Annotated in this window: 44 protein-coding genes and 1 tRNA gene (1 of these 45 cut by a window edge); 21 read left to right on the top strand and 24 right to left on the bottom strand. The window is 65.9% G+C overall.

Going from position 1 to position 40,626, the window contains the following annotated elements; genetic code table 11:
* Nucleotides 1-337: 337 nt before the first annotated feature.
* The gene (gene msrQ / locus KTJ87_RS15345) at nt 338-955 is read right to left on the bottom strand and encodes a protein-methionine-sulfoxide reductase heme-binding subunit MsrQ (RefSeq protein WP_267140015.1); all 618 of its coding nucleotides are present in this window, start codon (nt 953-955) and stop codon (nt 338-340) included.
* Entirely contained in the window at nt 955-1,872 is a 918-nt protein-coding gene (msrP, locus tag KTJ87_RS15340) for a protein-methionine-sulfoxide reductase catalytic subunit MsrP (RefSeq protein WP_267140014.1), read from the bottom strand. Before msrP ends, msrQ begins: the two co-directional genes overlap by 1 nt.
* A gap of 324 nt (nt 1,873-2,196) precedes the next feature.
* Here msrP and KTJ87_RS15335 point away from each other — a divergent pair, with 324 nt between their 5' ends.
* Both KTJ87_RS15335 and KTJ87_RS15330 read left to right on the top strand, forming a co-directional pair.
* On the top strand, nt 2,197-2,694 hold the full coding sequence (locus tag KTJ87_RS15335; protein WP_267140013.1) for a fasciclin domain-containing protein: 498 nt from the start codon (nt 2,197-2,199) through the stop codon (nt 2,692-2,694).
* Between the two features lie 115 nt (nt 2,695-2,809).
* Nucleotides 2,810-3,568: an SDR family NAD(P)-dependent oxidoreductase gene (locus KTJ87_RS15330; RefSeq protein WP_267140012.1), complete on the top strand. Its 759-nt coding sequence runs from the start codon at nt 2,810-2,812 to the stop codon at nt 3,566-3,568.
* Between the two features lie 36 nt (nt 3,569-3,604).
* Here the strand turns inward: KTJ87_RS15330 and clpB are convergent, their stop codons facing one another.
* Nucleotides 3,605-6,217, bottom strand: a complete 2,613-nt coding sequence (gene clpB, locus KTJ87_RS15325; protein ID WP_267140011.1) for an ATP-dependent chaperone ClpB — start codon at nt 6,215-6,217, stop codon at nt 3,605-3,607.
* A gap of 196 nt (nt 6,218-6,413) precedes the next feature.
* Between clpB and KTJ87_RS15320 the strand changes: the two genes are divergently transcribed.
* From KTJ87_RS15320 to KTJ87_RS15310, 3 genes are all read left to right on the top strand, one after another.
* The gene (locus tag KTJ87_RS15320; RefSeq protein WP_267140010.1) at nt 6,414-6,674 is read left to right on the top strand and encodes a hypothetical protein; all 261 of its coding nucleotides are present in this window, start codon (nt 6,414-6,416) and stop codon (nt 6,672-6,674) included.
* Nucleotides 6,675-6,743: 69 nt separating this feature from the next.
* A complete protein-coding gene (gene pyrF / locus KTJ87_RS15315) occupies nt 6,744-7,454 on the top strand; it encodes an orotidine-5'-phosphate decarboxylase (protein WP_267140009.1) in 711 nt (236 codons plus the stop codon).
* Nucleotides 7,455-7,504: 50 nt separating this feature from the next.
* Entirely contained in the window at nt 7,505-8,260 is a 756-nt protein-coding gene (locus KTJ87_RS15310) for a hypothetical protein (protein ID WP_267140008.1), read from the top strand.
* Here KTJ87_RS15310 and KTJ87_RS15305 read toward each other — a convergent pair.
* A complete protein-coding gene (locus tag KTJ87_RS15305; RefSeq protein ID WP_267140007.1) occupies nt 8,248-8,706 on the bottom strand; it encodes an NUDIX hydrolase in 459 nt (152 codons plus the stop codon). The genes KTJ87_RS15310 and KTJ87_RS15305 overlap by 13 nt on opposite strands.
* 51 nt (nt 8,707-8,757) lie before the next feature.
* On the opposite strand from KTJ87_RS15305, the gene KTJ87_RS15300 reads away from it, so the two are divergent.
* The gene (locus KTJ87_RS15300) at nt 8,758-10,011 is read left to right on the top strand and encodes a DNA polymerase IV (protein WP_267140006.1); all 1,254 of its coding nucleotides are present in this window, start codon (nt 8,758-8,760) and stop codon (nt 10,009-10,011) included.
* Between the two features lie 15 nt (nt 10,012-10,026).
* Here the strand turns inward: KTJ87_RS15300 and KTJ87_RS15295 are convergent, their stop codons facing one another.
* Nucleotides 10,027-10,887: an N-formylglutamate amidohydrolase gene (locus tag KTJ87_RS15295; RefSeq protein ID WP_267140005.1), complete on the bottom strand. Its 861-nt coding sequence runs from the start codon at nt 10,885-10,887 to the stop codon at nt 10,027-10,029.
* A 164-nt stretch (nt 10,888-11,051) separates the two neighbouring features.
* Between KTJ87_RS15295 and KTJ87_RS15290 the strand changes: the two genes are divergently transcribed.
* A tRNA-Val gene (locus KTJ87_RS15290) sits at nt 11,052-11,126 on the top strand.
* 87 nt (nt 11,127-11,213) lie between these two features.
* Nucleotides 11,214-11,339, top strand: a complete 126-nt coding sequence (ykgO, locus tag KTJ87_RS15285; RefSeq protein WP_008562923.1) for a type B 50S ribosomal protein L36 — start codon at nt 11,214-11,216, stop codon at nt 11,337-11,339.
* Between the two features lie 60 nt (nt 11,340-11,399).
* Here the strand turns inward: ykgO and KTJ87_RS15280 are convergent, their stop codons facing one another.
* The 5 genes from KTJ87_RS15280 to KTJ87_RS15260 all read right to left on the bottom strand — a co-directional run bounded on the left by KTJ87_RS15280 (nt 11,400) and on the right by KTJ87_RS15260 (nt 16,485).
* Nucleotides 11,400-12,980, bottom strand: coding sequence for a peptidoglycan-binding domain-containing protein (locus KTJ87_RS15280; protein WP_267140004.1), 1,581 nt, complete (start codon nt 12,978-12,980; stop codon nt 11,400-11,402).
* A 91-nt stretch (nt 12,981-13,071) separates the two neighbouring features.
* Nucleotides 13,072-14,295, bottom strand: a complete 1,224-nt coding sequence (locus KTJ87_RS15275; RefSeq protein ID WP_267140003.1) for a phenylacetate--CoA ligase family protein — start codon at nt 14,293-14,295, stop codon at nt 13,072-13,074.
* A gap of 99 nt (nt 14,296-14,394) precedes the next feature.
* Entirely contained in the window at nt 14,395-15,156 is a 762-nt protein-coding gene (locus KTJ87_RS15270) for a molybdopterin-dependent oxidoreductase (protein ID WP_267140002.1), read from the bottom strand.
* On the bottom strand, nt 15,153-15,995 hold the full coding sequence (locus KTJ87_RS15265) for a cytochrome b/b6 domain-containing protein (protein WP_267140001.1): 843 nt from the start codon (nt 15,993-15,995) through the stop codon (nt 15,153-15,155). Before KTJ87_RS15265 ends, KTJ87_RS15270 begins: the two co-directional genes overlap by 4 nt.
* A 67-nt stretch (nt 15,996-16,062) precedes the next feature.
* Nucleotides 16,063-16,485 carry a hypothetical protein gene (locus tag KTJ87_RS15260; protein WP_267140000.1) on the bottom strand — a complete coding sequence of 141 codons (423 nt, stop codon included), beginning with the start codon at nt 16,483-16,485 and terminating at the stop codon, nt 16,063-16,065.
* Nucleotides 16,486-16,780: 295 nt separating this feature from the next.
* Here KTJ87_RS15260 and KTJ87_RS15255 point away from each other — a divergent pair, with 295 nt between their 5' ends.
* Complete coding sequence (locus KTJ87_RS15255; protein ID WP_267139999.1) at nt 16,781-17,449, top strand: TetR/AcrR family transcriptional regulator; 669 nt, start codon at nt 16,781-16,783, stop codon at nt 17,447-17,449.
* 16 nt (nt 17,450-17,465) lie between these two features.
* Here KTJ87_RS15255 and KTJ87_RS15250 read toward each other — a convergent pair whose 3' ends face one another.
* From KTJ87_RS15250 to KTJ87_RS15220, 7 genes are all read right to left on the bottom strand, one after another.
* Entirely contained in the window at nt 17,466-18,290 is an 825-nt protein-coding gene (locus KTJ87_RS15250; protein ID WP_267139998.1) for an ABC transporter ATP-binding protein, read from the bottom strand.
* 80 nt (nt 18,291-18,370) lie between these two features.
* The gene (locus tag KTJ87_RS15245) at nt 18,371-19,654 is read right to left on the bottom strand and encodes an ABC transporter substrate-binding protein (RefSeq protein WP_267139997.1); all 1,284 of its coding nucleotides are present in this window, start codon (nt 19,652-19,654) and stop codon (nt 18,371-18,373) included.
* Nucleotides 19,655-19,765: 111 nt separating this feature from the next.
* Nucleotides 19,766-20,842, bottom strand: coding sequence for a branched-chain amino acid ABC transporter permease (locus KTJ87_RS15240; RefSeq protein WP_267139996.1), 1,077 nt, complete (start codon nt 20,840-20,842; stop codon nt 19,766-19,768).
* Nucleotides 20,842-21,024, bottom strand: coding sequence for a hypothetical protein (locus tag KTJ87_RS15235; RefSeq protein ID WP_267139995.1), 183 nt, complete (start codon nt 21,022-21,024; stop codon nt 20,842-20,844). Before KTJ87_RS15235 ends, KTJ87_RS15240 begins: the two co-directional genes overlap by 1 nt.
* A 4-nt stretch (nt 21,025-21,028) precedes the next feature.
* Nucleotides 21,029-22,015: a branched-chain amino acid ABC transporter permease gene (locus KTJ87_RS15230; RefSeq protein WP_267139994.1), complete on the bottom strand. Its 987-nt coding sequence runs from the start codon at nt 22,013-22,015 to the stop codon at nt 21,029-21,031.
* A 35-nt stretch (nt 22,016-22,050) separates the two neighbouring features.
* Nucleotides 22,051-22,869: an ABC transporter ATP-binding protein gene (locus KTJ87_RS15225; protein WP_267139993.1), complete on the bottom strand. Its 819-nt coding sequence runs from the start codon at nt 22,867-22,869 to the stop codon at nt 22,051-22,053.
* A gap of 150 nt (nt 22,870-23,019) precedes the next feature.
* Nucleotides 23,020-24,999 carry an AMP-binding protein gene (locus tag KTJ87_RS15220; RefSeq protein ID WP_267139992.1) on the bottom strand — a complete coding sequence of 660 codons (1,980 nt, stop codon included), beginning with the start codon at nt 24,997-24,999 and terminating at the stop codon, nt 23,020-23,022.
* Nucleotides 25,000-25,188: 189 nt separating this feature from the next.
* Between KTJ87_RS15220 and KTJ87_RS15215 the strand changes: the two genes are divergently transcribed.
* Nucleotides 25,189-25,353, top strand: coding sequence for a hypothetical protein (locus tag KTJ87_RS15215; protein WP_267139991.1), 165 nt, complete (start codon nt 25,189-25,191; stop codon nt 25,351-25,353).
* Here KTJ87_RS15215 and KTJ87_RS15210 read toward each other — a convergent pair.
* Nucleotides 25,350-26,549, bottom strand: coding sequence for a hydantoinase/carbamoylase family amidase (locus KTJ87_RS15210; protein ID WP_267139990.1), 1,200 nt, complete (start codon nt 26,547-26,549; stop codon nt 25,350-25,352). The genes KTJ87_RS15215 and KTJ87_RS15210 overlap by 4 nt on opposite strands.
* Nucleotides 26,550-26,631: 82 nt before the next feature.
* Between KTJ87_RS15210 and KTJ87_RS15205 the strand changes: the two genes are divergently transcribed.
* From KTJ87_RS15205 to KTJ87_RS15185, 5 genes are all read left to right on the top strand, one after another.
* Nucleotides 26,632-27,282 (top strand): histidine phosphatase family protein, encoded by a 651-nt coding sequence (locus tag KTJ87_RS15205; protein WP_267139989.1) that lies wholly within the window; start codon nt 26,632-26,634, stop codon nt 27,280-27,282.
* Between the two features lie 12 nt (nt 27,283-27,294).
* Nucleotides 27,295-28,335 carry a saccharopine dehydrogenase gene (locus tag KTJ87_RS15200; RefSeq protein WP_267139988.1) on the top strand — a complete coding sequence of 347 codons (1,041 nt, stop codon included), beginning with the start codon at nt 27,295-27,297 and terminating at the stop codon, nt 28,333-28,335.
* 19 nt (nt 28,336-28,354) lie between these two features.
* Nucleotides 28,355-29,497 carry a saccharopine dehydrogenase family protein gene (locus KTJ87_RS15195; RefSeq protein WP_267139987.1) on the top strand — a complete coding sequence of 381 codons (1,143 nt, stop codon included), beginning with the start codon at nt 28,355-28,357 and terminating at the stop codon, nt 29,495-29,497.
* A 62-nt stretch (nt 29,498-29,559) separates the two neighbouring features.
* On the top strand, nt 29,560-29,841 hold the full coding sequence (locus KTJ87_RS15190) for a type II toxin-antitoxin system RelE/ParE family toxin (protein ID WP_267139986.1): 282 nt from the start codon (nt 29,560-29,562) through the stop codon (nt 29,839-29,841).
* Between the two features lie 11 nt (nt 29,842-29,852).
* On the top strand, nt 29,853-30,143 hold the full coding sequence (locus tag KTJ87_RS15185) for a HigA family addiction module antitoxin (RefSeq protein ID WP_267139985.1): 291 nt from the start codon (nt 29,853-29,855) through the stop codon (nt 30,141-30,143).
* Here the strand turns inward: KTJ87_RS15185 and KTJ87_RS15180 are convergent.
* From KTJ87_RS15180 to KTJ87_RS15170, 3 genes are read right to left on the bottom strand one after another with little or no spacing between them, the layout of a single operon-like run.
* On the bottom strand, nt 30,140-30,580 hold the full coding sequence (locus KTJ87_RS15180) for a YaiI/YqxD family protein (protein ID WP_267139984.1): 441 nt from the start codon (nt 30,578-30,580) through the stop codon (nt 30,140-30,142). The genes KTJ87_RS15185 and KTJ87_RS15180 overlap by 4 nt on opposite strands.
* On the bottom strand, nt 30,577-31,404 hold the full coding sequence (fghA, locus tag KTJ87_RS15175) for an S-formylglutathione hydrolase (protein WP_267139983.1): 828 nt from the start codon (nt 31,402-31,404) through the stop codon (nt 30,577-30,579). Before fghA ends, KTJ87_RS15180 begins: the two co-directional genes overlap by 4 nt.
* Before the next feature lie 36 nt (nt 31,405-31,440).
* Nucleotides 31,441-32,382: an AEC family transporter gene (locus KTJ87_RS15170; protein ID WP_267139982.1), complete on the bottom strand. Its 942-nt coding sequence runs from the start codon at nt 32,380-32,382 to the stop codon at nt 31,441-31,443.
* A gap of 157 nt (nt 32,383-32,539) precedes the next feature.
* Between KTJ87_RS15170 and KTJ87_RS15165 the strand changes: the two genes are divergently transcribed.
* The 4 genes from KTJ87_RS15165 to KTJ87_RS15150 are packed head-to-tail and all read left to right on the top strand — an operon-like array spanning nt 32,540 to nt 36,630.
* Complete coding sequence (locus KTJ87_RS15165) at nt 32,540-33,145, top strand: CDP-alcohol phosphatidyltransferase family protein (protein ID WP_267139981.1); 606 nt, start codon at nt 32,540-32,542, stop codon at nt 33,143-33,145.
* Nucleotides 33,146-33,157: 12 nt separating this feature from the next.
* The gene (locus KTJ87_RS15160) at nt 33,158-34,351 is read left to right on the top strand and encodes an ABC transporter substrate-binding protein (protein WP_267139980.1); all 1,194 of its coding nucleotides are present in this window, start codon (nt 33,158-33,160) and stop codon (nt 34,349-34,351) included.
* Nucleotide 34,352: 1 nt separating this feature from the next.
* Nucleotides 34,353-36,014: an ABC transporter permease gene (locus tag KTJ87_RS15155; RefSeq protein ID WP_267139979.1), complete on the top strand. Its 1,662-nt coding sequence runs from the start codon at nt 34,353-34,355 to the stop codon at nt 36,012-36,014.
* The gene (locus KTJ87_RS15150; protein WP_267139978.1) at nt 36,007-36,630 is read left to right on the top strand and encodes an ATP-binding cassette domain-containing protein; all 624 of its coding nucleotides are present in this window, start codon (nt 36,007-36,009) and stop codon (nt 36,628-36,630) included. The genes KTJ87_RS15155 and KTJ87_RS15150 overlap by 8 nt, the downstream gene beginning before the upstream one ends.
* Before the next feature lie 74 nt (nt 36,631-36,704).
* On the opposite strand, the gene KTJ87_RS15145 is transcribed toward KTJ87_RS15150, so the two are convergent.
* Complete coding sequence (locus KTJ87_RS15145; protein WP_267139977.1) at nt 36,705-37,025, bottom strand: nuclear transport factor 2 family protein; 321 nt, start codon at nt 37,023-37,025, stop codon at nt 36,705-36,707.
* 83 nt (nt 37,026-37,108) lie between these two features.
* Between KTJ87_RS15145 and KTJ87_RS15140 the strand changes: the two genes are divergently transcribed.
* Entirely contained in the window at nt 37,109-38,041 is a 933-nt protein-coding gene (locus KTJ87_RS15140; protein WP_267139976.1) for a LysR family transcriptional regulator, read from the top strand.
* Nucleotides 38,042-38,062: 21 nt separating this feature from the next.
* Here KTJ87_RS15140 and KTJ87_RS15135 read toward each other — a convergent pair whose 3' ends face one another.
* Both KTJ87_RS15135 and KTJ87_RS15130 read right to left on the bottom strand, forming a co-directional pair.
* A complete protein-coding gene (locus KTJ87_RS15135) occupies nt 38,063-39,172 on the bottom strand; it encodes a cystathionine gamma-lyase (RefSeq protein ID WP_267139975.1) in 1,110 nt (369 codons plus the stop codon).
* A 94-nt stretch (nt 39,173-39,266) separates the two neighbouring features.
* On the bottom strand, nt 39,267-39,884 hold the full coding sequence (locus tag KTJ87_RS15130) for a TetR/AcrR family transcriptional regulator (protein WP_267139974.1): 618 nt from the start codon (nt 39,882-39,884) through the stop codon (nt 39,267-39,269).
* Between the two features lie 132 nt (nt 39,885-40,016).
* On the opposite strand from KTJ87_RS15130, the gene mbfA reads away from it, so the two are divergent.
* On the top strand, nt 40,017-40,626 hold the 5' portion of the coding sequence (mbfA, locus tag KTJ87_RS15125; RefSeq protein WP_267139973.1) for an iron exporter MbfA. It continues 368 nt past the right edge of the window; the window shows 610 of its 978 coding nt (coding positions 1-610); the start codon lies at nt 40,017-40,019; its stop codon lies off the right edge, out of view.

The raw sequence follows: 40,626 nt of genomic DNA, 5'->3' as shown, positions 1-40,626 counted from the left end.
TCATCTCCTGAGTTATCCGCTTCCCCGCACCAGAACCTCAGCCCCGACCCGCTTCCGCGTCACCAACAAGCGCCTCAACGCCGCCGGTGAAGGGGGTTCTAAGCAGACACGCCTATACCCGCAAGCGGAAAATTCGGGCCAATACGACATTTTTCTGACGTTCTTGTAAATTCGTTATAAATCAGGGACTTGGGTGGAGGCATGCCGCGGCGCCTGCCCGGACGTCATGCGCTTCGTGGCGCGAATTTCTCCGCAATATCAATGTTATCCACAGACCACGGGCCGAGTCGGGACCGAATCCGGCCGACTCGGCCCCCCGTCGCCACATGGCGCGGCTTCAGGCAGTGCGGGAACGAAGCGGGCCGCGCCGGGGAACAGCCCGAAGCGCCAGCAGCCCGGCAATGACCGCGCCATAGATCAGCGGCTCGATCTGCCACCCCTTCACCAGCAGGATGAAGTGCAGCCCCCCCAGAAGGGCGGCGGCATAGGTCAGCTTGTGCAGCTTGCGCCAGCGCAGCGGGCCAAGCCTGCGCACGGACCAGTCATTCGACGTCAGCGCCAGCGGCACCAGCGCCGCGAACCCCGCCATTCCGATGGTGATGTAAAGGCGCTTGACGATGTCGGCCCAGATCTGGCTGAGGATGCCGATGTCGAGCACAAGCCAGACCAGCAGGTGCAGCGCGACATAGAAGAAGGCGGACAGACCGATCGCCCGCCTGAACCGGATCAGATTGATCCCGGCATGGCTGCGCAGCGGCGTGATGGCGAGCCCTGCGATCAGCAGTTGCAGCGCCAGCTCTCCATACAGATGCTCAAGGGCCTTGATCGGCTCGGCGCCCAGGCCGCCGGACAGGCCCAGCCAGAACCACCAGGCCGCCGGGATCGGCATCAGCGCATAGACCAGCCATGTCGGCACCCGCCGCACCGCCGTGTTGATCGGTTGGACAAGCTGCATCAGAAATTCGCCGTCAGGTCCATGCCGTCGTAGAGAGACGCGACCTGGTCTTCATAGCCGTTGAACATCAAGGTCGGCTTGCGCTGCGAGAACAGCCCGCCGCCGATCTGCCGCTCGCTCGCCTGGCTCCAGCGGGGATGGTCCACCTCTGGATTGACGTTGGAGTAGAAGCCGTATTCCCGCGCGTTCGCCATGTTCCAGCTTGTCGGCGGTTCGTCCTCGGTCAGGGTGATGCGGACGATCGACTTGATCGACTTGAAGCCGTATTTCCACGGCACGACCAGCCGGATCGGGGCGCCGTTCTGGTTCGGCATCGGCATCCCGTAAAGACCTGTCGCCATGATCGTGAGCGGATGCATCGCCTCGTCGAGGCGCAGCCCTTCACGGTAGGGCCAGTCGAGCACCGGAAAGCGGGTGCCGGGCATTTCCTCGGGGCGCAGCAGCGTCTCGAAGGCGACATATTTCGCGCCGTCCTGCACACCGACCCGTTCAAGGATATCGGCCAGCTCGATCCCGTTCCACGGGATCACCGCCGACCACGCCTCGACACAGCGGAAGCGGTAGATGCGGTCCTCGACGGTCAGGCCATCCAGAAGATCGGCCAGCGCATAGTCACCGGGGTTGTCGACAAGGCCGTCCACCTTGACCGTCCAGGGAGAGGTGGTCAGCTGACCGGCATTGTCGGACGGATCGCTCTTGCCGGTGCCGAATTCGTAGTAGTTGCAGTAGCTGGTGATGTCCTCGAACGACGTCGGCTCTGCATCGGTGGAATAGGGAGAGGTTTGCGCCACGGCCTGCCCCGCGAAACCCGACGCGGCAAGCGCGGCGCCACCGGCAAGGATCTGGCGCCGGTTCAGGAGCGCGGCACGCGGCGTGACATCCTTCCAGTCCAGATCGTTCGTCCATCGTCCAGCCATCGCATATCTCCCTCGCTTCAGCGTTGACGCAACGTAGCCAGCGCGAGCGCCGCGCGCCAATCAAAGCCGTCTCACGTTCGTGTTCTGAGGCTGAAACATGCGCCGGATCGCTCACGCCGGATCAAAGGATTTCACGGCGATTTGAGTGGCAAGGCCGCACGAGCCGCGCTTAGCGGGACAGCGCAGCGGGTCAAGCCGTGGGCAAGCGGATGTGAAGGTGAACCAGCGGCGTTCGGTGCCCGTAGCCCTGTGCGATGCCGACACGGCGTCGGGCGTGCGCCGCGGGGGTGCCGCCCCGAACTAACTGAAACAGGAGTCTATCCAATGTTTCGTCGTACTTTCATTGCTACCGCCGCTATCGCAGCCATGTCCACCTCGGCCTTCGCGGCAAGCCACTCGTCGGGCGAGATGGCGACCATGAACATCGTGGAAACCGCGCAGGACGCGGGCAACTTCACCACGCTGCTCGCCGCTGCCGAAGCGGCCGGTCTGGTCGAGACGCTGACCGGCGAAGGCCCGTTCACCGTCTTCGCACCGACCGATGAGGCGTTCGCCGCGCTGCCCGAGGGCACCGTCGAGGGTCTGCTGGCCGACACCGAGGCGCTGACAGCGATCCTCACCTACCACGTCGTGCCGGGCAAGGTGATGTCGACCGATCTGTCGGACGGCATGATGGCAGGCACCGTGAACGGCGCCGAGATCACCGTGGGCGTGGGCGATGCCGTCACCGTCGATGGCGCGACCGTCACCACCGCCGACATCGAGGCGTCGAATGGCGTGATCCACGTCATCGACACGGTCCTGATGCCGGGCGACATGTAATCCGCCTCTCCCTTTCGGGGGATGCGCTGGGGCGGGCCTTCGGGCCCGCCCTTTTTGCATCTTGATCCGGCGTCCGGCTTTTGCGCACCCTCGCCCGAGCAGGGGGAGAGACCGCATGGGCGACACAAGAACGGCACTGGTCACGGGCGCAGCGCGGGGCATCGGACTGGCGACCACGCGCCTGTTTCTGGCCGAAGGCTGGCGGGTCGCGATGGTCGACCGGGACAGCGCAGCGCTGGCTGACGCGGTAAATGGCCTCGACGGAGTTCACGGCATCGACTGCGACGTATCCGATCCGCAATCGGTGCACGGAATGGTACGCGAGGCGCTGTCGCGTTTCGGCCGGATCGATGCGCTGGTGAACAACGCCGGTGTCGCGGACTTTGGGCCGCTGGAAGATACCGACTTCAGCCGCTGGCGGCGGGTCATGGAAACCAATCTCGACGGCGTCTTCCTGTGCTCGCAGGCCGCCATTCCGGCGCTCAAGGAAACGCGGGGCGCCATCGTCAACATCGCCTCGATCTCGGGCCTGCGCGCCTCGACGCTGCGCATCGCCTACGGCACCTCGAAGGCCGGGGTGATCCACCTGACCCAGCAGCTTGCCGCCGAGCTTGGCGAATACGGCATCCGCGCGAACACCGTCTGCCCCGGCCCCGTCCGCACGAAACTGGCGATGGCGGTGCATTCGCCCGCGATCATCGCGGCCTATCACGACGCGATCCCGCTGAACCGCTACGGCAGCGAAGAGGAAATCGGCAACGCCATCGTGTTCCTGTGCTCGGACAAGGCCAGCTACGTCACCGGACAGACGCTGTCGGTGGATGGCGGGTTCGAATCCACGGGCATCGGCCTGCCTGCGCTTCGGCAGACGTGAAAAGGCCCCGGCAATCCTCCGGGGCCTTTCGCCTGTTCAATGCACCACAGCGTCCTGCGGTTTGGGCCTGTTCGACGCCGCCACGCGGTCGCCGATCAAAAGGCCATCCGCCCCGGCGCTGACCGTCACGGTCGCGCCGTCGCCGACATCCCCCGCGAGCAGCATCTCGGCCAGCGGGTCCTGCAGACTGCGCTGGATCACCCGCTTGAGCGGCCGCGCGCCGTAGACGGGGTCATAGCCTTCGTCGGCAAGCCAGGTCCGCGCGGCGTCGTCCAGTTCCAGCGCGATCTTGCGCTGCGCCAGCCGCTTTTCAAGCCGCGCCATCTGGATGCGCACGATCCCGTCCATGTCCGTCCGCGACAGCCGGTCGAAGACGATCATGTCGTCCAGCCGGTTCAGGAACTCGGGCCGGAAATGCGCGCGCACGGCGTCCATCACGTCGTGCTTGGCCTTGGCCGCATCCGACCCTTCCGGCAGCGTCGACAGCGCCTGCGACCCCAGGTTCGATGTCAGGACGATCAGAGTCTGCTTGAAGTCGACGCGGTGCCCCTGACCATCGGTCAGAACCCCGTCATCGAGCACCTGCAACAGCACGTTGAACACCTCGGGGTGGGCCTTTTCGACCTCGTCGAACAGGATCACCTGGTAGGGTCTGCGCCGCACTGCTTCGGTCAACACGCCGCCTTCGTCATAGCCGACATAGCCGGGCGGGGCCCCGATCAGCCGCGACACGGAATGCTTTTCCATGAACTCGGACATGTCGATCCGCACCATCGCCTGATCGTCGTCGAACAGGTATTCGGCCACGGCCTTGGTCAATTCGGTCTTGCCGACGCCGGTGGGGCCGAGGAACAGGAACGACCCAAGCGGGCGGTTCTCGTCGTTCAGGCCCGCACGCGCCCGGCGCACGGCATTCGCGACGGCCTTGAGCGCGGTTTCCTGACCGATGACGCGCTTGCCAAGCTCTTCTTCCATCTTCAGCAGCTTGTCCCGCTCGCCCTCCAGCATCTTCGACGTGGGAATGCCGGTCCAGCGTTCGACCACCTGCGCGATCTGTTCCGGGCGCACGGCCTCTTCGACCATAAGGTCGTCTTGGCCTTCCGCTGTCTCAAGCTGCTTTTCCAGCCCCGGAATGACCCCGAAACGCAGTTCGCCCGCACGGGCAAAGTTGCCCTCACGCGTGGCCTGTTCCAACTCGGTCCGCGCGCGGTCAAGCTGTTCCTTCACATCGCGCGCGCCTTCCAGCTTGTCGCGCTCGGCCTGCCACTTGGCGTTCAACTCGGACGAGCGGTCCTTGAGATCGGCAAGCTCTTTTTCAAGCTTTTCCAGCCGGTCCTTGGAGGCGCGGTCGTCTTCCTTCTTGAGCGCCTCGCCCTCGATCTGAAGCTGCAGGATCTGGCGATCCAGCGCGTCCAGCTCCTCGGGCTTGGAATCCACCTCCATCCGCAGACGGCTGGCGGCCTCGTCCATCAGGTCGATGGCCTTGTCCGGCAAGAACCGGTCGGTGATGTAGCGGTTCGACAACTGCGCGGCGGCAACCAGCGCCGCGTCCGAGATCCGTACGCCGTGGTGCAACTCGTACTTCTCCTTGATGCCGCGCAGGATCGAGATCGTGTCCTCGACCGTAGGCTCCTGCACCAGAAGCGGCTGGAACCGGCGGGCAAGGGCGGCGTCCTTTTCGACGTACTTGCGGTATTCATCCAGCGTTGTGGCGCCGACGCAGTGCAATTCGCCCCGCGCCAGCGCAGGCTTGATAAGGTTGGCGGCATCCATCGCGCCGTCTGCTTTGCCCGCGCCGACAAGCGTGTGCATCTCGTCAATGAACAGGATCACCTCGCCCGCAGCGCCCTCGATATCCTTGAGGACCGATTTCAGCCGTTCCTCGAACTCGCCGCGATACTTCGCGCCCGCGATCAGTGCGCCCATGTCGAGCGCCATCAGACGCTTGTTGCGCAGGCTCTCGGGCACGTCGCCGTTCACGATGCGCAAGGCCAGCCCTTCGGCGATGGCGGTCTTGCCGACACCGGGATCGCCGATCAGCACCGGGTTGTTCTTGGTCCGGCGCGACAGCACCTGCATCGCGCGGCGGATTTCCTCATCCCGGCCGATGATGGGGTCGATCTTGCCCTCGCGCGCCGCCTCGGTCAGGTCGCGCGCATACTTGTTCAACGCATCATAGCCTTCTTCGGCAGATGCCGTGTCGGCGGTCCGCCCCTTGCGCAGATCGTTGATCGCACCGTTCAGCGATTGCGCCGTCACCGCACCCGCATCCAGCGCGTCCTTGGCCTTGGACCGCACGATGGCCAGCGCCGTCAGCAGCCGCTCGACCGGAACGAAACTGTCGCCCGCCTTCTTCGACAGCTTCTCGGCCTCTTCCAGAACTCGGGCCAGCGCCCGATCCGTGCTGCCGGGGCCGCTTCCGCCGCTTGCCGACGGCAATGCGGCGACGGCGGTATCGACGGACTGGCGCACACGATCAGGGGCGCCGCCCGCCCGTTTGATAAGCGCGGCGGCAAAGCCTTCCTCATCGTCGAGAAGCGCCTTCAGCAGATGCTCGGCAGAGATACTGGGGTTGCCTTCGCGGGTGGCGATGGTCTGGGCGGCCTGCAGAAATCCGCGCGACCGCTCGGTGAACTTGTCCAAGTTCATGATCTTTCTCCTTCAACAAGCGCTTGTCCCTTGGGCGCCCGTCCAGGCGGCACGCCCCTTTGCAAGCCTCGGAGATTGAAATGGGTGCGCCGTTGGAGTGTTGCAAGTTGGGAACACCCGGTTTCGACGCCCGCCGGAAACTTATCCACAGGTTGGCGCGTTCAATCTGCAGAACCCCAACAAGGAGGTCGAGCAGATGTCTGTTCATGTCACGTTTCCCGCGGCCCTGATCCTTGATGCCCGTGTCAGTCACGCCCGCCGCGACCGCAGCTTTGGCCGCGTCGAGGCGGTGGTGGAACTGGTGGTCAAGCCCTGCGCAGGCCAGCCCGCGCGCCTGTTCCGCATCCGCACGAATGTGCCCGCGACATCGGACGGCACGATGCGCCGCCGCTTGCTGGAAAGCGCGGTGCGCCTGATGCGCAGTGCGCCGTCCGTGACGGGCCGCGCCGCCGCGTGATCCGCGTTTCGCTTGCGTCCTGACGGGCTTTGCGGCACCTCACCGCAAACCCGGACGGAGACGCAGACCATGACCGATGCCCCTGACGAGCGCCTGATCGTCGCCCTGGACGTCGCCGACGCGCTGACCGGGATGAAACTGGCCGAGCGCCTTGGCGACCGTGTCGGATTCTACAAGATCGGGCTGGGCATGCTGACGGGCGGCGGCCTCGCCTTGGCCAACGAGCTCAAGCAGGAACATGGCAAGCGCATCTTTCTGGACATGAAGCTGTTCGACATCGGCGCCACCGTCGAAGCGGCGGTGCGCGGGCTCTGCCGGTTTGATCTCGATTTCCTGACGGTGCACGGCGACCCCCATGTCGTGCGCGCCGCGCGCGAGGGTGCGGCAGGCAGCGGGACGCAGATCCTGGCCGTGACGATCCTCACCTCGCTCGACCGCGGCGATCTGGATGCCAGCCTGATGAAGGCCGGCACCATCCCCGACCTTGTGACCGAACGCGCCGCCGCAGCCTTCGAGGCGGGGGCGCATGGCGTCATCGCCTCGCCGCACGAGATCACCGCGATCCGCGCGCTGCCCGAAGCGGCGGGCAAGCTGATCGTCACACCCGGCGTGCGCCCGGTGGGCGCGGCGCTTGGCGACCAGAAGCGGACCGCGACACCGGGGCAGGCCATTGCGGACGGCGCCGATCATATCGTCGTCGGGCGCCCGATCTGGAACACAGGCGACCCCCGCGCCGCTGCCGATGCGGTTCTGGCAGAAATCGCCGCTGGACACGCTTAACGTGTGGCACTCCGGATGCTAGACTGAAGGCGAAAGCCAGAGGTCGCCCCATGCCGCAGCCGCCACAGGATCTCGAAATCCAAGCCCGTTCGCTTTATGCCGTCCGGCGGGCGCTTGGGATACTCGGCCTCGCGCTGCCCATCGTTCTGTATGGCTACGCCCGCATTGCCCCGCCGCCGACGAGCCTTGGCATGCAGCCGTCGATATCCGAGTTCTACCACACCCATATGGGCGATATCCTTGTCGGCACCCTGTCGGCGATTGGCGTGTTCCTGATCGCGTATCTCGGCTATCCGCCGAAACCGGGCGAGAACCGCGTTGTGACCGATTTCTGGGTATCCTCTGCCGCTGGCCTCGGAGCCATCGGTGTGGCGTTGTTCCCCGTCGCATGGGCCACCGGTATCTGCCCTCCGGGGCAATCGTTCGAGACAGAGGGCATGACCTACACCTGCCCGGTACAGGGCGTCACCAGCCATGCGCAACTGGCGCATTTCGGATCGGCGGCGCTGTTCTTCGGCATGATTTCGGTCATGTGCCTGTGGCTGTTTCCGCGCGACCGCACCGGTCGCCATTTCCGCACCGTGCAGCACCGGGTCTTTGCGCTCTGCGGCGGCCTGCTGCTGTTTTCAGCCGTGGCGTTACTGGTCGTGGTCAAAGGGCCCCTGCCAATGACTTGGCGCACGACCCTGATCCAGAACAATGCGATCTTCTGGCTGGAATCGCTGGGGGTCTTCGCCTTTGCCATCGCGTGGCTGGTCAAGGGTCAGGCGATGCGCGGCCTGACGCAGATGCTTCAAAGCAAGTAGCCCGGATCACGCGCGGCACGCTCGGCCAGGTAGTGCCGCAGCCGGTCCCGGAAATGCGGCACGACCACCGGCGAGGACAGGAAGTCGGCAATCCCGAACCAGCGCCAGTCCTGCCCCTCGTCCCCCAGAACGATCCCTTCAACCGGCGCAGCGACCTCAGCCACGAGGAACCAGTCGGTGAACCCCTCGATGCGGGCCGAGGGATACAGCCTTCGCCACACCAGCCAGCGCAGATCGAGATCGACCGACAACTCTTCTCGCAACTCGCGCAGGGCCGTCTGTTCCGGCGTCTCTGCCCCCTCGCGCCCGCCGCCGGGAAGATCCCACCAGCCTGGCCACGGGATGCCCTCGATATCGTCGCGCTGCAGGCACAGCACACGCCCGGCGTTCAGAACCGCGATCTTCGCCCCGTAGAATCCTTCCGACATGCCCATATCGTCACCCATTCCGCGCGGCGCCTGAACCCCCTATATTGGCCACCCAAGAAAGGCCCGATCATGCCTGCCCTCTGCCGCGATTGCCTGACCCAGTTCGACGCAGGAAGGCGCTGTCCGTCCTGCCGCAGCCCCCGCGTGCTCGCGCACCCGGAACTGCTCGACCTGTCCATCGCCCACATGGACTGCGACGCCTTCTACGCCAGCGTGGAAAAGCGCGAGAACCCCGAGTTACGCGACAAGCCGGTGATCGTCGGCGGCGGACACCGGGGCGTCGTGTCCACCGCCTGCTACATTGCCCGGATCAAGGGCGTGCGATCCGCGATGCCGATGTTCAAGGCGCTGGAATTGTGCCCCGAGGCGGTCGTGGTGAAGGGCCGGATGGACCTGTATGTCGAGGTGTCGCGCAGGATCCGCGCCATGATGGAGGAATTGACCCCCGCCATCGAACCCCTGTCGCTGGACGAGGCGTTCCTTGATCTGTCCGGCACGCACCGTCTGCATCACGCGCCGCCCGCCGTGATGCTGGCGCGTCTCGTCCGCCGGATGGAGACCGAATTGGGCATCACCGGCTCCATCGGGCTGTCGCACAACAAGTTCCTCGCTAAGGTCGCGTCCGACCTAGACAAGCCGCGTGGGTTTTCGGTGATCGGCAAGGCCGGGACGGCCGAGTTCTTGCGCGATCAGCCCGTGCGGCTGATCTGGGGCGTCGGTCAGGCCACGCAGGCGTCGCTGGACGCCGCCGGGATACGAACCTTCGCCGACCTCCTGCGCTGGGACCAGCGCGACCTTCAGGCGCGCTTCGGGTCGATGGGCGACCGGCTGTGGCATCTGGCGCGCGGAGAGGATCACCGCCGCGTCCGCCGCGACGCGCCGATGAAATCGATCTCGAACGAGACGACATTTCACGACGACACCGCCAACGCCGATGTTCTGGACGGGCACATCTGGCGGCTGGCGGAAAAGGTGTCGGACCGGGCCAAGGCAAAGGGTCAGGCCGGGCGCACCGTCACGCTCAAGCTCAAGCGGCACGATCACCGCATCCTCACCCGCCGCACGACCCTGCGCGAGGCGACGCAGATGGCCGACCGTCTCTATCGCACCGCCCGCGCGCTCTATGATGAAGCAAAAGAGCCGGGGCCGTTCCGCCTTCTGGGCGTGGGCCTGTCGGACCTGACCAGCGCGGACAACGCCGATCTGTCCGGCGATCTTCTGGACCCTCAAGCGCTGAAACGGGCAGAGGCAGAGCGTGCGACGGATGCGATCCGCGCGCGATTCGGCCCCGATGCGATTCTCAAGGGACGCGCGCTGCGCTAGACGCGCGGCCGAAACCTATTCTGCCGCAAGCGGCAGGTCCGCCCGGCCGATATCTACGATTTCCGCGATCACGGACCGCAGGACGGTTCGGAACGCCTCGAACCCGGCATGGGGGACCAGTTCACGCTCGTTCATGTAGAGCGCCCGGTCGAGCTCCACCTGGATGACGTGCTGTCCCCGCGACGGGCGGCCATAGTGTTGCGTTGTGTAGGCCCCGGCGAAAGGCGTGTTGCGCACCACGCGCAGACCGGCCCCGGCAAAGGCCGCCTCGACCCGTTCCATCACGCCCGAGCCCGCCGCCGCACCGAAGCGGTCGCCAAGAACGACCTCGGGATGCGGCGTGCCGCGTGTGCCCGCGCTGTCGATGGCTTCATGCGGCATCGAATGGCAGTCGATCAGGATCGCCTCGCCGAACCGTTCGACCTGGCTTTGCACCAGACCCGCCAGAGCGGCATGATAGGGATGCCAGAACTGTTCGATCCGGGCCTGCGCCTCGGCCATGCCGATCTTGCCCGAATAGATCGCGCGCCCGTTCGACACCACGCGCGGCACCACGCCCAGCCCCGATGTCACGCGCGGATTGTGCCCCGCCCGGCGCACGCCTTCGATCAGCGCGGGATCAAGCTCGTCCGGGCTGCGGTTGAGATCGACAAAGGCGCGGGGTGCACTGGCGGCGATCAGGGGCGCGCCGAACAGGGGCGCATCCGCAAACAGCCGATCGACAAAGGCGTCTTCCGAGGACCGGATCTGCATCTCGTCCAGCACCGACTCGCGCAGGAATCGCGGGAAATAGTCCCGGCCACTGTGCGGGGAAGCAAAGATCACGCTTGTCGTGCGGGTGGTTGGCTCGATCAGGTCGTAGGTGGCACGGCCCATGACTGCTCCCTCTGTATCCCGACGAATATAGACCTGATTTTTGCCGCGCCAAAAGGTCTTGATCCCTCCTGCGACTCCTTTTATAGACCCGCAGACCGGCGCGGGGCATGACCCGCGTCTTGTTCGTTTAGGCGGCCAGGACGCAGGTTTGATATCGCGGCGAGGGGCGGTTAGCTCAGCGGTAGAGCACTACGTTGACATCGTAGGGGTCACTGGTTCGATCCCAGTACCGCCCACCATCTCCCTTCGGGGACCGGAATTCGAGAAACGCCTCGCAAGGGGCATGGAGTATGGCGCACGGGCGCCGCGACATGAGGAGAGGACCCATGAAGGTCAAAAACTCGCTCCGCTCGCTGAAGAACCGGCACCGCGACTGCCGCGTCGTGCGCCGCAAGGGCCGCGTCTACGTCATCAACAAGACGCAGCGCCGCTTCAAGGCCCGTCAGGGCTAAGACGCTTCAGCAAGCTTCGAGCTAACTGAAAAGCCGCCCCTCGGGGCGGCTTTTTCGTGTTCAGCGAAACACGGCCTCGGCCACCAGCCGCGCGACAGTGCCCTGGTCAAGGAACCCTGTCGCCTCGATCCCGCGGCTTGTCTGATAATCGGCGATGGCCCGCCTTGTGCGGCGGTCGAACTGGCCGTCCGCCGGGCCTGGCTGATAGCCAAGCTGCTGCAGGCGGATCTCGACAAGGCGCTTGGCTGACGCCGCCAGCACAAGGCCATCCTCGCGGTCGCGGGCGCGATCAAGGTCGATCACCGTCTCGGGCGATTCCAGAGAACGGATCGCGGCCCGCGCGTCATCGGCGAAAAGCCCGTCCGGATAGTTGCCCAGATAGGCCTCGTATCCGGCCACAGTGCGTTCGGCCTGCGCGGCTTCCCAAGCGCCGCGATCCTCGGCTTCGGTCTGGGTACGGTTGCGATCCTCGATCACGGCAAGACGTTCCCGCGCAAGTTCGGCGTAGATGCCATCAGGATAGCGATCCAGATACGAGACAAGCGCCGCCTCGTCCTGCCCTTCGCCGCTGTCGCGCCAGAACTGGCGATCCTGCCGCTCTCGTTCGGCGCGCTGCCGTTCCGCCTCGGCCTCGACCTCCGCCACCCGGGCAGCGCCGCGCGTGCGCAGCAAGGTGATCTGGTTCGCGGTCAGGTACCCCGTCCGCTCGAAACCGTTGTCGCCCTGAAAGGCGTCGATGGCGCGGCGCGACCCCGGCCCGAAGATGCCGTCGATGCCCCGCGTGTCGAAGCCAAGGACGGTCAGGTATTCCTGCAACTCCCGCCGATCCGCGCGGCTGAGGTCAAGCTCTTGCTCGGTGCGCGCGGCGCGTTCCGCGTCGCTTTCGGTCAACGCGCTGATCCGCGTCTCGGCGGCGTCAGCGTGCTCGCCGCGCGGAAAGCGGTCGAGATAGTCGCGGTAGGCCTCGGCGCTGTCCTCTTCGGTCACGCGCTGCCAGAACCTGTCTTCGAAATCTGGGGCGTCGGGTTGCGCGGTCTCGGCAAGGAACGGAAACGGCCCGATGAAACCCAGCGCCTCGATCCGGCGCGGCGCATCGGCGACGGCGCGGTCGATCCTGCGCCCCGGCACCACGATTTCCTCGGTCACAAAGCGTGCAAGAAGGCGCGGCGGTCCGGTCAGAACGGTGACGCCTTGCGGCACCTCCGTTTCGCCAAAGCCCTCGATCACACCCGCGTCCGGCCGCAGCGACGCGCGATCATCGGCCACCGCGACGATTGCCGCCCCTGGCCGTCCCGCCACGATGTCCAGAATCGCCCCGATCGACAGCCCGCTTGTGCCAACGGCAAAGGGATCGAGACGCTCGGCATCGGTGCCCAGAAGAAACGCATCGCGCGCGGTGCTGACGACGTGCCCAGCCAGATAGACGATCACGCGGTCGCCGCCGCGCAGCCGCTCTGCAAGAACGCCGACCTCTTCGGCGATGCCGGACATCTGGAAGTCAGAGATGTCCAGCACCTCGAACCCGGCCCGCGCCAGGGTGTCGCCCAATGCCTCGGCAGCCTCCGCCTCGGCGACGTTCGGCAGGTTGTCATAGCCCCGGTTCGTCGCGATCAGCGCGATGTCGTCCGCGGCAGCGGCCATAGGCATCGCCGCCAGCAAGGCCGCCCCAAACATTGTCCCCAGTTTCACCATGTCAGGCCCCCTCGTCAAAGCTGCGACGGCACCGGGGCCGTCAGTCGTAACTGCGCTGGTCGTCGATCACCTTACCATCGTTCGGCAGGCTGCCCGCAGGATGAATCTCGATCCGGCCCGTGAGCTTGAGCACATCGGCAACGGACCGCTCATAGGCAGCGGCATCGCCGCCGTCCGCCTCGACCTGCACGGTCATCGCGTCCTGTTGCCCGTCGCGCGTGGCAATGACGCGGGCGCGCGCGATTTCGGGATGCCGCGCGACGAATTGCGCCACCTGTTCGGGCCGCACGAACATGCCCTTGATCTTGGTGGTCTGGTCGGCCCGGCCCATCCAGCCCTTGATGCGCATGTTGGTGCGCCCGCAGGGGCTGGTTCCCGGCAACACGGCCGACAGATCGCCCGTGGCAAAGCGGATCAGCGGGTAGTCGGGGTTAAGCGTCGTCACCACGACTTCGCCGACCTCGCCATCGGCGACCGGATCACCGGTGCCGGGGCGCACGATCTCGACGATCACGCCCTCGTCGACGATCATCCCCTCCATCGCCGGGCTTTCATAGGCGATGTTGCCCAGATCGGCGGTGGCATAGCATTGCAGGCAGCGGATGCCGCGATCCGCGTATTCCTGCCGCAGCGACGGGAACAGCGCGCCGCCGCCCACTGCCGCCTTGGTGATGGCAAGGCTCAGCCCCATCTCGTCGGCCTTGTCGAGGATGACCTTGAGGTAGTCCGGCGTGCCTGCATAGGCGGTGACGCCCACATCGAAGGCCGCGCGTGCCTGCAATTCGGTCTGGCCGGTTCCCGCAGGCAGCACCGAGGCTCCAACCGCCCGCGCACCGCTTTCAAAGATCATCCCGGCAGGTGTCAGGTGATAGGAAAAGCAGTTCTGCACGATGTCGCCGGCACCGATGCCGCAGGCGTTCAGGAACCGCCCCACACGCCACCAATCGTCAGAGGTGCGCCCCGGCTCGTAGATCGGGCCGGGCGACTGGAACACATGCTCGACCTCGGCAGCCGAGACGGTGGTGAAGCCGCCGAATGGCGCGGCCTCTCCCTGCGCCTTCGACAGTTCGGACTTGCGCACCACCGGCAAGGCGGCCAGCGCGGCGCGGTCGGTCACTTGGGACGGATCGACGCCTTGCAGCAGCCGCGCCATCGCGGGCGCCTTGTCCTGCGCGTGGGCGATCTGCGCGGGCAGCGCGCGGGCCAGATCGGCCGCGCGTTCATCGGCGCTGCGGGTTTCAAGCGCATCGTGGAATGCGGTCATGGGGGGTGCCTCCCTGGTGCTCCCAATGCCCCGCTGAAGGGGCTTGCGTGGACCATGACACGGGACGTCGCGGGCGCGGAACCCCCTAATCCGGGAGCGTCAGATTCCGGCATACCACTCGTAGAACCCGGTATCCTCCCAATACCCTCCACGGCCAAGGCCGATATCGGAAAGGCTGTCGACGGCCTCGATCTCCATGATGAACTTGGCATGCTTGTAGCCAAGCTGCCGTTCGACCCGCAGCCGGATCGGCGCGCCATGACCCTGGCTCAGGTCGCTGCCATTCATGCCATAGGCGAGGATTGTCTGCGGGTGGAAGGCATCGACCAGATCGATGCTCTCGTAATACGGCGACAGCCCAAGCGCATCTGCGCAGCGAAATACGATATACCGCGCCTCGGGCTTCAGCATGACGCGGTCCAGCACCGCGCCCAGCGGCACGCCCGTCCATTTGCCGATCGCGCTCCACCCCTCGACGCAATCGTGACGGGTGATCTGGGTGCGGGATGGCATCGCGCGCAAGTCCGCCAGCGGGATTGCCTGCGGCTCTTCCACCAGACCGGACACCTTGAGTGACCAGGTTGCAAAGCCGTTCGCAAGGTGGCGCTGATACTCGGCGGATTGCGGCCGCGTGCTGCCGTTGGTGCGGAAATCCGGCGACATCTCGGCCTCGGTGTATTCCCGCGCCATCGCGTTCGCGCCGAACAGACGGTGCATCCGGTAGGACAGCCATTCCCCCGAAGACAGCACGATGTTGCGAAAGCTGGGGGATTGCCCCAGCCGGTCGCACCCCGACAGGATCATCGGCGAGGCGACAAGGCCGGTCAGCGCAGCACGTCGGGTCATCAAGCGTCGGGTCATTTCGATCTCTCCTTCGGCAGGCGGAACCAGCCGGTGATCATCGAGCGTATTTCGTTGAAGGGCCCGGCGATCAGCACCATCACGAGGTGCACGATCACGAACAGGACCAGCAGAAAGGCAAAGATGAAGTGCAGCGAGCGCGCCGATTGACGCCCGCCGAACAGGTCAAGAAGCCACGGCCAGGACGCATCCATCTGCGGCGACATCGTGAGCCCCGTCAGGACCATCCCGGGGATCAGGACGAGGGCGACCGACAGATAGGCCAGCTTCTGCAGGATGTTGTACCGCGCCGCCTCGATGCCCCTCGGCAGTTTCAACCGCATGTGGTCTCGCAGGTCGGCCAGGATATGCGATGGCCGCATCTCGTCCCGGCGCGGCAGCAGATCGCGCCCGACATGCCGGTTCAGCAAGGACCAGACCAGATAGACGAAGATACCGACCGCAAAGACCCAGGCAAACGTCAGGTGCCAGCGCCGGGCAAGGGCAAGGTTGTAGTTCGACGGCAGGGTCGCCCAGTAGGGGAAGGCGCGGTTGCGAAGCTGCCCATCGGCGTCCTCCCATCGACCCAGCACACCGTCGGTTCCGATCCGCGCATCGCCGATCCGCAAATATCCCGCCTGCTGGTCATCGACACCGATCTGCAGCCATGCGGGATCGAGGTTTGCGCCATATTCGCCCCAATAGAGCCGGGGATGCGCGTTGAAGATCATCAGCCCGGACATCAAAAGGATGAAGAACATGGCCGCGTTGATCCAGTGCCACAGCCGGGTGGACAGGCGGTGCCGCTTCACCAGATCGCCGCCCTTGGGGTTGCGCGTTTCCGCATCGAGGGTAGTCATGTGGACCTCGCAAGCTGTCTGTTCGGAGGCAGGGAATCGCGCCCGCCCCCGAACGACCTAGCGCATTTCAGTTCATTTCGTGCATGGCGGCGTCCATGACGAGCATGTCCGGGTTCTCGGCGCACATCGTGGCGGCGGCGGCCATCTCTTCCTCCATCATCATACCGCCTTCTGCGGCCATGTCGTCAGAGGCCATCGTGTCACTGGCCATCGTGTCACTGGCCATCGTGTCACTGGCCATGGTGTCACTGGCCATGGTGTCAGCAGCCATGGTGTCGCCTGCCTTGTCGTCGGCGGCCATGGTGTCCGACGCCATGTCGTCCGAATGCGCGGCCATCGAGACCGCGTCAAAGGCCGCCATCATCGCGTCGCTGTCCATCGCGGTGAAATCGGCACAGGTCAGAGTGGCTGGATCGACCGAGTGGCCTGCAGCAAAGGCGGTGCCAGACAGCATCAGGGAAGTAGCTAGGGTAAGCGAAGCAAGTTTCATGGACATCTCCAGAAATTCCAGGGGCGCGACCGCCCCGTGCGGCACATCCCCCGAGCAATGCCTAGCAACCGGTTCGCTCACGTCGGCTTCACGACACCGTGCCGCACGCCCGTGTGACTCCGCGTGCGCACGATCCGCTCGAATGTTTCAGAATCGCAGCCGTTCGGCATCCGGCGAGCCGCCAGAACCGTTCCGTGTTTCAGCCCAAACCCTATCCTTTGGGTCGCTCTGTCGAATTGTCTTGCGAGATTCGCCGTGCCGCCGCACCGTTGACGCACTACGGAAGGATGCTGTCTTGCCCGATCCCGTCCCGAAACGCGCGCCTCTGTCCCGTGATGCCGTCCTTGCGGCCGGTGTCGCCTACGCTGACATCCACGGCGCGGCGGCCCTGTCGATGCGCAAGCTGGGCGCGGCGGTCGGCGTCGAGGCGATGTCGCTCTACAACCATGTCACCAACAAGGATGACCTGCTGGACGGCATGCTGGACCGCGTGGCGGGGGAGTTGCCGCACGCCAAGCCGGGCAAGCAGTGGAAGTCCAGCCTTGGCAGCGCCATCCTCACCGCGCGCGAGGTGCTTCTTGCGCACCCCTGGGCGGCCGAAATGTTCCTGACCCGCCCTGCACGCGGCCCGAACCGGCTGGCTCATGTCAACGCGACCGTCGGCTGCCTGGCCTCCGCTGGGCTTGGGCCTGCGGTCATCGCGCGGGCGATGGCGACGCTCGACAGCTTTCTCTACGGTGCCGTGCTGCAAGAGCTGAACGCCCCCGACGCGGCGGCGCTATCGGACGCGGCCGCCGAAACCGACGGCGCAGAGGCCGGGCATCTCGACATGCTGTCCGCAGCCCTGGCCAAGAAGAAGCGCAAGACGACCGACTTCGAATATGGCCTGTCGCTGATCCTCGACGGCATCGAGGCTTCGGCGAAATCGTCCAAGACCGAGAAGCCTTCGAAGAAGAAGAAATAGCGGGCGCGGCGCCCGGTCAGGCCAGCCAGCGCTTGCGGCGGCGGTACGAGCGCACGTCGCGAAAGCTTCGGCGCCCCTCGTCGGACATGCCAAGATAGAATTCCTTGACGTCCGGGTTCTCGCGCAGCGCCTTCGCCTCGCCATCCATCACGACCCGCCCCGATTCAAGGATGTAGCCGTAATGCGCAAAGCGCAGCGCGACGTTGGTGTTCTGTTCGGCCAGCAGGAAGGACACGCCTTCCTTCTCGTTGAGGTTCTTCACGATGGTAAAGATTTCCTCGACCAGTTGCGGCGCAAGCCCCATCGACGGCTCGTCCAGAAGGATCGTCTCGGGGCGTGACATCAGCGCCCGCCCGATAGCGCACATCTGCTGCTCGCCGCCCGAGGTATAGCCCGCCTGCGACCGGCGGCGCTCCTTCAGGCGGGGGAAATAGCTGTAGACCAGTTCGAGGTCCTCTTCGACCTTCGCGCGCCCGTCACCCCGAGTGTAGGCGCCGGTCAAAAGGTTTTCCTCGATGGTCAGGTGTTCGAAACAGTGGCGGCCCTCCATCACCTGGATCACCCCGCGCTTGACCAGATCGGTCGGCGTCAGGTCCTGGATGCGTTCGCCGCGATACTTGATGCTGCCCTTGGTCACCTCGCCCCGTTCCGATGCCAGAAGGTTCGAGATCGCCTTGAGCGTGGTCGTCTTGCCCGCGCCATTGCCCCCCAAAAGCGCGGTGATGCCGCCCTTCGGCACCGCCAGCGACACACCTTTCAGCACGAGGATGACATGATTGTAGATCACCTCGACGTTGTTGACTTCAAGAAGCGTCTCTTCGGTGCGGCCTGCGTCGAGCATCTGCTTGGGCTTTCTTCGTGGTTCAAATACTCATCCTGAAATCCCGGCCGCCGCGGGTGCGGCGGCCGGAACGTATCGGATCACTGGCAACGAAGCTCGATGCCGCTTTCCTGTGCGTAGGCCAACGAATCTTCCTGCACGAGGGCGTTGATGACCTCCTTGTCGGATTCGATGTAGTCGGTGATCTGCACCCAGCTTTGATCCGCAGCGTTCCACTGCTGGACGATGCCCAGACCCTGACCGCCGTGGTTTTCGCACGACGCTTCGATCGCCGGGCCGAAGTTCGGCAGACCAAGCTCGGTCATCCGCTCTTCAGAGATCGTCAGCTGCTCGAACCCGTCGCGAAGCTGCGCCGGGGTGATGTCGGTCACGCCGTGGATCTCCTGCGCCTTGCGGATGCCTTCCGAGATGATGAGCGCATTGTAGAGACCCCGGTTGTAGAGAACCGAGCCGGTCTGATCGCCGGCGCCGGTGGCGTTGCCCGCGTCGTAGACATGCGTCTTCAGCTCGTCATAAAGCGGGAAGTCATCGCCCGGCAGGTGCATGTTCAGCGCCTTGTAGCCCTCGGCGCCCGCGCCAACCGGCATCACGTCGTTTTCCGAACCCGACCACCAGATGCCGATGAAGTTCTCCATCGGGAAACGTATGTTCGATGCTTCCTGGATCGCGACCTGGTTCATGACGCCCCAGCCCCACATCAGGACATAGTCGGGACGATCGCGGCGGATCTGCAGCCACTGCGATTTCTGCTCCTGGCCGGGATGGTCAACAGGCAGAAGCGCCAGCTCGAAGCCGTGCTTGGCCGAAAGCTCTTCCAGCGTGCGGATCGGCTCCTTGCCATAGGCCGAGTTGTGATAGACCAGCGCGATCTTCTTGCCCTCGAGGCTGCCGCCGTTCTCGTCGATAAGGTGCTTGACCGCGATCGACGCGCCGTCCCAGTAGTTCGCAGGGTAGTTGAACACCCACTCGAACACTTCGCCGTTCTTGGCCGAGGTCCGGCCATAGCCCATCGAGTGCACCGGGATGCCGTCCGCCGACGCTTTCGGGATCAGCTGGTAGGTGATGCCGGTGGACAGCGGTGCATAGACCAGGGACCCTTCGCCCTTGGTCGATTCATAGCATTCCACACCCTTCTCGGTGTTATAGCCGGTCTCGCATTCGATGACCCGGACCATCTCGCCGCCGATGCCGCCGTCGCGGGCGTTCAGCAGCTTGAAATAGTCGTGGTAGCCATCCGCGAACGGAATACCGTTCGCTGCATAGGGCCCGGTGCGATAGCTGAGCGACGGGACGACCAGTTCGGCAAGCGCCGGGGCCGCTGCCATCACTGCGCCAAGCGCAAGTGCTGCAAGTTTGAACTTCATTCTACTTCCTCCCATTTTCCCTCCGTCCTGCGGAGGTGACAGTCGCCCCGGGGTGTGCCGGGGCCTTTGCCTTCATTCCCGCCTCCTCGCGGAAACCCAAGGCGGCCTTTCCTAGTAGGGGAAGGGCCAAAGTCTCAGTTTCTCCTTCGTCAGCCGCCACAGCTGCGCCAGCCCGTGCGGCTCGGCGATCAGGAACGTCACGATCAGTCCGCCGACGATCATGAACTCGATATGCGCCGCCAGATCGGTCGGCCATCCCAGCGTGCCCACAAGCGTGTTCTTGAGCAACACCGGCATCAGCACCATGAAAGCCGCGCCCGCAAAACTGCCGAAGATCGACCCAAGGCCGCCGATGATTATCATGAACAGCACGAGGAACGATTTCTGGATGCCGAACGCTTCGCCGACCTCGACCGCGCCAAGATAGACCGAAAAGAACAGCGCGCCCGAGATGCCGACAAAGAACGACGACACCGCGAAGGCCGACAGCTTGGCCGTAAGCGGGTTCACCCCGATGATCTCGGCGGCGATGTCCATGTCGCGGATCGCCATCCACCTGCGCCCGACCGAACCGCGCGTCAGGTTCCGGGCGACCCAGGCACAGAAGAACACGAGGACAAGGCAGAACAGATAGCTTGCCCAGGCTTCGGTGTTCGGACCGGTGATGTTGACCCCCAGCAGCGTGCGCTCGGGCGCCGAGATCTGCCCCGAAGCCGAGTAGTTGTAGAACCACGGCACACGGTTGAAGAGCCAGACCAGGAAGAACTGCGCCGCAAGTGTCGCCACCGCCAGGTAGAACCCCTTGATCCGCAGCGACGGCAGGCCGAACAGGACGCCGACAATCGCTGTGATCCCGCCTGCCGCGATGACGTGGAACAGGATGTTCACCTCGGGGAAGGCGGTCATCAGCTTGTAGCACCCATAGGCGCCCACAGCCATGAAACCGCCCGTGCCCAGCGACACCTGCCCGCAATAGCCCACAAGGATGTTCAACCCGATGGCCGCGATCGAATAGATGAGGAACGGCAGGAAGATCGCGTTGACCCAGTAGTCATTGATCACGAAGGGCACCACGGCCAGCCCGACCAGCAGCACCGCGTAGTAGCGGTAGCGGTCGAACTTGATCGGAAAGGTCTGCGCGTCGTCCTTGTAGGACGTCTTGAAATCGCCTGCCTCGCGATACAGCATCAGGCCCCTCCCGCTCTGGAAATTCCGACATACAGCACGACGCCCGCCACGAGTCCGGCCGCCGAAACGATTGTGGCCGTCAACAGCGTCACCGTCTCGTCCGGCGGTGTCAGCAGCGCGATGCCCCCGAAGACCCAGAAGGCCGACCAGGCAAGCGTGCAAAGGATGGCTGCGCTTTTCATCGCGTCATACCCTCTCGATGATCTTCTCGCCGAACAGGCCCTGCGGCCGGAACACGAGGAAGATGAGCGCCAGCACATAGGCGAACCAGTTCTCGGTCGCGCCGCCGACCAGCGGGCCGACGAGGAACTCGAACAGCTTTTCGCCGACCCCGATGATCAGCCCGCCGACAATGGCGCCCGGGATCGAGGTGAAGCCGCCCAGCATCAGCACCGGCAGCGCCTTGAGCGCGATCAGCGACAGCGAGAACTGCACGCCCGATTTCGCGCCCCACATGATCCCCGCGACCAGCGCGACGAAGCCCGCGATCGACCAGACCAGCACCCAGATGAACGACAGCGAGATGCCGACCGACAGCGCCGCCTGGTGATCGTCCGCCACCGCGCGCAAGGCCCGGCCTTGCTTGGTGTACTGCGAGAACGCCACCAGCGCCGCGACAAGGATTGCCGCGATGATCGTCGCCACGATGTCGAGGTTGTCGATGAAAAAGCCATAGCCGAACAGGTTGAAGGTGAATTCGTCGATGGACTCGTTCAGACCCTGCGGCAGGCCCACGTCGAGGGTCTTGATGTCCGACCCCCACATGATGTCGCCAAAGCCCTCAAGGAAATAGGCCAGCCCAATGGTCGCCATGAACAGGATGATCGGCTCTTGCCCGACAAGGTGGCGAAAGATCAGCGTGTTCACCAGCCAGGCCAGCGCCACCATCACGGTCATCGTCAGAAGGATCGCCAGCAGCGCGGGCACCTCCCAGGCAAAGTGATGCACATCGGTGCCGAATATGGCGTTGATCAGGTGGCTGAACGGCACCTGCCCCTCCATGATCCCCACCAGCGTCAGAGCCGCGAACAGCGCCATCACGCCTTGCGCATAGTTGAAGATGCCCGAGGCCTTGAAGATCAGCACGAAGCCCAGCGCCACCAGCGCATACAGCACCCCGGCCATCAGGCCGTTCAGCGTCACCTCGATGGCAAACAGAAGCTGGTCAGGCATGTGGGCTCTCCTTTGCGGGTCGCGCTGCGGGACGGTCAGTCATGGGCCACCCCCAGGTAGGCGTCGATCACGGCCTGGTTCTTGCGCACCTCGTCGGGCGTGCCGTCGCCGATCTTCTTGCCGTAATCCATCACCACCACGCGGTCGGACAGGTCCATCACCACGCCCATGTCATGCTCGATCAGCGCGATGGTGGTGCCGAATTCGTCGTTCACATCGAGGATGAAGCGGCTCATGTCCTCTTTCTCCTCGACGTTCATGCCCGCCATCGGCTCGTCCAGAAGCAACAGCTTGGGTTCCGCCGCCAGCGCGCGCGCCAACTCGACCCGCTTCTTCAGGCCGTAAGGCAGGCGCCCCACCGGGGTCTTGCGGATGCTCTGGATCTCCAGAAAGTCGATGACCCGCTCGACATGGGCGCGGTTCTCGGTCTCCTCGCGCTCGGCAGAGCCCCACCACAGCGCCTGCGCCCAGATGCTCGAGCGCATCTGCGTCAAGCGCCCGGTCATGACGTTGTCCAGCACCGTCATCCCCTCGAACAGCGCGATGTTCTGGAAGGTGCGCGCGATGCCCTGGCGGGCTACCTGGAACGGCTTCATCGGCGGGCGCTTGGCGCCGCGAAACCAGACCTCGCCCTCCTGCGGATTGTAGAACCCCGAGATGACGTTCAGCATCGACGACTTGCCCGCGCCGTTCGGCCCGATGATCGCGCGGATCTCGCCCTCGCGGATGTCGAACGAGATATCCTTGATCGCAACCACCCCGCCGAACCGCAGGGTGATATTGCGCATCTCCATCATGACGCCGCCGATCTGGCGGCCATCCGGCGTCACATACCCTTCGCTGGCATCAAGCATGGCAGCCCTCGTTCCTTGCGGCATTCTTGTTGGCGCAAATACCCATCGCGCCGCCGAACCCGGGCGCGCCCCGCAGGCAAAGGCCCGTTGCGGGATGGCGGGAGGGGCGATGCGCGCAGCGCGAGCGACCGGACGACAGACCGCGCACCGTCATTCCGCCGCCTCGGCGATGGGGCGCGTCGCGACGGGCACGACCTTGGCGTCGGCCACCCGCAGCGTCGCCTTGATCTTGCCCTTGCGGCCGTCCTCGTAGGTGACTTCCGTCTCGGTATAAACGCTGTCCGACCCGTCATAGAGTGCCGTCACCAGGTCGTCGAACTTCTCGCCGACCACGGCGCGGCGCACCTTGCGGGTGCGGGTCATCTCGCCGTCGTCCGCGTCCAGTTCCTTGTGCAGGATCAGGAAGCGGTGCACCTGGCAGCCCGACAGCATCTCGTCCTCGGCGACCGACCGGTTCACCTCTTCGACGTGCTCGCGGATCATCTCGTAGACGCTCGGGTGCTGTGCGAGTTCCTGATACGACGAATAGGCGATGTTGTTGCGCTCGGCCCAGCTTCCGACCGCGTTCAGGTCGATGTTGATGAAAGCGCAGCAGCGGTCACGGGCGGCGCCGAACACGACGGCCTCCAGGATGTTGGGATAGAACTTGAGCTTGTTCTCGACATACTTCGGCGCGAACAGCGCGCCGTCCGACATCTTGGCCACGTCCTTGGCCCGGTCGATGATCCGCAGGTGCCCGGTGTCCGGCTCGATAAAGCCCGCGTCGCCCGTCGCGACCCAGCCGTCGGCGTCCTTGGTCTTGGCGGTGGATTCGGGGTTCTTGTAGTATTCCACGAACACACCCGGCGAGCGGTAGAACACCTCTCCCGAGGCGTCGATGCGGATCTCGGTGCCGGGCGCGGGCACTCCCACGGTGTCGGCGCGCACCTCGCCATCGGGCTGCACGGTGATGAACACCGACGCTTCGGTCTGGCCGTAAAGCTGCTTCAGGTTGATCCCGAGCGAGCGATAGAACTGGAAGATCTCGGGCCCGATCGCCTCGCCCGCAGTATAGCCGACTCGGATGCGGCTCATGCCCATGGTGTTCTTGAGCGGGCCGTAGATCAGGATGTTCCCAAGCCCATACTGGAACCGGTCCCAGGCGCTGACACTCTTGCCGTCGAGGATGTCCGGCCCGACCCGTTTCGCCACGGCCATGAAGCGGTCGAACAGCCCCTTCTTCAGACGGCTGGCGTCTTCCATCCGGATCATCACCGTCGTCAGTTGCGACTCGAACACGCGCGGCGGGGCGAAGAAGTAGGTCGGCCCGATCTCGCGCAGGTCGGTCAGCATGGTGTCGGGGCTTTCGGGGCAGTTCACGCAGAACGCTGCCCAATAGGCCTGGCCGATGGAAAAGATGAAATCGCCGACCCAGGCCATCGGCAGATAAGCCAGGACCTCTTCGCCGACGGTCAGCTTGTCGAATTCGACCGAGTTCTTCGCGCTTTCGATGATGTTGCGGTTCGACAGCACGACGCCCTTGGGTCGCCCCGTCGTGCCCGAGGTATACAGCATCACGCAGGTGGAATCGTAGTCCAGCGACGCTTCGATCCCGGCCAGAGCCTTGGCGAACCGCTCATGCGCGGCGCGGCCCTCGGCGATGACATCGGACAGCGCGTGCAGCTTGCCGTGGTCGTATTTCCGCAGGCCCCGCGCATCGAGATAGACGATCTGTTCGATGCCATGGACGCGGTCCTGCACCTCGATCACCTTGTCGACCTGTTCCTGATCGGCGGCGATGACGAAGCGCGCGCCGCAGTGGTCAAGGACATAGGCCATCTCGTCGGCCACCGCGTCCTGGTACAGCGGCACCGGGATCGCACCGGCCATCTGCACCGCGACCATCGACCAGTAAAGCGCCGGACGGTTCCGACCGATGATCGCGACATAGTCGCCGGGTGCCAGCCCAAGCGCCATGAGACCGGACGCCATCGCGTCGATCTCTGCCTCGGTTTCGGCCCAGGTCCAGCTTTGCCAGATCCCGAATTCCTTTTCCCGATAGGCAGTCTGGTTGCCGTACTCGCGCGCATTGCGACGCAGCAATGCGGGTATGGAAACCAGCGCGCCTGTAGCGCCCGATACATGAACCACGTTTCTCTCCTCCCTGGGCCGGTTTCCCGGCGACCGGGCCGCTTTGCGCAGCTCTCAGCCTTGCGCGCAACGATCCGCCTCCCAACGGTCATTCGCGCGCAACTTTCGCTATCGTCACGAATTGCCAGTCGCGGTCAACCCCCCCATTTGTACCTCGCGATCACCTTTCGATGTGATAGCGTAAACACCATGGATCCGGTGACTCTCGCCTTCTACGCCATCGTGTGCGCCTGCCTTGGCGCAGCCGCCCCGCGTGTGCCGCGTCTGCCGATCCGGCTGGCTGTCGGCGCCACCGTCGGACTCGTCGCGGCAAGCGTTCTTCCCCTGATCAAGGGCGCGCTGCACCTCTATTAGGCAAGCTGCGCCACCGCCCGCGCCAGCACGTTCAGTCCCGCCACCAGATCGGCCTCGGCGGTGTCTTCGGCAAAGTCGTGGCTGATCCCGCCGATGGACGGCACGAACAGCATCGCCGCTGGCATCAGCCGCGACAGGCAGGCGGCATCGTGCAGCGCGCCAGACGGCATCTTGCGCCATTTGCCGGGTGCGGTGGCCTCTGCCCCCTCTGACAGCGCGGCGACAAGCCGGTCGTCCATCCGCGTCGGCGCAAGCGCCCGCATCGCGCCGAAGTCCAGCGTCAGCCCGCGCGCGGCGGCAACCTCGGCTGCCGTTTCGCGGATCGCTGCCTCCATCCGGTCCAGCCGGTCGGCGCTGCCATCGCGCCACTGCATCGAGAACGTCACCCGCCCCGGCACGATGGACGACGCATTGGGCGACACCGCGACATGCCCGATGGTCCAGACCGTGGCATCGCCCACCATGTCGGCGAACCGGGCGTTCAGCCGCGTGTTCAGGTCGGACAGCCCCTGGAACGCGTCGCGGCGCAGATGCATCGGCGTGGTGCCCGCGTGGTTCTGCTGACCCTCCAGCGCGATCCGCATGTCGCGGATGCCGACGATGTCGGTCACCACGCCCACCTGTTCCCCCGCGCTTTCGAGCCAGGGCCCCTGTTCGATGTGCATTTCGATGAAGCCGGTGAAGCGGCCCGGCGCCACCCAGTCGCCCGCGCGCGCCGCCATGGCCGCCCGCGCCTCGGCAAAGGTCATGCCGCCCGCGTCGGTCAGCGTGTCGGCCTCGGACAGGGGCAGGTCGCCCGACCAGATCGCGCTGCCGGTCGTGATGCCGAACCGCCCTTCCTCGTCCTGAAACGACACTACGCTGACGGGCGGGCCGCCTGCCTCTTGTGCCGCGCGCGCGACCTCAAGCGCCGCGATCACGCCCAGCGCGCCGTCCAGCCAGCCGCCCTCGGGCTGGCTGTCGCTGTGCGAGCCCATCAGCAGGCTCTTGCCGCCTGCCAATCCGAACAGGTTGCCCACGGGATCGAACACCGGGGACAGACCGGCCGCCTCCATCCTGCCCGCCAGCCAGTCGCGCGCGGCGATGTCCGCGTCGCTGAAGGCGGGCCGGATCACTCCCTTGCCGACGCCCGATGCGCCGAACCCGCGCAGCGCGTGAAGATCGGCAAGGAAGCGGTCGGGCTGGACGGGAAGCATGGCGATCCTTTCGGGGCTTTCGGGTTGTTCTTGGCACCGGGATAGCAGAAGACCGGAGCCATCCCAAGAAACGGAGGCGACAGTGGGTGAGATCGTTCTGGTGCGCCACGGGCAAGCCAATTCCCTTGCGAGCGACGAAGAGGGCTATGACCGGCTGTCCGATCTGGGGCACCGGCAGGCAGCCTGGGTCGGAGACTGGCTGCGCACCCATGAGACGGGTTTCGACACCGTCCTGACCGGCACGCTGCGCCGCCACCGCGAGACCGCCGCAGGTATGGGCGGCATGGGCAGCGATGCCACCGAAGACGCCCGTCTGAACGAGCTGGACTACTTCAACCTCAGCCGCGCCCATGCCGAGCGCAACGGCAACGCCCCCCCCGCGACCGAGGATTTCGCCAAGCATATCCGCGACGTGATGGAGGCGTGGCACCGCGCCGAAATACAGGGCAACGAAAGCTTCGCCGCCTTCGAGGCCCGCATCGCCGAGGTGCTGGCGCTTGCCACGCAGCCAGGACAGCGGGTTCTGTGCGTCACCTCTGGCGGCGTGATCGGCATGATGGTCCGACATCTTCTGAACCTTGATCCCGCCCGGATGGCCAGCATCCTTGTCCCGATCCGCAACACCTCGATCCACCGGGTTCTGGTGATGCCGCAGGGCAATGTGCTAGCCGGGTTCAACGCGACGCCGCATCTGGACGCCGCCGACCGCGCCCACGCGCGGACGTATTTCTGAGGGAGGCCGCGCATGGTGCATCTCTGGGTCCGCGCCGAACAGCGTGCGCATGAACAGCGGGTCGGGATCACCCCCGAAGGCGCTGCGGAATTGATCGCCCAAGGCTTCACGGTCACGGTCGAGGACAGCCGCCAGCGCGCCCTGCCCTTGGGCGGCTACCGCGCCGCCGGATGCGCCATCGCCGAGGAAGGCAGCTGGCCCTACGCCCCCGGCGATGCGTTGATCTTCGGGCTCAAGGAACTGCCCGAGGACGGCACGCCACTGGTCCACCGGCACATCCTGTTCGGACACGCCTACAAGGGCCAGCCTGCGGGCCGTGTGTTGCTGGACCGCTTTCGGGCAGGCGGCGGGCGGATGTACGACCTTGAATACCTCGTGAACGAAGATGGTCGCCGCGTCGCCGCCTTCGGCTATTGGGCGGGCTATGCCGGGGCCGCCGTCGCGCTCAAATGCCTCGCTGCGCAGGCGGATGGCGGCATCGCCGGGCCGGTCGGCGTCTATCCCTCGGCCAAGGCCCTGACCGACGAAATCCGCGCCGATCTGGCGGGCCACGACACCCCCCGCGCCATCGTCATCGGCGCGCTTGGCCGCGTCGGCACCGGCGCGTCGGACCTGTGCGAGGCGGTCGGCGTGCCGGTCACGAAATGGGACATGGAGGAAACCGCCCACGGCGGCCCGTTCCCCGAGGTGCTGGCGCATGAGGTGTTCCTCAACTGCATTCTCGCGCGCCCCGGCTGCCCGGTTTTCGTGCCAGCCTCTGCCACCACGGAACCGCGCGCGCTGCGGGTGATCGGCGATATCGCCTGCGATCCCACATCCGATTTCTCGCCGATCAAGGTCTATGACCGCGTCACCGACTGGGACGCGCCCGCGCTGCGGGTGCATGACGCGCCGCCCCTCGACGTGACCGCCATCGACAACCTGCCGTCGCTGCTGCCCGCCGAATCCTCCGCTGATTTCGCGGCGCAGCTTCTGCCGCATCTCAAGACGCTTCACAGGCTGGACCAGGGTGTCTGGGGCCGAGCCTCGGACACCTTCGACCAGCATATCTGAGAGACAAGGGAGACAGCCCATGACGATCCATTGGTGCGGCACCGGCCTTTCCGCCATTCCCGGCCTGCGCCGCCTGATCGAGGCGGGACACGCGGTCACCGTCTGGAACCGCACGACCGACAAGGCGCGCGCGGCAGTGGGTGATCTGACCGACGACATCCACGCCTTCGACATCGACGCGCTGTCGGGCAAGCTGGCCAAGGGCGATGTCGTCGTCTCGATGCTGCCCGCCGACTGGCACGTCCCGCTGGCCGAGCTGGCCATCGCCAAGGGCGCGCAGTTCGTGTCGTCCAGCTACATCGCGCCCGAGATGCGCGCGCTGGACGGCAAGGCCAAGGACGCAGGCGTCGCGCTGGTGAACGAGGTCGGCCTCGATCCCGGCATCGACCATGTCATGGCGCATCGGCTGATGGCCGACTACCGCGCGTCGGATGCCTTTGACCCCAAGAACGAGCTGTCGTTCCTGTCCTACTGCGGCGGCGTGCCCAAGCACACCAACGCCTTCCGCTACAAGTTCTCTTGGTCGCCGCTGGGCGTGCTCAAGGCCCTGCGCTCGCCGTCGCGGTCGATCCGCGCGGGCGAGGAACTAGTGGTGCAGCGCCCGTGGGACGCGCTGTCAACCTACACCGCGCCCCTGCCCCAGCCCGAGGCGTTCGAGGTCTACCCGAACCGCGACTCGCTGCCCTTCATGGCCGAATACGGGTTCGAACCCGGCTGGCCGGTGCGTGACTTCGTGCGCGGCACTTTGCGGCTGAACGGCTGGTCCGACGAATGGGCGCCGATCTTTCGCGAGATCGAGACGCTGCAAGGCCCGACCGGCGAAGAACGCCTGCGCGAGATGTCTGCCGAGTTCTGGTCGAAACACGCCTACGACGAAGGCGAGCCGGATCGCGTGGTCCTGTGCGTCGATCTGGAGGCGCGCAACCACGGCAAGACGGTCTGGCACAAGACCTACGTGATGGATGCCTGGGGCGACGAGCGCGGCACGGCGATGGCGCGGCTGGTGTCGGTGCCGGTGTCGCTGGCCGTCGAAGCGGCAATGGCAGGAGAGATCGCGCCGGGCGTCAGCGCCGCACCGTCAGACCCCAAGCTGGTGACGCGCTGGATGGACACGGTGGACGTGCTGGCGCAGCACCTTCAGATCGTGGATCACGCGGGCTGAGGCACTGACCTCACCTGTATCACGCCTTGACACAGGAATCACGGCGTGATACATCCTAACCCATGATCCAGAGCACGCGGGGCAAGCTGGCGGCCAACGCCCTGCAGGGCAGGTTCGGCAAGGGCTTTCCCGGCGGTCTCGAACGCCGGACGCGGGCAATGCTGTCCGCGCTCGACGCTGCCGTGCGGGTCGAGGACCTGCGGTTTCCGCCCGGCAACCATCTTGAAGAGTTGAAAGGCGAACGTGCAGGCCAGCATTCCATTCGGATCAATGCGCAATGGCGCATCTGTCTTGTCTGGACGCCGAGCGGACCTGAAGACGTGGAAATCGTGGACTACCACTGAAAGGAGCTTTGATGGGCCTGCTTGAAGAACCGATGCACCCGGGCGAAGTGCTGAGCGTGCTGTATCTCGAACCGCTGGACATGAGCGCGATTGCGCTGTCCCGGCGACTGGGTGTTCCGCGGACGCGCATCGAACGTCTTGTGAAGGGGACCACTAGCATGACGCCCGACACCGCGTTGCGGCTTGCCAAGGCGTTCGACACCACCCCGGCCTACTGGATGAATCTGCAGACCAATTTCGACATGTCAGTCGCATCGCGCTCCATCGACCTGTCGGGAATCGAACCTGTGCTGGCCACCTAGCCCGCCGCCCGCACCGCGCGTTCCAGCGAGTCCAGAAACCGCGACCGGTCGGCCTTGGAAAACGGCCTGCCACCGCCCTGCCGGAACGGGTCGGCGGCGCGCAGGTCGGTCATCAGGTCGCGTGTTGCCAGCGCGTTGCCGACGTTGCGCTCGGTCAATGTCTCGCCATCGGGCTTGATGACGACCGCGCCCGCCTCGACGCACCTGGCGGCCAGCGGGATATCCGCCGTCACCACCACGTCACCCGCACCGCAGCGGTCGGCGATCCACATGTCGGCCACGTCGGCTCCGTGATCGACATAGACCATCTCGACCAGCGGGTTCTGCGACGGCCGCAATCCCCCGTTCGACACGAAGGCAATCTTCACCCCGTGCCGCGTCGCCACGCGTTCCGCTTCGGCCTTTACCGGGCAGGCGTCGGCGTCGACGTAGATCACGCGTACAGCGCCTCGGCGTGGAAGGTGACGTGATCCTCCATGAAGGACGATACGACGAAATAGCTGTGGTCATAGCCCGGCTGCATCCGGAAGATCCCGTGCTGGCGCCGGCGCATCATCGCCTCGGCCAGCGCCTCGGGCTGCAACAGGTCAAGGAACTGGTCGCTGCCGCCCTGATCGATTAGCACCGGCCCGTCGAACCCCTTTTCCCGCATCAGGATCGTGGAATCGTGCCGTTCCCAGTCGCCGTCCTCGCCCAGATACGCGCCAAGCTGCTTCTGGCCCCACGCCGACGCGGTAGGGTGTGCGATGGGCGCAAAGGCGGAAATCGAACGGAAGCGTTCGGGCAGCGTCATGCCTATGGTCAGCGCGCCGTGCCCGCCCATCGAATGCCCGGTGATCCCCTGACGGTCGGGATCGAGCGCGAAGCTGTCGAACACCAGCGCGGGCAGATCCTCGGCGATGTAGTCCCACATGCGGTAGTGATCGGCCCAAGGGTCTTCGGTCGCGTTGACGTAGAACCCCGCACCCTTGCCGAGGTCATAGGCCTCGTCGTCGGCCACGCCGTCACCGCGCGGCGAGGTGTCGGGAAAGATCAGCGCGATGCCCTGTTCCGCCGCCCAGCCCTGAGCGCCCGCCTTGGTCATCGCGTTTTCATGCGTGCAGGTCAGGCCCGACAGATACCACAGCACCGGCACCGGGCCGTCGCGCGCCTCGGACGGCAGGAACAGCCCAAAGGTCATGTCGCAGCCCGTGGCGGCGGAGGCGTGGGAATAGACGCCCTGGACCCCGCCGAAGCAGGCGTTCTCGGATACGGTTTTCATCGCTGGCCCTTCCTGATGCACGCTTTGGGCAAAGGGCTACAGGGGCGGTGGCGCCACGGCAACCCAGGCAATGACCAGCGACACCGTCAGGATCGACACGGCTGTCGAGACAAGGATCGTCGCAGACACGCGTTGCGGCGCCACGCCGTAGAACTGCGCGATCATGTAGATGTTGCCCGCCGTGGGCAGCGCCGCAGAGGCGATCATCACCGAGGCCGCATAGGGATCGAGCGGCCAGATGAACAGCGCGGACACCGCGATGGCGACCGGGTGCAGCACCAGCTTGCAGAACGAAAGCCAGCCCGCCACCGACAACCGTTCAGCCGATTTCGACGCCAGCGAGGCACCGATGGCGAACAGCGCGCCGGGCGTTGCGGCATTGCCGAGGATCGTCATGAATTCGTTCATCGGCGCCGGGATCGGCAGGCTGGCCGCCGACCAGAAGAAGCCAAGGAAGATCGACACCAGCATCGGGTTGGTCACCAGCCCTTTGCCGATGGTCCGCAGGATGCGCAAAGACATGCGGCCGTCGCGGCTTCCGGTGATGAGGATCACGATCAGCGAGCCGAAGATCAGAAGATCCACCGCCAGCATCATCATGATGTAGCCGACCGCCGCATCGCCCAGCAGAAGCGCCAGCATCGGGATGCCGAGAAAGCCGATGTTGCCGATCACGGCGCATTGCGCCTCGACCGCCGCTTCGGCCATGGGCACCCGGCGCCACAGCGCGGCGGCCGTGGCGACCAGATAGACCAGCCCCGTGCCCCACAGGTAGACGCCCATGAACCGCGCGTCGAACACCTCGCCGAAGTCGAGGTTCGACGAGAACCGGAACAGCATCGCGGACAGGGCGAAATAGAACACGAACTTGGTCAGCGCCGCCGAGGCGGCATCGGTAAAGAACCGCGTCGCCGCCGCGACATAGCCGACGCCGATGAGCAGGAAGAACGGCAGTGTCTTGAGAAAGACCTCGATCATTTCAATCCGCTAGCACGCGGGCACGGCGGGCGGAATAGCCGTGCGCGAGACCGGCGCCAAGCGTTGCACGGTTTCACGTTTGCGTGGCACGGATTGCCGGACAGGCGTTTCTCGGCACAGTGATGCCCCGAGGAAAAGGCACCGAAAAGGCAATGCCATGCTCGACGCGACCGCGCGCAAGCTGATCGACCCGCCGCTGAACCGCCTGGGCCATGCCCTTGCGCGGCGCGGCGTGACGGCGAACGCGGTGACGCTGGGCGGGCTGGCGCTGGGGCTGGCGGCGGCGGTGATGGTCGCACTTGGCGCTCCGGGGCTGGCGCTTGTGCCGCTGTTGCTGTCGCGTCTGGCCGACGGGCTGGACGGCGCTGTCGCCCGCGCGACGACACGGACCGACTTTGGCGGGTATCTCGACATCGTGGCGGATTTCCTGTTCTACGGCGCTGTTCCCTTTGCCTTCGCCGTGCTCGACCCCGCCGCCAACGCTCTTCCCGCCGCATTTCTGCTGCTCTGCTTCTATGTCAATGGCACCTCGTTCCTGGGCTTTGCCACGCTGGCAGCCAAGCGCGGTCTCGAGACGACGGCACAGGGGCAAAAGTCGCTTTACTACTCGGCGGGCCTTTTGGAGGGCACCGAGACGATCCTGTTCTTCATCGCGCTCTGCCTTTTGCCCGGCTGGTTCGCCCCGCTGGCCTGGGGGTTTGGCGCGCTCACCTTGTTCACGGCCCTGGCCCGCGTGCTGAACGCGCGCCACATCTTTCACTGAAAGGACGACCACATGCGCTTGTTGACCACCGCATTCGCCGCTCTGCTGGCGTTGCCTGCCGCAGCACAGGACATTGATCCCGGCAACTGGGAGGCCGTGCTGGCCGAGGCGCAGGGCCAGACCGTCTATTGGCACGCCTGGGGCGGATCGACGACGACCAACGATTTCATCGCCTGGATCGGCGATCGGGCCGCCGAGCAGGGCGTGACGCTGGAACACGTCAAGCTGTCGGACACCGCCGACGCGGTCAGCCGCGTGGTCGCCGAAAAGGAATCCGGCGCGGATCAGGATGGCGCCGTCGACATGATCTGGATCAACGGCGCGAACTTCGCCGCGATGAAGGATCAGGGCCTGCTGTTCGGCCCCTTCGCCGAACAACTGCCGAACTGGCAATACGTCGACGTGGACGGCAAGACGGTGCAGACCGACTTCACCGTGCCGGTCGAGGGCTATGAAAGCCCGTGGGCGATGGCGCAGGTGGTGTTCATTCACGACAGCGCCACGGTCGACGCGCCGCCGAAATCCGCGACCGCGATCCTGGAGTGGGCACAGGCCAACCCCGGCCGCTTCACCTTTCCGCAGCCGCCGGATTTCCTTGGCACCACGTTCCTCAAGCAGATGCTGATCGACCTCGTGCCTGATCCCGCCGTCCTGCAAGAGCCGGTGGGCGAGGACTATGACGAGATCACCGCCCCGCTTTGGGCTTTCCTCGACGAATTGACCCCGCACCTCTGGCGCTCGGGCGAGGCATATCCCCAGACCGGCCCGCGCCAGTTGCAACTGATTAACGACGGTGAAGTCGATATCGCCATCAGCTTCTCGCCGGGCGAGGCGACCGCCGCCATCGCCAACTTCCAGCTTCCCGACACCGCGCGGACCTATGTGCTGGACAAGGGCACGCTGGGCAACGCCAGCTTCGTCGCGATCCCCTACAACTCGGGGTCCAAGGCGGGCGCGATGGTCGTCGCCAACCTGCTGCTGTCGCCCGAGGCGCAGTTGCGCGCGCAGACGCCCGACATCCTGGGCTATGGCACGGTCCTCGACATGGACAAGCTGAGCGACGAGGACCGCGCCGCGTTCGAGGCTCTCGACCTTGGCATTGCCACCCTGTCCCCGGCAGAACTTGGCCCGGCGCAGGCGGAACCGCACCCAAGCTGGGCGACGCGGCTGGCCGACGACTGGGTCGCGAAATACGGCACCAACTGACGTGCTTCGGCCCCTGCCGCTTCTGACGGCGGCGCTTCTGGCGCTGCCGGTTCTGGCGGGGGTCATCGGCACCCTTCTGCCCGCGCTTGGCCATGCCCCCGCGATCGGGCTGGATGGCTGGTCGCTGGCGCCGTTCCGGGATGCGCTGGCCTGGCCGGGGCTGACCGAGGCCGCGCTTCTGTCTCTCTGGACGGGCCTTGCCGCGACGCTCGGAACACTGGCGCTGCTGGCGCTGATCCTTGGCGGCTGGCACGGCACCCGTGCCTTCACCGCGCTGGAACGCATCCTGTCGCCGCTGCTGGCGATGCCGCACACGGCGGCGGCGCTTGGTATCGCCTTCCTGATCGCCCCCTCTGGCTGGATTGCCCGGGCGTTGGCGCCGATCCTCGGCCTGTCCCGCCCGCCCGATTTGCTGATCGTGCAGGATGGCCTGGGCCTGTCGCTGATCGCGGGGCTGATCGCCAAGGAACTGCCGTTCCTTCTGCTGATGTCGCTGGCGGCCTTGCCGCAACTGCGCCCGAACGCGCGCCTGAAAACCGCGCGTAGCCTTGGGCAGGGGCGCATGGCGGGATGGCTCAAGGCGATCTTCCCCGGCGTCTATCGCCAGATCCGCCTGCCGGTGCTGGTGGTTTTGGTCTACGGGATGACGAATGTGGACGTCGCGGTGATCCTTGGCCCCAATACGCCGTCGACCCTGTCCGTGCAGGTGACGCGCTGGATGGTCGATCCCGACCTTGCGATGCGGGCGACGGCGGCGGCGGGCGCGGTGATCCAGCTGGCGCTGGTGCTGGCGGCGATGGTCTTCTGGGTGGCGCTGGAACGCGGAGCGGGCCGGGTGCACCGCTTCTGGGTCTGGTGCAATCACGGCCTGCCGGAACGTCCCCTGCGGTTGGCCGGGATCGTGCTGGCAACCATTGCCGCCGGGCTCGTGCTGTTCGGCCTTGCAAGCCTTGCCGTCTGGTCGGTCGCAGGGCCGTGGCGGTTTCCCGATCTGGCCCCCGAGTTCCTGACCCTGCGCAGCTGGATGCGCCACGGGCCGGAAATGGCGCAGGTCGCCGCCATCACGCTGCTGATCGCCGGGCTGTCCACGCTGATCGCGCTGGCACTGACCATCGGCTGTCTGGAGGCAGAGCACCGCCACGGCATGACCCCCGGCAGCCGCGCGCTGTGGCTGTTGTACCTGCCGCTCCTGATCCCGCAGATCGCGTTCCTGCCGGGATTGCAGAGCCTCTTGCTGAAGCCGTCGCTTGTGTCGGTGACGGCGGCGCATCTTGTGTTCGTGCTGCCATACGTCTTCCTGTCGCTCGGCGATCCGTGGCGGGCGTGGGATCCGCGCTATGCCCGGGTCGCGGCGGGCATCGGCGCCGGGCGGGCGCGCGTGCTGTGGCAGGTGCGCCTGCCGATGCTGCTGGCGCCGGTGCTGACGGCAGCGGCGGTGGGCATGGCGGTGTCGGTCGGGCAATACTTGCCCACGCTGCTGATCGGCGGCGGACGGGTTCCGACCCTGACCACCGAGGCGGTGGCGCTGGCTGCGGGCGGCGACCGGCGCGCCATCGGCGTATGGGGGCTTGGGCAGGCGGGCGCAGCGTTTGCCCCCTTTGCGCTGGCGCTGATCCTTCCGGCGCTGGTGTGGCGCAACCGAAAGGGAATGCGGAATGGATGACGCGCTGGATCTGCGGGACGTGCGGATCACCGCCAAAGGCGTCCCGCTTCTGTCGGTCTCCACGCGCATCGCGCCGGGCCATGTCATAACGCTGATGGGCCCGTCCGGCGCCGGGAAATCGACGCTGCTTGATTTCGTCATGGGCGGCCTGTCGCCCGCGTTCCGGGCCTCGGGGAGCGTCTGGCTGGGCGGGCAGGATGTGACCGGCTTGCCGCCCGAAAAGCGGCGGATCGGCATTCTCTACCAGGACCCGCTGTTGTTCCCGCACCTGTCGGTCGCGCAGAACCTCGCCTTTGGCCTGCCGCGCGGGCCTGACCGGCGCGCAAGGATCGACGCGGCCTTGGCAGAGATCGGGCTGGACGGCTTCGGCCCCCGCGATCCCGCGACCCTGTCGGGCGGTCAGGCGGCGCGGGTCGCGCTGATGCGCACGCTTCTGTCCGGCCCCCGCGCGCTGTTGCTGGACGAGCCGTTCTCGAAACTCGACGCCGCCCTGCGCGACCAGATGCGGCGGCTTGTGTTCGACCGTGCCCGTGCGGCAGGGGTTCCGGTGCTGATGGTCACCCACGATGCCGCCGACGCCGAGGCGGCGGGCGGACAGGTGATCCGGCTGGGCTAAGCAGCGCGTCGCCCCCCGGCTAAGGTCGCAAGCCCCGTTGGTTCACGTGACCCGCTGCAAGGACTAAGCGGCTGTCAGCCGATCCGAAGATCCGAGATGCGGTTGTCGGTCATTCCGAAGGCAAAGGTCAGCACCGCCGGACTTCCGGGGAAGTCGCCTGTGACATTGGCCTTGACCACGATCTTTCCCTCGGCCTCGGCGACAGCCATCGGCTCTGCGTTGTGGCGATATTTGGCCTTTGCGGCCAGCCACCAGTCGCGGATCGCCTGCGGGCCGTGGTGACCGTGGCCTTCATCGTGGACTATGGCATCGGGGGCGAACGCGGCGGCAAGTGTGTCGCCATCCTGCGGCGCAACGGCGGTGAAATAGGCTTCTATCGGGGCGGGAAGCTGCATCGAGGGACTCCTTCAGGCTGTGTTCGAGGGCAAGATAGCGCTGGACCAACCCATCGATAATCAGGATAATCTGGCACGCATAAATGACAGGATCGGGACAATTGACGGACAGCGGGCTGAGGGGGCTGGAAGCGGTGTTGGCGATCGCCCGGCGCGGGTCGTTCCGTGCGGCGGCCCTTGACCTCGGCGTCTCGACGACCGCGCTGTCGCACACCGTCGGGCGCCTCGAGTCCGGTCTTGGTGTGCGGCTGTTCAACCGCACGACCCGCAGCGTGTCGCTGAGCGAGGCCGGGCGCACGTTCGTCGAGCGCATCGGTCCCGCGGTCGCCGAGATACGCACGGCGATGGAGACCGTGCATTCGCTGCGCCAGACGCCATCGGGGGTTCTGCGGATCAACGCTTCGGCGCAGGCGGGGCGCGCGATCGCGCCGCTGATCCTGGACTTTCTGCGACGGTTCCCCGAGATGGAGGTCGATCTGGTCACCGAAGGTCGGCTGGTCGACATCGTGGCCGAGGGGTTCGACCTGGGCATCCGCCCCGCCGATCTGATCCCGCGCGACATGATCGCCCTGCCTCTGGGGATGTCGCAGCGCCATGCCGTCGTGGCCTCGCCGGACTGGCTCGCGTCACGTTCCATGCCCCGGACCCCCGCCGATCTGCCCGTGGACGAGTGCATCCAGGTGCGGCTTCCGAATGGCAGCCTTTTGCGCTGGCCGTTCGAGCGCGATGGCGAGATGGTGCAGATAAACGCAATGGGGCGCCTTGTCCTGGACGAGGCCGCCATCGCGCGAACCGCCGTGCTGGGCGGTGCCGGGATAGGGTTCTTCATCGAACAGGATGTGGCCGAGGATATTGCGGCCGGACGGTTGGTGCGCCTGCTGGAGGATTGGACGCCGCCGCGTCCCGGCTTCAGCCTCTACTATCCCGGAAGACGCAATCCGACGGCGGGCTTCACCGCCTTCCTGTCGATGGTGCGCGAGGCCGCAAGGCGCCCGGTGCAGGACAGCGGTGGCTGACCGAGAGCGCGAACCCACGACTCAGCACCGATCCAGCGATGCCTTCAGCGCGGCCCAGAGCGGCTCTACCGGCTCGCAGCCGACCGACAGGCGCACGAAGCCGTCCGGCACTGCGTCGCCCCAGCGCGCGCGGCGTTCGGCGCTGGTGTGGACCCCGCCGAAGGACGTGGCGGGCTGGATCATCGCGCAGCCGTCGATGAACGCCTCTGCCTTGTCCTCGGACTCAAGCGTCAGGCCGATGATGAACCCGGACCGCGCCATCTGCACCTGCGCCAGATTGTGCGAGGGATCCCCCGGCAGACCCGGATACCGCAGGCGCGTCAGCGCCAGGTGTCCCTGCAACCGCTCGGCAATGATCCCGGCGCTGGTGCACATGCGGTCGAACCGCACCTCTAGCGTCTCCAACGACCGGTGCAGCATCCACGCCTCGAACGGGCCGGTGATCCCGCCCGACAGGGTGCGCCAGCTGCGCACCGCGTCGATGATCGCCTCTGACCGGCTGGAAACATGCCCGGCCAGCACATCCGAATGTCCGCCCGGCGCCTTGGTGTCCGAGGCCACGACCACATCCGCGCCCAGATCGAGCGGGCGTTGCCCCAGCGGTGTCATCGTGGTGTTGTCAACGACGCTGATCCCGCCCGCCGCGCGCACCTCTGCAGACACCTGCGCGATGTCCACAAGGTCGAGCCCCGGATTGGACGGCGTTTCGATGAACACCATCGCAAAGCCCTCGAACCCGCCCGCTGCGAAGCTGGCGGTCGGGCGTTCCTCGATCTCGATGCCATAATTCTTGAGGAACCTGTCCGCCAGCACGCGCGGGGTGTAATAGCCGTCGCTGGGCAAGAGCAGGCGATCCCCCGCATTCAGGCAGGCCATCATCACCGCCGAAATCGCGCCCATGCCGGACGGGAACAGCAGCGACGGCGCGGCTTCCAGCAGCGTCAGCATTTCTTCCACCGCATCCCAGGTCGGGTTGTCCATCCGCCCGTATCCCGGCACGCCGCCCGGCATCCCCGGCAGATGGAACATCGACGCGGGCGTGATCGGCAATGGCACCGGATCGCCCTTGGCAAGGTGCTGCTGGCGCAGGTGCAAAAGCCGGGCCGCGCGGTCGGCGATGTCGTCGGTCATGGAAGTCTCCGTCAGAGCGTGCGCCAAGTCGTGACGCGGCGCCGCGCCAGACACAAGACGCGACACAAGACGCGACACAAGACGAAGCGCAAGCTCAGGCGCGATACCGCGCGAGGAACGTCGCCACCGCGCCATCGACAACGCGGTCGATCTCTGCGTCGGTGAACTCGGACTGGATGCCGAACACCATGCGTGGGAACAGATCCGCCTTGCACAATTCGGCGAACTGGTCCGCCGCAAGGTCGAGATCCTCGATCACCAGCTCGCCGCGCCGGGTCGCACAGGCGAGCATCGACACCAGCTCTTCGCGGACCTGCATCGGGCCATTGAGATAGAAATTCCGGCCGATCTCGGGGAAGCGGTCGGTCTCGGCCACGCAGATCCGGTGGATGCGCTGCCCGAACCCCGACAGCAGGAACCGCACCATGTGGCTTGCTGCCGTGTGCAGGCAGGCCTCGACCGCACCGTTCGGGTCGATGGTCGCCATCGCGGCCTCTGCGACGCGCCGCATCTCGCGCACGGCGGTTTCGACGAACAACGACGCCTTGTCGGGGAAGTAGCTGTAAAGCGTCGCCTTGGACACGCCCGCCGCCTTGGCGATGGTATCTACGCTTGCGCCCTCGTAGCCGTCCCGCAGGAACACGTCGCGCGCTCCGTCGAGCACCTGCTCGAACTTGCGGCCCTTCGTGATGCGGGGCGGGTCTGCGTTCATCGGCTGCCTTCTTTGGACGAGGTGCCCGGCCAACATAAACCGTTCGGTTCAGTTTGAGCAAGCTGCAGGATGCCCTTGCACTTCCCCGCCCGCCATATAATTTAGAATCGTTCTAATTCATGGAGACGCAGGATGATCCCCGGTGTAACGAACCGCCGCCGGTTCTCGGACCTCAGCGAACAGCAGGTGCTTGCGCTGGCGATCTCGTCCGAAGAGGACGACGCGCGCATCTACCGCCAGTATGCCGAACACCTGCGCCGCGACTACCCGGCCAGCGCCGCCCTGTTCGAGGACATGGCCACCGAGGAAGACGGCCACCGCCGCCGCCTGATCGACCTGCACAAGACGCGGTTCGGCGACACCATCCCGCTGATCCGGCGCGAGCATGTGGCGGGCTATTACGCCCGCCGCCCGGTCTGGTTGATCGAAAACCTAGGTGTCGAGCGTATCCGCGACGAGGCCGCGCAGATGGAACGGGACGCGGAGCGGTTCTACCGCACCGCCGCCGCCCGCACGACCGATGCCGACACCCGCAAGCTGCTGGGTGATCTGGCCGCCGCCGAGGCAGGCCACACTGACCGCGCGCAGGAGCTGGCGGAAACGCATGTCGGGGACGACGCGCGCGATGCCGAGGAACGTGTCGCCAAGCGGCAGTTCCTGCTGACCTGGGTGCAGCCGGGGCTGGCGGGGCTGATGGACGGATCGGTATCGACGCTGGCGCCGATCTTCGCCACCGCCTTTG

This window comes from Anianabacter salinae (assembly GCF_019061145.1).
Lineage (GTDB): Bacteria > Pseudomonadota > Alphaproteobacteria > Rhodobacterales > Rhodobacteraceae > Anianibacter > Anianibacter salinarum.
This window is presented reverse-complemented; position numbering and strand designations above follow the sequence as displayed.

Coding starts and splice junctions, on each gene's coding strand:
- msrQ (WP_267140015.1), bottom strand. CDS start 955: ATGCAGCTTGTCCAACCGATCAACACGGCGGTGCGGCGGGTGCCGACA.
- msrP (WP_267140014.1), bottom strand. CDS start 1,872: ATGGCTGGACGATGGACGAACGATCTGGACTGGAAGGATGTCACGCCG.
- KTJ87_RS15335 (WP_267140013.1), top strand. CDS start 2,197: ATGTTTCGTCGTACTTTCATTGCTACCGCCGCTATCGCAGCCATGTCC.
- KTJ87_RS15330 (WP_267140012.1), top strand. CDS start 2,810: ATGGGCGACACAAGAACGGCACTGGTCACGGGCGCAGCGCGGGGCATC.
- clpB (WP_267140011.1), bottom strand. CDS start 6,217: ATGAACTTGGACAAGTTCACCGAGCGGTCGCGCGGATTTCTGCAGGCC.
- KTJ87_RS15320 (WP_267140010.1), top strand. CDS start 6,414: ATGTCTGTTCATGTCACGTTTCCCGCGGCCCTGATCCTTGATGCCCGT.
- pyrF (WP_267140009.1), top strand. CDS start 6,744: ATGACCGATGCCCCTGACGAGCGCCTGATCGTCGCCCTGGACGTCGCC.
- KTJ87_RS15310 (WP_267140008.1), top strand. CDS start 7,505: ATGCCGCAGCCGCCACAGGATCTCGAAATCCAAGCCCGTTCGCTTTAT.
- KTJ87_RS15305 (WP_267140007.1), bottom strand. CDS start 8,706: ATGGGTGACGATATGGGCATGTCGGAAGGATTCTACGGGGCGAAGATC.
- KTJ87_RS15300 (WP_267140006.1), top strand. CDS start 8,758: ATGCCTGCCCTCTGCCGCGATTGCCTGACCCAGTTCGACGCAGGAAGG.
- KTJ87_RS15295 (WP_267140005.1), bottom strand. CDS start 10,887: ATGGGCCGTGCCACCTACGACCTGATCGAGCCAACCACCCGCACGACA.
- ykgO (WP_008562923.1), top strand. CDS start 11,214: ATGAAGGTCAAAAACTCGCTCCGCTCGCTGAAGAACCGGCACCGCGAC.
- KTJ87_RS15280 (WP_267140004.1), bottom strand. CDS start 12,980: ATGGCCGCTGCCGCGGACGACATCGCGCTGATCGCGACGAACCGGGGC.
- KTJ87_RS15275 (WP_267140003.1), bottom strand. CDS start 14,295: ATGACCGCATTCCACGATGCGCTTGAAACCCGCAGCGCCGATGAACGC.
- KTJ87_RS15270 (WP_267140002.1), bottom strand. CDS start 15,156: ATGACCCGACGCTTGATGACCCGACGTGCTGCGCTGACCGGCCTTGTC.
- KTJ87_RS15265 (WP_267140001.1), bottom strand. CDS start 15,995: ATGACTACCCTCGATGCGGAAACGCGCAACCCCAAGGGCGGCGATCTG.
- KTJ87_RS15260 (WP_267140000.1), bottom strand. CDS start 16,485: ATGAAACTTGCTTCGCTTACCCTAGCTACTTCCCTGATGCTGTCTGGC.
- KTJ87_RS15250 (WP_267139998.1), bottom strand. CDS start 18,290: ATGCTCGACGCAGGCCGCACCGAAGAGACGCTTCTTGAAGTCAACAAC.
- KTJ87_RS15245 (WP_267139997.1), bottom strand. CDS start 19,654: ATGAAGTTCAAACTTGCAGCACTTGCGCTTGGCGCAGTGATGGCAGCG.
- KTJ87_RS15240 (WP_267139996.1), bottom strand. CDS start 20,842: ATGCTGTATCGCGAGGCAGGCGATTTCAAGACGTCCTACAAGGACGAC.
- KTJ87_RS15235 (WP_267139995.1), bottom strand. CDS start 21,024: ATGAAAAGCGCAGCCATCCTTTGCACGCTTGCCTGGTCGGCCTTCTGG.
- KTJ87_RS15230 (WP_267139994.1), bottom strand. CDS start 22,015: ATGCCTGACCAGCTTCTGTTTGCCATCGAGGTGACGCTGAACGGCCTG.
- KTJ87_RS15225 (WP_267139993.1), bottom strand. CDS start 22,869: ATGCTTGATGCCAGCGAAGGGTATGTGACGCCGGATGGCCGCCAGATC.
- KTJ87_RS15215 (WP_267139991.1), top strand. CDS start 25,189: ATGGATCCGGTGACTCTCGCCTTCTACGCCATCGTGTGCGCCTGCCTT.
- KTJ87_RS15210 (WP_267139990.1), bottom strand. CDS start 26,549: ATGCTTCCCGTCCAGCCCGACCGCTTCCTTGCCGATCTTCACGCGCTG.
- KTJ87_RS15200 (WP_267139988.1), top strand. CDS start 27,295: ATGGTGCATCTCTGGGTCCGCGCCGAACAGCGTGCGCATGAACAGCGG.
- KTJ87_RS15195 (WP_267139987.1), top strand. CDS start 28,355: ATGACGATCCATTGGTGCGGCACCGGCCTTTCCGCCATTCCCGGCCTG.
- KTJ87_RS15190 (WP_267139986.1), top strand. CDS start 29,560: ATGATCCAGAGCACGCGGGGCAAGCTGGCGGCCAACGCCCTGCAGGGC.
- KTJ87_RS15185 (WP_267139985.1), top strand. CDS start 29,853: ATGGGCCTGCTTGAAGAACCGATGCACCCGGGCGAAGTGCTGAGCGTG.
- fghA (WP_267139983.1), bottom strand. CDS start 31,404: ATGAAAACCGTATCCGAGAACGCCTGCTTCGGCGGGGTCCAGGGCGTC.
- KTJ87_RS15170 (WP_267139982.1), bottom strand. CDS start 32,382: ATGATCGAGGTCTTTCTCAAGACACTGCCGTTCTTCCTGCTCATCGGC.
- KTJ87_RS15165 (WP_267139981.1), top strand. CDS start 32,540: ATGCTCGACGCGACCGCGCGCAAGCTGATCGACCCGCCGCTGAACCGC.
- KTJ87_RS15160 (WP_267139980.1), top strand. CDS start 33,158: ATGCGCTTGTTGACCACCGCATTCGCCGCTCTGCTGGCGTTGCCTGCC.
- KTJ87_RS15150 (WP_267139978.1), top strand. CDS start 36,007: ATGGATGACGCGCTGGATCTGCGGGACGTGCGGATCACCGCCAAAGGC.
- KTJ87_RS15145 (WP_267139977.1), bottom strand. CDS start 37,025: ATGCAGCTTCCCGCCCCGATAGAAGCCTATTTCACCGCCGTTGCGCCG.
- KTJ87_RS15140 (WP_267139976.1), top strand. CDS start 37,109: ATGACAGGATCGGGACAATTGACGGACAGCGGGCTGAGGGGGCTGGAA.
- KTJ87_RS15135 (WP_267139975.1), bottom strand. CDS start 39,172: ATGACCGACGACATCGCCGACCGCGCGGCCCGGCTTTTGCACCTGCGC.
- KTJ87_RS15130 (WP_267139974.1), bottom strand. CDS start 39,884: ATGAACGCAGACCCGCCCCGCATCACGAAGGGCCGCAAGTTCGAGCAG.